51 protein-coding genes and 3 tRNA genes (2 of these 54 only partly in view) are annotated in these 57,671 nt (G+C 69.3%); 51 read left to right on the forward strand and 3 right to left on the reverse strand.

Going from position 1 to position 57,671, the window contains the following annotated elements; genetic code table 11:
- The 3 genes in view from KO353_RS15540 to KO353_RS15550 are tightly spaced (at most 6 nt apart) and all read right to left on the reverse strand, a layout consistent with a single transcriptional unit that may run on beyond the window.
- Nucleotides 1–1,125, reverse strand: the 5' portion of a protein-coding gene (locus tag KO353_RS15540) for a D-amino acid dehydrogenase (protein ID WP_218285677.1). 159 nt of this gene lie to the left of the window's left edge; 1,125 of the gene's 1,284 nt are visible here — the first part of the coding sequence; its start codon is at nt 1,123–1,125; its stop codon lies beyond the left edge, outside the window.
- 3 nt (nt 1,126–1,128) lie between these two features.
- Nucleotides 1,129–1,476 carry a hypothetical protein gene (locus KO353_RS15545; RefSeq protein ID WP_218285678.1) on the reverse strand — a complete coding sequence of 116 codons (348 nt, stop codon included), beginning with the start codon at nt 1,474–1,476 and terminating at the stop codon, nt 1,129–1,131.
- Nucleotides 1,477–1,482: 6 nt separating this feature from the next.
- Nucleotides 1,483–2,796 carry a sulfite oxidase gene (locus tag KO353_RS15550; protein WP_218285679.1) on the reverse strand — a complete coding sequence of 438 codons (1,314 nt, stop codon included), beginning with the start codon at nt 2,794–2,796 and terminating at the stop codon, nt 1,483–1,485.
- Between the two features lie 99 nt (nt 2,797–2,895).
- Between KO353_RS15550 and KO353_RS15555 the strand changes: the two genes are divergently transcribed.
- The 51 genes from KO353_RS15555 to KO353_RS15805 form a co-directional block, all read left to right on the forward strand.
- Nucleotides 2,896–4,329 carry an NAD(P)H-hydrate dehydratase gene (locus KO353_RS15555; protein WP_218285680.1) on the forward strand — a complete coding sequence of 478 codons (1,434 nt, stop codon included), beginning with the start codon at nt 2,896–2,898 and terminating at the stop codon, nt 4,327–4,329.
- Nucleotides 4,330–4,349: 20 nt separating this feature from the next.
- On the forward strand, nt 4,350–5,747 hold the full coding sequence (locus KO353_RS15560) for a malonyl-CoA decarboxylase (RefSeq protein WP_218285681.1): 1,398 nt from the start codon (nt 4,350–4,352) through the stop codon (nt 5,745–5,747).
- Between the two features lie 12 nt (nt 5,748–5,759).
- On the forward strand, nt 5,760–8,171 hold the full coding sequence (locus KO353_RS15565; protein ID WP_407928200.1) for a 1-deoxy-D-xylulose-5-phosphate synthase N-terminal domain-containing protein: 2,412 nt from the start codon (nt 5,760–5,762) through the stop codon (nt 8,169–8,171).
- Nucleotides 8,172–8,279: 108 nt separating this feature from the next.
- Nucleotides 8,280–8,364: transfer RNA gene (locus KO353_RS15570), tRNA-Leu, on the forward strand.
- Nucleotides 8,365–8,415: 51 nt separating this feature from the next.
- Nucleotides 8,416–9,735: a trigger factor gene (gene tig / locus KO353_RS15575; RefSeq protein ID WP_218287433.1), complete on the forward strand. Its 1,320-nt coding sequence runs from the start codon at nt 8,416–8,418 to the stop codon at nt 9,733–9,735.
- Nucleotides 9,736–9,790: 55 nt separating this feature from the next.
- Nucleotides 9,791–10,429: an ATP-dependent Clp endopeptidase proteolytic subunit ClpP gene (gene clpP / locus KO353_RS15580; RefSeq protein WP_218285682.1), complete on the forward strand. Its 639-nt coding sequence runs from the start codon at nt 9,791–9,793 to the stop codon at nt 10,427–10,429.
- Between the two features lie 167 nt (nt 10,430–10,596).
- Complete coding sequence (gene clpX, locus KO353_RS15585; protein ID WP_218285683.1) at nt 10,597–11,853, forward strand: ATP-dependent Clp protease ATP-binding subunit ClpX; 1,257 nt, start codon at nt 10,597–10,599, stop codon at nt 11,851–11,853.
- 262 nt (nt 11,854–12,115) lie between these two features.
- The gene (gene lon, locus KO353_RS15590) at nt 12,116–14,446 is read left to right on the forward strand and encodes an endopeptidase La (RefSeq protein ID WP_235692137.1); all 2,331 of its coding nucleotides are present in this window, start codon (nt 12,116–12,118) and stop codon (nt 14,444–14,446) included.
- A gap of 284 nt (nt 14,447–14,730) precedes the next feature.
- Nucleotides 14,731–15,006 carry an HU family DNA-binding protein gene (locus tag KO353_RS15595; RefSeq protein WP_218285685.1) on the forward strand — a complete coding sequence of 92 codons (276 nt, stop codon included), beginning with the start codon at nt 14,731–14,733 and terminating at the stop codon, nt 15,004–15,006.
- A 95-nt stretch (nt 15,007–15,101) separates the two neighbouring features.
- Nucleotides 15,102–15,176, forward strand: a tRNA-Val gene (locus tag KO353_RS15600).
- Nucleotides 15,177–15,233: 57 nt separating this feature from the next.
- Nucleotides 15,234–15,310 (forward strand) — tRNA-Asp (locus KO353_RS15605).
- Nucleotides 15,311–15,499: 189 nt separating this feature from the next.
- On the forward strand, nt 15,500–15,865 hold the full coding sequence (locus KO353_RS15610) for an NADH-quinone oxidoreductase subunit A (protein WP_218285686.1): 366 nt from the start codon (nt 15,500–15,502) through the stop codon (nt 15,863–15,865).
- Between the two features lie 22 nt (nt 15,866–15,887).
- Nucleotides 15,888–16,448: a NuoB/complex I 20 kDa subunit family protein gene (locus KO353_RS15615; protein WP_218285687.1), complete on the forward strand. Its 561-nt coding sequence runs from the start codon at nt 15,888–15,890 to the stop codon at nt 16,446–16,448.
- A gap of 12 nt (nt 16,449–16,460) precedes the next feature.
- Entirely contained in the window at nt 16,461–17,075 is a 615-nt protein-coding gene (locus tag KO353_RS15620) for an NADH-quinone oxidoreductase subunit C (protein ID WP_456236916.1), read from the forward strand.
- A 5-nt stretch (nt 17,076–17,080) separates the two neighbouring features.
- On the forward strand, nt 17,081–18,286 hold the full coding sequence (locus tag KO353_RS15625) for an NADH-quinone oxidoreductase subunit D (RefSeq protein ID WP_218285688.1): 1,206 nt from the start codon (nt 17,081–17,083) through the stop codon (nt 18,284–18,286).
- Nucleotides 18,283–18,969: an NADH-quinone oxidoreductase subunit NuoE gene (gene nuoE / locus KO353_RS15630; RefSeq protein ID WP_218285689.1), complete on the forward strand. Its 687-nt coding sequence runs from the start codon at nt 18,283–18,285 to the stop codon at nt 18,967–18,969. Before KO353_RS15625 ends, nuoE begins: the two co-directional genes overlap by 4 nt.
- 4 nt (nt 18,970–18,973) lie before the next feature.
- Entirely contained in the window at nt 18,974–20,281 is a 1,308-nt protein-coding gene (nuoF, locus tag KO353_RS15635) for an NADH-quinone oxidoreductase subunit NuoF (protein WP_218285690.1), read from the forward strand.
- Between the two features lie 421 nt (nt 20,282–20,702).
- Nucleotides 20,703–22,778: an NADH-quinone oxidoreductase subunit NuoG gene (gene nuoG, locus KO353_RS15640; protein ID WP_218285691.1), complete on the forward strand. Its 2,076-nt coding sequence runs from the start codon at nt 20,703–20,705 to the stop codon at nt 22,776–22,778.
- 6 nt (nt 22,779–22,784) lie between these two features.
- Nucleotides 22,785–23,801, forward strand: coding sequence for an NADH-quinone oxidoreductase subunit NuoH (gene nuoH / locus KO353_RS15645; protein ID WP_218285692.1), 1,017 nt, complete (start codon nt 22,785–22,787; stop codon nt 23,799–23,801).
- A 76-nt stretch (nt 23,802–23,877) separates the two neighbouring features.
- Nucleotides 23,878–24,366 (forward strand): NADH-quinone oxidoreductase subunit NuoI, encoded by a 489-nt coding sequence (gene nuoI, locus KO353_RS15650; protein WP_218285693.1) that lies wholly within the window; start codon nt 23,878–23,880, stop codon nt 24,364–24,366.
- Between the two features lie 10 nt (nt 24,367–24,376).
- Entirely contained in the window at nt 24,377–25,090 is a 714-nt protein-coding gene (locus tag KO353_RS15655; RefSeq protein ID WP_218285694.1) for an NADH-quinone oxidoreductase subunit J, read from the forward strand.
- A complete protein-coding gene (nuoK, locus tag KO353_RS15660) occupies nt 25,090–25,401 on the forward strand; it encodes an NADH-quinone oxidoreductase subunit NuoK (RefSeq protein WP_218285695.1) in 312 nt (103 codons plus the stop codon). Before KO353_RS15655 ends, nuoK begins: the two co-directional genes overlap by 1 nt.
- Before the next feature lie 7 nt (nt 25,402–25,408).
- Nucleotides 25,409–27,340: an NADH-quinone oxidoreductase subunit L gene (nuoL, locus tag KO353_RS15665; protein ID WP_456236917.1), complete on the forward strand. Its 1,932-nt coding sequence runs from the start codon at nt 25,409–25,411 to the stop codon at nt 27,338–27,340.
- 13 nt (nt 27,341–27,353) lie between these two features.
- On the forward strand, nt 27,354–28,868 hold the full coding sequence (locus KO353_RS15670; RefSeq protein ID WP_218285696.1) for an NADH-quinone oxidoreductase subunit M: 1,515 nt from the start codon (nt 27,354–27,356) through the stop codon (nt 28,866–28,868).
- Nucleotides 28,869–28,879: 11 nt separating this feature from the next.
- Entirely contained in the window at nt 28,880–30,307 is a 1,428-nt protein-coding gene (gene nuoN, locus KO353_RS15675; RefSeq protein ID WP_456236935.1) for an NADH-quinone oxidoreductase subunit NuoN, read from the forward strand.
- Nucleotides 30,304–31,041, forward strand: a complete 738-nt coding sequence (locus KO353_RS15680; RefSeq protein ID WP_218285698.1) for a biotin--[acetyl-CoA-carboxylase] ligase — start codon at nt 30,304–30,306, stop codon at nt 31,039–31,041. Before nuoN ends, KO353_RS15680 begins: the two co-directional genes overlap by 4 nt.
- Before the next feature lie 5 nt (nt 31,042–31,046).
- Nucleotides 31,047–31,823, forward strand: coding sequence for a type III pantothenate kinase (locus KO353_RS15685; protein ID WP_218285699.1), 777 nt, complete (start codon nt 31,047–31,049; stop codon nt 31,821–31,823).
- Complete coding sequence (locus KO353_RS15690) at nt 31,823–33,472, forward strand: ribonuclease J (protein WP_218285700.1); 1,650 nt, start codon at nt 31,823–31,825, stop codon at nt 33,470–33,472. Before KO353_RS15685 ends, KO353_RS15690 begins: the two co-directional genes overlap by 1 nt.
- Nucleotides 33,473–33,477: 5 nt before the next feature.
- On the forward strand, nt 33,478–33,726 hold the full coding sequence (locus KO353_RS15695) for a DUF1467 family protein (RefSeq protein WP_218285701.1): 249 nt from the start codon (nt 33,478–33,480) through the stop codon (nt 33,724–33,726).
- Between the two features lie 321 nt (nt 33,727–34,047).
- Nucleotides 34,048–34,449: a hypothetical protein gene (locus tag KO353_RS15700; RefSeq protein ID WP_218285702.1), complete on the forward strand. Its 402-nt coding sequence runs from the start codon at nt 34,048–34,050 to the stop codon at nt 34,447–34,449.
- A 73-nt stretch (nt 34,450–34,522) separates the two neighbouring features.
- Nucleotides 34,523–35,845: a proline--tRNA ligase gene (gene proS / locus KO353_RS15705; RefSeq protein WP_218285703.1), complete on the forward strand. Its 1,323-nt coding sequence runs from the start codon at nt 34,523–34,525 to the stop codon at nt 35,843–35,845.
- A gap of 5 nt (nt 35,846–35,850) precedes the next feature.
- Nucleotides 35,851–37,101 carry a lipoprotein-releasing ABC transporter permease subunit gene (locus tag KO353_RS15710; protein ID WP_218285704.1) on the forward strand — a complete coding sequence of 417 codons (1,251 nt, stop codon included), beginning with the start codon at nt 35,851–35,853 and terminating at the stop codon, nt 37,099–37,101.
- Entirely contained in the window at nt 37,094–37,771 is a 678-nt protein-coding gene (locus tag KO353_RS15715; RefSeq protein ID WP_218285705.1) for an ABC transporter ATP-binding protein, read from the forward strand. The genes KO353_RS15710 and KO353_RS15715 overlap by 8 nt, the downstream gene beginning before the upstream one ends.
- Nucleotides 37,772–37,818: 47 nt before the next feature.
- Nucleotides 37,819–41,256, forward strand: a complete 3,438-nt coding sequence (gene dnaE / locus KO353_RS15720; RefSeq protein ID WP_218285706.1) for a DNA polymerase III subunit alpha — start codon at nt 37,819–37,821, stop codon at nt 41,254–41,256.
- Between the two features lie 211 nt (nt 41,257–41,467).
- The gene (gene rpsB, locus KO353_RS15725) at nt 41,468–42,262 is read left to right on the forward strand and encodes a 30S ribosomal protein S2 (protein WP_218285707.1); all 795 of its coding nucleotides are present in this window, start codon (nt 41,468–41,470) and stop codon (nt 42,260–42,262) included.
- A 45-nt stretch (nt 42,263–42,307) separates the two neighbouring features.
- Nucleotides 42,308–43,210, forward strand: coding sequence for a translation elongation factor Ts (tsf, locus tag KO353_RS15730; protein ID WP_218285708.1), 903 nt, complete (start codon nt 42,308–42,310; stop codon nt 43,208–43,210).
- A 2-nt stretch (nt 43,211–43,212) separates the two neighbouring features.
- Complete coding sequence (gene pyrH / locus KO353_RS15735) at nt 43,213–43,977, forward strand: UMP kinase (protein WP_218285709.1); 765 nt, start codon at nt 43,213–43,215, stop codon at nt 43,975–43,977.
- Nucleotides 43,978–44,046: 69 nt separating this feature from the next.
- The gene (gene frr / locus KO353_RS15740) at nt 44,047–44,622 is read left to right on the forward strand and encodes a ribosome recycling factor (protein ID WP_218285710.1); all 576 of its coding nucleotides are present in this window, start codon (nt 44,047–44,049) and stop codon (nt 44,620–44,622) included.
- Nucleotides 44,623–44,653: 31 nt separating this feature from the next.
- Nucleotides 44,654–45,406, forward strand: coding sequence for a polyprenyl diphosphate synthase (gene uppS / locus KO353_RS15745; RefSeq protein ID WP_218285711.1), 753 nt, complete (start codon nt 44,654–44,656; stop codon nt 45,404–45,406).
- Nucleotides 45,387–46,271 carry a phosphatidate cytidylyltransferase gene (locus tag KO353_RS15750; RefSeq protein ID WP_218285712.1) on the forward strand — a complete coding sequence of 295 codons (885 nt, stop codon included), beginning with the start codon at nt 45,387–45,389 and terminating at the stop codon, nt 46,269–46,271. The genes uppS and KO353_RS15750 overlap by 20 nt, the downstream gene beginning before the upstream one ends.
- Nucleotides 46,268–47,464 (forward strand): 1-deoxy-D-xylulose-5-phosphate reductoisomerase, encoded by a 1,197-nt coding sequence (gene dxr, locus KO353_RS15755; protein WP_218287436.1) that lies wholly within the window; start codon nt 46,268–46,270, stop codon nt 47,462–47,464. Before KO353_RS15750 ends, dxr begins: the two co-directional genes overlap by 4 nt.
- Before the next feature lie 140 nt (nt 47,465–47,604).
- Nucleotides 47,605–48,768 (forward strand): RIP metalloprotease RseP, encoded by a 1,164-nt coding sequence (gene rseP / locus KO353_RS15760; protein ID WP_235691926.1) that lies wholly within the window; start codon nt 47,605–47,607, stop codon nt 48,766–48,768.
- A 94-nt stretch (nt 48,769–48,862) separates the two neighbouring features.
- Nucleotides 48,863–51,187: an outer membrane protein assembly factor BamA gene (gene bamA / locus KO353_RS15765; protein ID WP_235691927.1), complete on the forward strand. Its 2,325-nt coding sequence runs from the start codon at nt 48,863–48,865 to the stop codon at nt 51,185–51,187.
- A complete protein-coding gene (locus tag KO353_RS15770; protein WP_218285713.1) occupies nt 51,187–52,041 on the forward strand; it encodes an OmpH family outer membrane protein in 855 nt (284 codons plus the stop codon). The genes bamA and KO353_RS15770 overlap by 1 nt, the downstream gene beginning before the upstream one ends.
- Nucleotides 52,042–52,065: 24 nt before the next feature.
- Nucleotides 52,066–53,130, forward strand: a complete 1,065-nt coding sequence (gene lpxD / locus KO353_RS15775; protein WP_218285714.1) for a UDP-3-O-(3-hydroxymyristoyl)glucosamine N-acyltransferase — start codon at nt 52,066–52,068, stop codon at nt 53,128–53,130.
- Nucleotides 53,131–53,171: 41 nt separating this feature from the next.
- Entirely contained in the window at nt 53,172–53,663 is a 492-nt protein-coding gene (gene fabZ, locus KO353_RS15780) for a 3-hydroxyacyl-ACP dehydratase FabZ (protein ID WP_218285715.1), read from the forward strand.
- Nucleotides 53,664–53,665: 2 nt separating this feature from the next.
- Nucleotides 53,666–54,505: an acyl-ACP--UDP-N-acetylglucosamine O-acyltransferase gene (lpxA, locus tag KO353_RS15785; RefSeq protein ID WP_218287439.1), complete on the forward strand. Its 840-nt coding sequence runs from the start codon at nt 53,666–53,668 to the stop codon at nt 54,503–54,505.
- 7 nt (nt 54,506–54,512) lie between these two features.
- On the forward strand, nt 54,513–55,334 hold the full coding sequence (locus KO353_RS15790; RefSeq protein WP_218285716.1) for an LpxI family protein: 822 nt from the start codon (nt 54,513–54,515) through the stop codon (nt 55,332–55,334).
- 138 nt (nt 55,335–55,472) lie between these two features.
- Entirely contained in the window at nt 55,473–56,621 is a 1,149-nt protein-coding gene (locus KO353_RS15795; protein WP_268906242.1) for a TIGR03364 family FAD-dependent oxidoreductase, read from the forward strand.
- Between the two features lie 3 nt (nt 56,622–56,624).
- Nucleotides 56,625–57,446, forward strand: coding sequence for a phosphonoacetaldehyde hydrolase (gene phnX / locus KO353_RS15800; RefSeq protein WP_218285718.1), 822 nt, complete (start codon nt 56,625–56,627; stop codon nt 57,444–57,446).
- Nucleotides 57,447–57,564: 118 nt separating this feature from the next.
- Nucleotides 57,565–57,671, forward strand: partial view of a putative 2-aminoethylphosphonate ABC transporter substrate-binding protein gene (locus tag KO353_RS15805; RefSeq protein WP_218285719.1) — the start only. Its footprint extends 919 nt past the window's final position; the window shows 107 of its 1,026 coding nt (coding positions 1–107); its start codon is at nt 57,565–57,567; the stop codon falls past the right edge of the window.

A 57,671-nucleotide genomic window follows, 5' to 3' on the forward strand; every position in this document is an offset into this window, starting at 1 on the left:
GAGGTTGCGCACCCGCGTCGGCCCGATCAGCGGCCGCCCGTCCGGGCTCATCGGGCGCAGCCCCGTCCAGTGCTCGGCACGGGCATAGTCCCCGCCCTCGGGGAACAGGCGCCGCAGCGCGCCAAGGGTGGCGGCGGCACGCACAGGCGAGGGCGTCTTGTCCCAGCCTGCAAGCTCGAGGGTTCCGGCGGCGCGGAGCCGCTCGCCGAAGCGGGCGACGTAGATCTTCGCATGCTCGTCCACCACCGCGAGCCTCGGCGCGCCGTTGCGCCCGGCGATCGGGACGGTGGCGGAATAGCCCTTGCCGGGATAGACGGGAAGCGCAAGCCCGGCTGTGGCGGCGAGCTGGACCGACCACGGGCCTGCCGCAAGCACCACCTGATCGGCAGCGATCGTCTCGCCGGTCTCGAGCACGACACCTGTCGCCGCCCCGCGGGCGACCGCGAGCCGCGCCACCCGCGTGCCATAGCGGAAGGTCACGCCCAATGCCGCGGCAGCATGGGCGAGCCCGGCGGTGAAGCGATGTGCGTCGCCGGTCTCTCCCTCCTTCGCGAAAAGAGCTCCGGCATAGCGGCTTGCCGCTTCGGCGAGCGCGGGTTCGGCGGAGGCGATGCCGGAGCGGTCGAGCAGCTCCGCCGCGAAGCCAGCCTCGCTGAGCCGTCGCGCCTTCGCCTCGGCGGCGGCCATCTCCGCGGGCGTGGTGAGCAGGGTGAGCGTGCCGGCGGTCGAGTTCTGGTCGTCGATGGCAAGCCTCGCCCGCAGCCGTGCGGTTTCCGCCGCCGAGAAGCGGCAGAGCTCCCCGATCGCCGCGGCGTTCGCCGCGAAAGCGCGAGGCGTGCAGTTGGCGAGGAAACGCACGCCCCAGCGCCACAGGGCGGGATCCCAACGGAAGGGGCGAAGCAGGAGTGGCGCGTCCTCTCGCCCAATCCAGCGCAGAAGCTTGCCCGGCACGTCCGGCGCCGCCCAGGGGCCAGAGGCGACGGAGATGTGCCCCCCGTTGGCGAACGAGGTCTCGAGGCCGGGCCCGTCACGCGCCTCGACCACGGTCACCTCCACCCCCGCCTCGCGCAGGAACCAGGCGGCGGAGACGCCGACGATCCCTGCGCCGAGGACGAGGGCGTGCACCGTTCAGTTGGTCGCGAAGGGGTTGGCGAAGGCGGGAGGTCGCGTGTGCCGGGGCGGGAAGGCCGCGGCGAGATAGTCGACGATCAGCTTCCGCTCCTCCGGCTCGAGCGGGTTCATATTCTGCTTCTCGACCATCCAGTCGATCAGCTCGTCCCATTGCTGACGGGTAAAGCCGGAGCGGCGGATCAGCGCCGTGGAGTGGCATGCCGTGCAGGCATAGAAGGTCTCGTCACGGCCATGTCCGTCGGGAAGCACCGAGGGCTCCTCGGGCTCGGCAGCGAGCGCGGCGGGAGGGGCGGGGGCTCCCCCGACCAGGAGCCCCCCGAGCAGAAGGACAGCGAACCTCCGCATGCCGGCTCAGCCCACGAGGATCGCCACACGGCTGATCGGGTTCGCCCCGTAGCCCTGCGGGTTCCAGTTCCCGGCGACATGCGGCTGCATCTTCCCGTCGCTGTCGGTGGCGCGATACCAGATCTCGAAGTAGCCGTCCGAGGGCAGCGTTACCGAGCCCTCCCAACGCTGCCAGGCATACTTGTTCGCCGGCGCGCCGAGCCGCATCTCCTGCCACGTCGAGCCATAGTCGATGCTGACATGCATCGCTCGCACCGTTTTCTCACCGGCCCAGGCCGCGCCGCGCAAAGCGATGGTCCGGGTGCCGGACGGCAGGCGCGTGCCGTTGGCGACGTTGGTGAGAATGCTGCGCACCGGCATCGAGGTCATGTCGACGAAGCTCGACCCGTCATTCTGCGAACCCGGAACGATCGGCACCACCGGTACGCGATAGCTCGTCCCGCCCATGCCCTGGCCGGTATGCGGCTTGTCGAGGATCTGGATCCGCGTCAGCCACTTCTGGCTCAGCGAGCCGGGCCAGCCGGGGACGATCAGCCGCACCGGAGCGCCGTTGATGTGCGGGATCGGCCCGCCATTGACCACGAAGGCGATCAGCGTGTGCTCCTCGAGCGCCTTCTCGATCGGCATGCCACGGCTGATCGCCGCCCGGTCGGTTGCGCCGGAGAGATGCGGGTCGGCGCCGTAGTGGCCGGTGAACTTGCCCGACGGCTTTAGGCCTGCGGCAGCGAGAACGTCCTTCAGCCGAACCCCGGTCCAAGCGGCGTTGCAGATCGCCCCGTTGCCCCACTGGTTGCCACGGGTCTGCGGCACGAAGAAGCTGCGACCATTGCCGCCGCACTCCATCTGCAGCTGGAAGGTCACGTTCTGGAAGCGGGAGCGGAGCTCTCCCACCGTGAGCTCGAGCGGCGTGTTGACCTCGCCGTCGATCCGCACCTTCCAGGCGTCGGGGTTGGCGGCCGGCTCAGGGATCTGGCCGTTGTTGCGGATGAAGATCCGGTTGTTCGGCGTCACCGGGTCATCGAGCAGTGTCTCGGGCGCCTCGAGCACGAGCGGCCGGTCGCCGAGATTGATCATCGGGTCCTTGCCCTCGAAGGTGACGAGGCGCGGCCCTTGGGCCGTTCCCTGGGCCAGCGCGGCAGGGATGAGCCCGCGCGGCATGCGGTCGGCGAACGGGATGGCCGCGCCGACGGCTGCCCCCATCGCCGCAAGCGAGGCTCCCTTCAGCGCGCCGCGGCGGTTGAAGACGATCGCATCGGCGCGCTCGGGGTCGTCGGCGTAGAGTTCGACGAGGCTCCGCTCGCGCTTTCCGAAACGCATCATGGCATCCTCCCCTTGTAGGTGTCCCGGTCCGTGGCACCGTGCCGACCGGCACGTGCTCCGGGCGCAGTGAACCATCTGTGGTGCGAAGATAGCATAGCAATGGGGTCAGGCGAACTCGCCCTTCTCACACCTGCCGAGATGGCGTCGGCCGACCGTGAGGCGATCGCGCTCGGGATTGCGGGGAGGACGTTGATGCGCAATGCCGGACAGGCGGTGGCGCGGGCGATCCTCGCACGGTTCCGCCCCTGCCGTGTCACCGTGCTCGCAGGCCCGGGAAACAACGGCGGCGACGGGTTTGTGGTGGCGTCATTCCTCTCGGAGAGGGGGTGGCCCGTGCGGGTCGCCCTGTTCGGCGGACGGTCGGCGCTCACGGGGGATGCCGCCTGGGCTGCCGCCCGCTGGCGCGGGCCGGTCGAGCCGCTGTCGCCCGGCTCGCTGGAGGGCGCTGGCCTCGTGGTCGATGCCGTGTTCGGCGCGGGGCTCGCGCGCCCGGTCGAAGGGGGCGTGGCGGAGACGCTCGCCGCCGCCTCGGCTCTGCCGGTGGTTGCGGTCGATCTGCCCTCCGGCGTGTCGGGGCTGACGGGGGAGGTGCTCGGGGTGGCGCCGAAGGCGGTGCTGACCGTCACCTTCTTCCGCCTCAAGCCCGGCCATCTGCTTCTGCCTGGGCGCTCCTTCTGCGGCGAGACGGTGGTGGCCGAGATCGGCATTCCTGCCTCGGTACTCGATCACGTCGTGCCGCGGGCGTTCCGAAACGCCCCCGCGCTCTGGCAGGCCTCGCTGCCGCGCCGCTCCCTCACGGACACCAAGTACACCCGCGGTTGTCTGACCATCGTCGGCGGCACGGCGATGACAGGCGCGGCGCGTCTCGCCGCCGCAGCCGCACGGCGCCTCGGCGCCGGTCTGGTCACGATCGCCGCCGGCGATTCCGCCTCGGCTGCCGCCTATCGCGCGGGTGATCCCGGCGTGATCGTCTCCGAAAGCGCGATCGAGACGTTGCTTGCGGATCAGCGACGCAACGCCTGGCTCGTCGGCCCCGGCCTCGGCCAGGGCGAGCGGACGGAGCGGGCTCTTGCCCTCCTGCTGGCCTCGGGGCGGCCTGTGGTGGTGGACGCCGACGCCCTCACCGCCTGCGCTGGGGCCCCCGAGCGGCTTCGCGGCGCCGCACTGCTGACGCCCCATGCGGGGGAGTTCGCCCGCGTGTTCGGGCCGATCGGCAACGACAAGCCCGCGGCGGCGCGGCGGGCTGCAGCCGAGACCGGTGCGGTCGTTCTGCTTAAGGGGGCGGACACGGTGATCGCCGCCCCCGATGGCCGAGTGGTGATCGACGCGGGCGCTCCGCCCGATCTCGCGACCGCCGGAACGGGCGATGTGCTGGCCGGCGCCGCAGCGGGGCTGATGGCGCAAGGGATGGACGCCTTCAGCGCCGCCGCCGCCGCGGCCTGGGCGCTCGGGGCGGCGGCGCGATGCGCAGCCCCCGGGCTGATCGCCGAGGACCTTCCGCCGCTCCTGCCGCGCGCGCTCGCTGCGCTATAGTGGCGATCATGGGAGCGTGGATGGAGACGGCAGCGCGCGCAGGTCTGTTCGACCGCGCGCTCAGGCGCCTGCTCGAGGCGTGGCGCGATGTCGCGGGCGGATCGGGCGATGGTGACATCGCCGCGCAGATGCGCGACTGCCTCGAGGCAAAGGGCGGCGAGGTCTCCGCCCGCGCCCGCTCTGCCCGGCTCGCCCAGGCCTATCTCGCTTCGGATTCGGCTGGAAAGGAGGCGTTCCTGCGCACCCTCGCTTCCTTCGACAGTGATCCGAAGGCGGTCGAGGCGGCGGTCGCGGCGCTTCAGTCGGCCGGGGACGACGCGGCGGCGGCGGCGCGGGCGCGGATGGAACTCCGCCGTGCCCTCGAGGCGCCGCGGACGCGGCTCGTGACCCAGTTCACCTCCCTTCCCGAGGGGGTGCGGTTCGTGGTCGAGCTGCGCGCCGCCCTGTTGCAGCTCGCGAAGAAAGACCCTGCGCTCGCCGCCCTCGAGGCAGACATACGCGCCCTGCTCGCCGCCTGGTTCGATGTCGGGTTCCTCGAACTCCGTCGGATCGATTGGCACAGCCCGGCAAGCCTGCTCGAGAAGCTCGTCGGGTACGAGGCCGTGCACGAGATTCGCTCCTGGCGCGACCTCAAGAACCGGCTCGACAGCGACCGGCGCTGCTACGCCTTCTTCCACCCAAGGATGCCCGATGAGCCGCTGATCTTCGTCGAGGTGGCGCTTGTGAAGGGGCTTGCAGGGGATGTTCGCGCCCTGCTCGACGAAAACGCGCCGCTGCAGGACCCGCGCGCGGCCGACACGGCGATTTTCTATTCCATCTCGAACTGCCAGCAGGGCCTCTCCGGCATCAGCTTCGGCAATTTCCTGATCAAGCGCGTCGTCAACGAGCTTTCAGCGGAATTCAGCAATATCAAGACCTTCGCGACACTTTCTCCGATCCCAGGCTTCCGGCGCTGGCTCGACGCCAGGGGGGGTGACGACACGCTGCTCACGCCCGAGGAGAAGGCCTCACTCGCCGCCGCGCTCGGGGCGGCGGCAGACAGCGGGGCGAACCCGCTCGCGGTGCTGCTCGCCCGGAAGGGGTGGCATCGCGACGCCGCGCTTGCCGAAGCCGCACGCCCGGTGCTGCTTCGCCTCTGCGCCCGCTACCTGCTCGCGGAGAACGCCGAGGCGCGGCCCGGCCGGCCCCCGCGGGCGCTCGACCCGGTCGCGCATTTCCACCTCACCAATGGCGCGCAGGCGGAGCGTCTCAACTGGCTCGCCGACCGCTCCGAGAAGGGGATCAGGGAGAGCGCGGGGCTGATGGTGAACTATCTCTATGACCGCGGCGCGATCGAGGCCAACCACGAGGCCTATGTCGGCCAGGGCAAGCGGGCCGCCTCGACGGCGCTGAAGCGTCTCGCGCGCGGCTGGATCTAGCGGGGAGAGGAAATGGCACCCGAGGGGATGGCGGCTCAGTCGGCCGCAGGCTCGGCCGACGAGGCGGGCCGGATCGCGCTTCTGCGCACGCTCGAGCAGAGGGTGCTTTGGCTCGCCTGCTGGACGATCCACCACGCCAACCACATCAGGCCGTCGCGCGACGGGCTGAAGGTCGGCGGGCATCAGGCTTCTTGCGCCTCGGTCGCGACACTGATGACCGCCCTCTACCTTGACATCCTCCGCCCGGAGGACCGGGTGGCGGTCAAGCCCCATGCGGGGCCGGTCTTCCACGCGATCCAGTATCTGCTCGGGCGGACGACACGCGAGAAGCTCGAGCGCTTCCGCGCCTTCGGCGGCACCCAGCCCTATCCGAGCCGCACACGCGACGGGCTCGACGTCGACTTCTCCACAGGCTCCGTCGGCCTTGGTGTGGCCATCACCAACTTCGCCGCGCTCGTGCAGGACTATGTCCGGCTGAAGGGCCTCGCGCCCAAGGGATCGCGGCCGGGGCGCATGGTCGCCGTGGTCGGCGATGCCGAGCTCGATGAGGGGAACATCTACGAGGCCCTGCTCGAGAGCTGGAAGCACGACATCCAGGACGTCTGGTGGATCATCGACTACAACCGCCAGAGCCTCGACTCGATTGTCCCCGACCGGCTCTTCCACCGCATCGAGGGCCTGTTCCGCGACATGCGGTGGGACGTCGTGACGGTTAAGTACGGCACGCGCCTCGAGGCCGCCTTCGCTCGGCCGGGCGGTGCCGCGCTCAGGGCCTGGATCGACGACTGCCCGAACTCGGTTTACTCGGCGCTCACCTTCCAGGGCGGTGCGGCCTGGCGCGAGGCGCTTCTCGCCGATCTCGGCCGCGATGCCGGGCTGCGCGCGATCATCGACCCGCTCCCCGACGACGAGCTTGCGGCGCTGATGACCAATCTCGGCGGCCATGACATGGAGACGGTGCTCGCCGCCCTGCGCCGCGCCGCCGCCGCGCCGCGGCCGACCGCCTTCATCGCCTACACGATCAAGGGCATGGGCCTGCCGCTTGCCGGCCACAAAGACAACCACGCCGGGCTGATGACGGTCGAGCAGATGGAGCGGTTCCGCGCCGCCCTCGGGATCTCGCCCGGAAAGGAGTGGGAACCGTTCGCCGGGCTCGACGCGGCGACGGCAGCCGAGCTGAAGCGGTTCCTTGCGACCGTTCCCTTCGCCGGCGCGCTCGCGGGCGACGGCGAACGCCGCGGGCGGCGCCGGGTGGCGCCGCCGGTTCCGATTCCCGACACCCTGCCGGAGCCCCGACGCGCACCGGGCCGGAAAATGTCGACCCAGGAGGCCTTCGGCCAGATCCTTTCCGAGATCGGCCGCGGCCAGGGCGAGCTCGCGCCGCTCGCCTCGCGGATCCTCACGACGAGCCCTGACGTGACGGTCTCGACGAGCCTCGGCCCATGGGTGAACCGCCGCGGCGTGTTTAGCCGCCATCGCCGAAACGACGCGTTCCGTGACCAGAAGGTGGCCTCGGCCCAGAAATGGGTGATGACGCCAGAGGGGCAGCATGTCGAGCTCGGCATCGCCGAGCAGAACCTGTTCCTGCTTCTCGCCGCCGCTGGCCTTTCCCACGAACTCAACGGGGTGCGGCTCCTTCCTGTGGGGACGGTCTATGACACCTTCGTCCAGCGCGGGCTCGATGCGCTGTTCTACGGGTGCTACCAGGATGCGCGGTTCCTGCTCGTCTCAACCCCCTCAGGCATCACGCTTGCGCCCGAGGGGGGGCAGCACCAGTCGATCTACACGCCGCTGATCGGCATCGGCCAGGACCGGCTCGCCTTCTATGAGCCGGCGCATGTGGACGAGCTCTGCCACCTGTTGGCGCATGCCTTCCGCCACATCCAGGCGGAGGATGGCTGCTCGGTGTGGCTTCGGCTCTCCACACGCCCGCTGGCCCAGCCCGACCGCCTGCTCGGCGAGGCTGAGAAGGCGGCGATCGTCGCCGGCGGCTATTGGCGCGTTCCGCCGGCGCCGGGCGCACGCCTTGCAATCGCCTACGAGGGACCGGTGGCCGAGGAGGCAGAGGCCGCGCACGCCGCTCTCGCCGAAGAGGTGCCGGGGGTGGGCCTGCTCGCCATCACCTCGCCGGACCGTCTGCACGCGGATTGGCTCGCCGCCGCCCGGGCCCGCCGCGAGGGCCGCGCGGCGACCGCCCATGTCGAGGCGCTGCTCGGCGCACTCGCTCCCGATGCCGGGATCGTCACGGTGGTCGACGGCCACCCCGCCACCCTTGCCTGGCTCGGCGCGGTGCGCGGCCAGCGAATCCAGGCGCTCGGCGTCGACCGGTTCGGCCAGACCGGCGACATCCCCGACCTCTACCGTGCCTACGGGCTCGACACCGACGCCATCCTCGATGCGGCGGCGGCGGCGCTGATCGGCTGACGGCGCGCAGGTTGCGCGGCGACGCGTTCGGCGGTACATGCCGCGGCTCTCGGGCGGTTCGGCCGCGCCGGCGGAAGGCGGTTGGGGAGAAGCCGCGCCGAGCCTGCCGCGGGCGTGGCGGAACTGGCAGACGCGCCGGATTTAGGTTCCGGTGACGCAAGTCGTGGGGGTTCAAATCCCTCCGCCCGCACCACGGCCAAGCGCCCGCCGCCGACGCGGCGTGGCCAAGCGAAAGACGATGACGATGCAGGTCACCGAGAAGTCAGCCGAAGGATTGAAGCGCGCCTATGCGGTGGTGCTGCCGGCCGCAACGATCGCCGCCAAGCGCGATGCCAGGCTCGCCGAGATCGGGCGCGGGCTGCGCCTGCCCGGCTTCCGCCCCGGCAAGGTGCCGCCAGCGATCGTCAAACAGCGCTTCGGCAGCGCGATCATGGGCGAGGTGCTCGAGAAGAGCCTCGACGAAGCCACCCGCGCGGTGGTGACCGAGCGGGGCCTGAAGCCCGCGTTGCAGCCGAAGGTCGAGATCGTCAACTGGTCCGACGGGGCGGACCTCGAGTTCACCCTCGACATCGAGGTCCTGCCCGAGATCACGCCCCCCGACCTCAAGTCGATCGCGGTCGAGAAACTGGTCGCGACCCCGACCGAGAGCGAGGTCGAGCAGAGGCTCGCCGAGATAGCCAAGCGCCATCGCAACTCCGAGCCGGTCGAGGAGCAGCGCCCCGCGGTTGCCGGCGATCTGCTCGTCGTCGATTTCGTCGGCCGGATCGACGGCAAGCCGTTCCGCGGCGGCTCCGCCACCGACATGGAGGTCGAGGTCGGCGGCCCAGGCTTCGTCCCGGGCTTCACCGAGGGGCTCATCGGCCTCGCGGTCGGCGAGACGAAGGACATCGAGGTGTCGTTTCCGGCAGGCTACGTGGCGAGCGACCTCGCGGGCAAGACGGCGACCTTCACGGTCACCGCCAAGGCGCTGCGGCGGGCGCTGCCCGCCGAACCGTCCGAAGAGCTTGCGAAGAAGCACGGGTTCGAGACGCTTGCGGCGATGCGGGAGGCGATTCGCGGCGCGATCCAGCGCGAGTACGACCAGATGAGCCGGCTCAGGCTGAAGCGCGCCGTGCTTGACCAGCTCGCCGAGCGGGCGACCTTCCCAGTGCCGGACGGCATGGTGGAGGGGGAGTTCCAGGCGATCTGGCAGCGCGTCGAGCAGGACCTGAAGGACGGGCGCTTGGACGAGGCCGACCAGGGCAAGGACGAGGCGACGCTCAAATCGGAATACCGGGCGATCGCGGAACGCCGGGTGCGGCTTGGGCTGCTGCTTGCCGAAATCGGCCGGGCCAACAATCTCTCGGTGAGCGAAGACGAGCTCAAGCGGGCGGTGATCGCCGAGGCCCAGCGCTATCCGGGCCAGGAGCGTAAGGTCATCGAGTACTACCAGCAGAACCCGCAGGCCATCGAACGGTTCCGCGCCCCGATCTTCGAGGAGAAGGCGATCGACTTCGTCCTCGAGCTCGCGCAGGTGACCGAGCGGTCGGTGACGCCCGAGGAGCTTGCCAAGGATCCGGACTAGGGCCGAGACCAGCCTGACGAGACCCCGCCCCAAGAGGAAGGAGCCCCGACAACCGATGCCCGAGCGCAGCCCGTTCGAGATCTACGCCAACACGCTCGTGCCGATGGTGATCGAGCAGACGGCGCGCGGCGAGAGGGCTTTCGACATCTATTCCCGCCTCCTCAAGGAGCGGATCATCTTCCTCACCGGGCCGGTGCATGATGCGGTGGCGAGCCTGATCTGCGCCCAGCTCCTGTTCCTTGAGAGCGAGAACCCGAACAAGGACGTCGCCTTCTACATCAACAGCCCGGGCGGGGTGGTGACCTCCGGCCTCGCGATCTACGACACGATGCAATACATCCGCTCGCCGGTGAGCACGGTGTGCATTGGCCAGGCGGCCTCGATGGGAAGCCTGCTGCTTGCGGCCGGCGCGGCCGGCAAGCGCTACTGCCTGCCGAACAGCCGGGTGATGGTGCACCAGCCTTCGGGCGGGGCCCAGGGCCAGGCCACCGACATCGAGATCCAGGCGCGCGAGATCCTTGCCGTGCGGGCGCGGCTGAACCAGATCTATGCCCGGCACACGGGCCAGCCGCTCGAGCGGATCGAGCAGACGCTCGAACGCGACCGGTTCATGTCGGCCGAGGAGGCGAAGGAGTTCGGGATCGTCGACCACGTGGTCGAGAACCGGCCCCCGCCGGACGCCGAGAAGAAATAGGCGGAACACGAGGAGCGGGGCATCGGCTGACCACGGGCGTGCGGCGGCCGGCCGGGCGTCGGCCAGGGCGGCATGGCGCGGCGTCGGACGAACGGCCATCGCTTGTGCCACCGGGCACCCGGGCGTATCCTCATCTCTTCGGAAGCCGCACCGGACTCGGAGCAGGCATGAGCAAGTCTGGCGACTCGAAGAACACACTCTACTGCTCGTTCTGCGGCAAGTCGCAGCACGAGGTTCGCAAGTTGATCGCGGGCCCGACCGTGTTCATCTGCGACGAGTGCGTCGAGCTCTGCATGGACATCATTCGCGAGGAGCATAAGACGCACCTCGTGAAGACGCGCGACGGCATCCCAACACCGCGCGAGATCTGCAAGGTTCTGGATGACTACGTGATCGGGCAGGATCACGCGAAGCGTGTGCTCTCGGTAGCGGTTCACAACCATTACAAGCGCCTGGCGCACGCCCAGAAGAACAACGACGTCGAGATCGCCAAGTCGAACATCCTGCTTATCGGCCCGACGGGCTCGGGGAAGACGCTGCTCGCCCAGACGCTTGCCCGGATCCTCGACGTGCCGTTCACGATGGCGGATGCGACGACGCTCACCGAGGCCGGTTATGTGGGCGAGGACGTCGAGAACATCATCCTGAAGCTCCTGCAGGCGGCCGACTACAACGTCGAGCGGGCGCAGCGCGGCATCGTCTACATCGACGAGGTCGACAAGATCAGCCGCAAGTCGGACAACCCCTCGATCACCCGCGACGTCTCCGGCGAGGGCGTGCAGCAGGCTCTGCTCAAGATCATGGAGGGGACGATCGCCTCGGTGCCGCCCCAGGGCGGTCGCAAGCACCCACAGCAGGAGTTCCTGCAGGTCGACACCACCAACATCCTGTTCATCTGCGGCGGCGCCTTCGCCGGGCTCGAGAAGATCATCGCCGCACGCGGCAAGGGCACGGCGATCGGCTTCGGCGCCGATGTGCGCAGCCCCGACGACCGGCGCACCGGCCAGATCCTGCGCGAGGTCGAGCCGGAGGACCTCCTGAAGTTCGGCTTGATCCCAGAGTTCATCGGCCGGCTTCCAGTGGTGGCCACGCTCGAGGACCTCGACGAGAACGCTCTCGTCGACATCCTCACCAAGCCCAAGAACGCTCTCGTCAAGCAGTATGCCCGCCTGTTCGAGATGGAGGGGGTGAAGCTCACCTTCACGGAGGATGCGCTGCGCACGGTCGCGCAGCGGGCGATCAGCCGCAAGACCGGGGCGCGCGGCCTGCGGTCGATCATGGAGGGGATCCTGCTCAACACCATGTTCGACCTCCCCAGCCTCGATGGAGTGGACGAGACGGTGATCAACCGCGAGGTGGCCGAGGGCCGGTCAGCGCCGCTGTTCATCTACGGCGAGCGTCGCGGCGAGGGCGCGAGCGCGTAATCCGCCCCCGCCGCCTGGCGGGGCTCGTGATGCATCGGGGTTGATCGGGGTGCCGGCAGCCTCATGTATCCTGACGTGACATGGGGTCTTTGGGCCAGGGCATGGTGCATGGTCCGAGGGCTGCCGAACCAGGAAGCACGCAAGAATGAGCGACGAGCAAGGTCAGCGGCACGGCGGTGGTGAGGGCAAGGCGCTTCAGGCGCCGGTGCCTGCCGACGTTCTGCCGGTTCTTCCCCTGCGGGACATCGTGGTGTTCCCGCACATGATCGTTCCGCTGTTCGTCGGGCGCGAGAAGTCGGTTCGCGCCCTCGAGGCGGTGATGAAGGACGACAAGCAGATCCTCCTGGTGGCGCAGAAGAACGCCGCCCAGGACGATCCCGGCGTGGACGACATCTATCACGTCGGCACGGTCTCGACCGTCCTGCAGCTTCTGAAGCTGCCCGACGGCACGGTGAAGGTTCTGGTCGAGGGCGGCCGGCGGGCGCGGATCGTCGGCTTCAAGGAGACGGAGGCGTTCTTCGAGGGCTTCGTCGAGCCGATCCAGGACCAGCCGGGTGACGAGCGCGAGGTGGAGGCGCTTGCGCGCACCGTGGTCAACCAGTTCGAGCAGTATATCAAGCTCAACAAGAAGATCCCGCCCGAGGTGCTCGTCTCGATCAACCAGATCGAGGACCCCTCGAAGCTCGCCGACACCGTCGCCTCCCATCTCGCGCTGAAGATCCCGGAGAAGCAGGACCTGCTTGAGACCGCCTCCGTGGCCGACCGCCTTGAGAAGGTGTTCGGCCACATGGAGAGCGAGATCGGCGTGCTGCAGGTCGAGAAGCGCATCCGCAACCGCGTGAAGCGCCAGATGGAGAAGACTCAGCGCGAGTACTATCTCAACGAGCAGCTGAAGGCGATCCAGAAGGAGCTCGGCGAGGGCGAGGACGGCAAGGACGAGGCCGCCGAGATCGAGGAGAAGATCCGGCGCACCAAGCTGTCGAAGGAGGCGCGGGAGAAGGCGCTCGCCGAACTGAAGAAGCTGCGCACCATGTCGCCGATGAGCGCCGAGGCGACGGTGGTGCGCAACTATCTCGACTGGATGCTCTCCATCCCCTGGAAGAAGAAGACCAAGATCAAGGCCGACCTCGCGGAGGCGGAGCGGATCCTCGAGGCTGACCATTACGGTCTCGAGAAGGTGAAGGAGCGCATCCTCGAGTATCTCGCCGTGCAGGTGCGGAGCCCGAAAATCCGCGGGCCGATCCTCTGCCTCGTCGGTCCGCCCGGTGTGGGCAAGACCTCGCTCGGCAAGTCGATCGCCAAGGCGACGGGCCGCAACTTCGTGCGCATGTCCTTGGGCGGCGTGCGCGACGAGGCCGAGATCCGCGGCCACCGCCGCACCTATATCGGCTCGATGCCCGGCAAGATCATCCAGGGCATGAAGAAGGCGAAGAGCTCGAACCCGCTCTTCCTGCTCGACGAGATCGACAAACTCGGCGCCGACTGGCGTGGCGACCCGTCCTCGGCCCTGCTCGAGGTGCTCGACCCGGAGCAGAACGCCACCTTCAACGACCACTATCTCGAGGTGGACTACGACCTCTCGGACGTGATGTTCGTCACGACCGCGAACTCGCTTCGGATGCCGCAGCCGCTGCTCGACCGGATGGAGATCATCCGCATCCCCGGTTACACGGAGGACGAGAAGGTCGAGATCGCCAAGCGCCACCTCGTGCCGAAAGTGTCGGAGGCGAACGGGCTCAAGGAGAAGGAGTGGTCGATCTCCGATGACGCGATTCGCGACCTGATCCGCTACTACACCCGCGAGGCGGGGGTGCGGAATCTGGAGCGCGAGATCGCGGGCCTCGCCCGCAAGGCGGTGCGCGAGATCGTTCAGAAGAAGGTGCAGAAGGTCGCGATCACGCGGAAGAACCTCGAGAAGTTTGCGGGTGTTCGGCGCTTCCGCTTCGGCGAGGCGGAGCTCGAGGACATGGTCGGCGTCGTCACTGGCCTCGCCTGGACCGAGGTGGGCGGTGAGCTTCTCTCGATCGAGGCGGTGCTGATGCCCGGCAAGGGCAATGTCAAGCACACCGGCAAGCTCGGCGACGTGATGCAGGAGAGCGTGCAGGCGGCGATGAGCTATGTGCGCTCGCGCGCTCTCTCCTTCGGCATCAAGCCGACACTGTTCGAGAAGCGCGACATTCACGTGCACGTTCCCGAAGGCGCCACACCGAAGGACGGCCCCTCCGCCGGCGTGGCGATGGCGACCGCGATCGTCTCGGCTCTTACCGGCATTCCGGTGCGTCGCGAGATCGCGATGACGGGAGAGATCACGCTGCGCGGCCGCGTGCTGCCGATCGGTGGCCTCAAGGAGAAGCTGCTCGCGGCCCTGCGCGGCGGGCTGACCACCGTTCTCATCCCGAAGGAGAACGAGAAGGACCTCGCCGAGATCCCCGACACGGTGAAGAAGGGACTGAGGATCGTCCCGGTCTCCTCGATGGACGAGGTGATGCGCGAGGCGCTGACCCGTATGCCCGAGCCGATCGCGTGGGAGGAGCCGCCAGAGCCGCCCCTGACGGCCGGTGCCGCCGCAGGCGAGGCGCGACTCGCCCACTGAGGCTGCTGGGACTCGGCCGCGTCCCGAGCGGACAGGGCGCGGCCGGGAGCCGCGGGGTGCATCCTCTCGCGAGTCGCTCTCGCCGGGGATCAGCGGGAGCAGGCGTTCCGCCTGCGCAAGGCCCGAAAACGGCCGATTCGCTAGGAAAAAGCGGCGTCGACGCATTGACGCGGGAGAATCGCGCTGCCTAGAGTGCAGCCGTGCGTTGCAGCCAGGTTGCGGATGTCCGCGGCCTGGAGGTGCGCAATCCCTTCCGCTCCAGTCACGTCGAAGAGGGCAAGCCCGTGAACAAGAACGACCTGGTCGCCGTTGTCGCCGACAAGACCGACCTGCCCAAGGCCAAGACGGCCGAGGTGATCGATGCCGTGTTGGACGCGATCACGGCCGCCCTGAAGAAGAAGGACGGCGAAGTTCGCCTCGTTGGCTTCGGCACCTTCTCCAAGTCGAAGCGCAAGGCAGGAATCGGCCGCAACCCGCGCACCGGCGAGCAGATCAAGATCGCCTCCTCGGTGTCGGTTCGCTTCAAGGCTGGCAAGGCACTAAAGGACGCCGTCAACTGAGCCGTGCTCGAGCAGCGTGGCGGCAGGCCGGCGGCGGTGACGCTTCCGGCCTTTCGCATTTGCCCAAACCCACGCTCGCGGCGTATCACCGCCCCGGGCGATTAGCTCAGCGGCAGAGCGCCTCGCTTACACCGAGGATGTCGGCGGTTCGAGTCCGTCATCGCCCACCATCGTTTTTCGCGCGCCTTGACACCCCCATCCCGCCTGCCTAAGAGCGGCGTACGCGCGCGGGTGTAGCTCAGTCGGTTAGAGCGCCGGCCTGTCACGCCGGAGGTCGCGGGTTCGAGCCCCGTCACTCGCGCCATTCCCCCCTCCCTCACGAGAGCACGTGCCGAGCGCCCGTCCGCTGGGCCAAAGGCGGGCGCGCCGAGGCCCGGGCAAACCGGGTACGCAGGCCCGGCACGGGTGGAAACGTGCCGCGTTCCCGTCTAATGTCGCAGCGCAGCAAGACCCGGGGGAGGGACCCACCGGGCCGACGGAGCACTGCGCGGCCATGCCGTCTATCCTGGCGGAATATTTCCCGATCCTCGTCTTCATCGGCATCGCCGCCGCGATCGCGGTGGCGATGGTCGGCGCCTCGCTGATCCTCGCCCGCCAGGCGCCGGACCCGATGAAGCTCTCGGCCTATGAATGCGGCTTCGAGCCGTTCGACGATGCGCGCCGGAAGTTCGATGTGCGCTTCTACCTCGTCGCCATCCTCTTCATCATCTTCGACCTCGAGGTCGCCTTCCTGTTCCCCTGGGCGGTCACCTTGGGCGAGATCGGCTGGTTCGGCTTCGCCTCGATGATGATCTTCCTTGGCATGCTGACGATCGGCTTCATCTATGAGTGGAGAAAGGGTGCGCTCGAGTGGGAGTGAGCGCACGCGTGGAGAAGCCGCGATGACCGCCCAGACCGACGTGACCATCGCCTGGAACCGCGAGGCGATCAGCCCGGGGCCCCAGCAGGAGGCACTCCTGCGCGACGTCACGGGGCAGATCGCCGAGAAGGGATTCGTCGTCGCCCAGCTCGACCGGCTGGTGACGTGGGCGCGCACAGGCAGCCTCTGGCCGATGACCTTCGGCCTCGCCTGCTGCGCCGTCGAGATGATCCATGCCTACATGAGCCGCTACGACCTCGACCGGTTCGGCATCATCCCGCGCGCGAGCCCACGGCAATCGGACGTGATGATCGTCGCCGGCACCTTGACCAACAAAATGGCGCCCGCTCTGCGCAAGGTGTACGACCAGATGCCCGAGCCGCGCTGGGTGATTTCGATGGGAAGCTGCGCCAATGGCGGCGGCTACTACCACTATTCCTACTCGGTGGTGCGCGGCTGCGACCGGATCGTTCCCGTCGACATCTACGTCCCCGGCTGCCCGCCGACGGCCGAGGCGCTCGTCTACGGCATCATGCAGCTGCAGAAGAAGATACGCCGCACCGGAACGGTGCTGCGCCGCTGAGAGATCGGACGCGTGACTGAGACCATCACCCAGGCGCTCGCCGCTCTCGGCGCGGCGGTGGCGGAGGCGGTGCCGCAGGCGGTGCGGGCACATCGCGTCGCGCTCGGCGAACTCGAGATCGTCGCACGCGCCGACACGCTGCCCTCCCTCATGGCGGTGCTGCGCGACGACCCGCAGTTCGGTTTCACCCAGCTGATGGACCTCTGCGGGGTGGACTGGCCGGAGCGGGCCGAGCGCTTCGATGTCGTCTACAACCTGCTCGCCCCGGCGACGAACCGGCGCGTGCGCGTGATCGTTCCTGTGGCCGAGGGCGCGGCGGTTCCGTCGGTCGTCTCTCTCTGGCCGGCAGCCGGCTGGTACGAGCGCGAGGCGTGGGACCTCTTCGGCATTCCCTTCGCCGGCAACCCCGATCTGCGGCGCATCCTCACCGACTACGGCTTCGAGGGGCACCCGCTGCGGAAGGACTTCCCGCTGACCGGCCATGTCGAGCTCCGCTACGACGAGGAGCAGAAGCGTGTGGTCTACGAGCCGGTGAAGCTGACGCAGGAGTTCCGCAACTTCGATTTCCTTTCGCCCTGGGAAGGCATGACCACGCTTCCCGGCGACGAGAAGGCAAGGAGGGGGTGAGCGCGATGGCGGAGACGACGGCGGCCGCCCAAACCGGCACCCCAGAGCGGCGCACCCACACGATGAATTTCGGGCCGCAGCATCCGGCAGCACACGGCGTGCTTCGCCTCGTGCTCGAGCTCGACGGCGAGGTGGTCGAACGTGCCGATCCGCATATCGGCCTTTTGCACCGCGGCACCGAGAAGCTGATCGAGTACAAGACCTATATCCAGGCGGTGCCCTATTTCGACCGGCTCGACTATGTCTCGCCGATGGCGCAGGAGCATGCCTTCGCCCTTGCCACCGAAAAGCTGCTGGGAATCGAGGTGCCGCCGCGCGCCCGGTACATCCGCGTCCTGTTCGCCGAGATCAGCCGGATTCTCAACCACCTGCTCAACGTTACCACCTACGCGATCGATGTCGGGGCCATCACGCCCGCGCTCTGGGGCTTCGAGGAGCGCGAGAAGCTGATGGAGTTCCACGAGGCCGTTTCCGGCGCGCGGCTGCATGCGAACTACTTCCGCCCAGGCGGTGTCGCGAAGGACATGCCGGCGGGTCTTGCCGACCGGATCGCCGAGTGGGCCGAGGCCTTCCCGAAGTTCATCGACGATCTCGAGACCCTGCTCACCGAGAACCGGATCTGGAAGCAGCGGACGGTCGATATCGGCATCATGTCGCTCAAGGACGCGCTCGCCTGGGGCTGGTCAGGCCCCTGCCTGCGCGCCTCCGGAGCGGCGTGGGACCTGCGCAAGAGCCAGCCCTACGACGTCTATGGCGAGCTTGAGTTCGACATCCCCGTCGGCCGCAACGGCGACTGCTACGACCGCTACCTCGTGCGCGTCGCCGAGATGCGGGAAAGCCTGAAGATCATCCGCCAGTGCCTCGCCCGCATGCCCGACGGCCCGGTCAAGACCCAGGACCACAAGATCACGCCGCCCTCACGCGCGGAGATGAAGCGGTCGATGGAGGCGCTGATCCACCACTTCAAGCTCTACACGGAGGGGTTCCACGTCCCGGCGGGGTCGACCTACACGGTGGTCGAGGCACCCAAAGGGGAGTTCGGCGTCTATCTGATCGCCGACGGAACGAACAAGCCCTACCGCTGCAAGATCCGCGCGCCGGGCTTCGCCCACCTGCAGGCAATGGACCATCTCGCCAAGGGCCATATGCTGGCCGATGCGGTGGCGATCATCGGCAGCCTCGACATCGTGTTCGGGGAGATCGACCGGTGACCGACCGTTCCACGCCCGCGCAGGCCTATCACGGCGGCCCCGCGACCTTCGCCTTCTCGGAGGCCTATCGCAAGGCCGCCGAGAAGCAGATCGCGAAGTACCCCCCCGGCAAGCAGGCCTCCGCCGTGAAGGCGCTGCTTGATCTCGCGATGCGGCAGATGGAGGAGGAGACCGGCGCGCGCTGGCTTCCGCGCGCGGCGATGGACCATGTCGCCGCCGTCCTCGGCATGCCGCCGATCCGCGTCTACGAGGTCGCCTCCTTCTACTCGATGTTCAAGACGCGGCCCGTCGGGCGGTATCACCTTCAGGTCTGCACCACCACGCCCTGCTGGCTGCGCGGGTCGGACGCCGTGCTCGCCGCCTGCCGGCGCGCCGCAGGCGGCGTGCCAGACGGGACCGTCAGCGCGGACGGGATGTTCTCGGTCGAGGAGGTGGAGTGCCTCGGCGCCTGCGTGAACGCGCCGATCCTGTGGGTCGGCGACCACTACTACGAGGACCTGGATGGTCCGGCAACAGAACGGATCCTCGAGGCGCTCCGCCGCGGCGAGGTTCCGCCGCCCGGGTCGGCGATCGGCCGGCAGGGCTCAGCGCCCGAAGGAGTGCGCACCACGCTTCTGGACGTTCCGCCTCCCTTGCCTTACCGGCCCGAGGGGGCGGCGCCGGAACCAGCGGAAGGAGGCTGAGGGGATGCTCTCCGATCGCGACCGGATCTTCACCAACCTCTACGGGCTTGAGGACTGGCGGCTTGCCGGCGCCCGCGCGCGCGGCGAGTGGGACGGAACGAAGGCCCTGATCGCCAAGGGCAGGGATTGGATCGTCGAGGAGGTGAAACTCTCGGGCCTGCGCGGTCGCGGCGGCGCGGGCTTCCCCACCGGCCTCAAATGGTCGTTCATGCCGAAATCCTCGCCCGACGGCCGTCCGTCCTACCTCGTGGTCAACGCCGACGAGAGCGAGCCCGGCACCTGCAAGGACCGCGACATCCTCCGACATGAGCCGCACAAGCTGATCGAGGGCTGCCTGCTCGCCGGTGTCGGCATCGGCGCGCATGTGGGCTACATCTACATCCGCGGCGAGTTCCACGCGGAATACAAGCGGCTCCAGGCGGCGATCGACGAGGCCTACGCAGCGGGGCTGATCGGGAAGAACGCCTGCGGCTCTGGCTTCGACTTCGACCTCTACGTCACGCGCGGGGCGGGCGCCTATATCTGCGGCGAGGAGACGGCCCTGCTCGAGAGCCTCGAGGGTAAGAAGGGCATGCCGCGGCTGAAGCCCCCCTTTCCTGCAGCCGTCGGCCTCTATGGCTGCCCGACCACGGTCAACAACGTCGAGAGCATCGCTGTGGTGCCGACCATCCTGCGTCGCGGCGCTTCCTGGTTCGCCTCCCTCGGCCGGCCGAAGAACACGGGCACGAAGATCTTCTGCATCTCCGGCCACGTGAACCGCCCCTGCAACGTCGAGGAGGAGCTCGGCATCCCGCTCAAGGAACTGATCGAGCGCCATGCGGGCGGGGTGCGCGGCGGCTGGGACAACCTGCTCGCCGTCATCCCCGGCGGCTCCTCGGTGCCGCTTCTGCCGAAGCACATCTGCGACACGGTGCTGATGGATTTCGACTCCTTGCGCGAGGTGCGTTCTGGCCTTGGCACGGCCGGCGTGATCGTGATGGACCGCTCGACCGACGTGATCGCCGCGATCGCGCGCCTCTCGCGCTTCTACAAGCACGAGAGCTGCGGCCAGTGCACGCCCTGCCGCGAGGGAACGGGCTGGATGTGGCGGGTGATGGAACGGATGGTCCAAGGCCGCGCCGAGCCGGAGGAGATCGACGTGCTCGAACAGGTGACGCGGCAGGTCGAGGGCCACACGATCTGCGCCCTCGGTGACGCCGCCGCTTGGCCGATCCAGGGGCTGATACGCCACTTCCGCCCGCTGATGGAGGAGCGGATCGCTGCCTACAAGGCGGGGCTGCGCGCGGCCTCGATGCCGATGGCGGCGGAGTAGGGGGATGCGATCAGCCGGCCGGAGACACATTGGACGCGCGCGCGGCCACGTGGTCTGCGTCCGTCTCGGTCGAGCGGCGGGGTGGCGACGCGCGCCGCGTCCGCGGTGCCTGCGCGTCCTGCGCCGAGGCCCAAGCAGCCTGGGCCTCGTCCCTGCCGCGGCAGCGTCCGCGCGAACGGGAGGCGCTCATGGGAGAGTTGTCGCTTCTTCATTGGCTGACCGTCGCCGTGTTCATTGCGATCTTCATCGGCCTCGTCGTGCTGGTCACGCGCAGATGAGCGCAGGCAGCGCGCGAACGCGGAGCCTTGGCGGTTTCGCACGGAGGCCGACGGTGCGGAGGGGTGCGGAGGTGCCACGCCACAGAGGCGCGCGCTCCGCACCCAACGCCGCCCTGTTGGGGTAGTGACGTCGAGGTGGACCGATGCCCAAGCTGACGATCGACGGGATCGAGGTCGAGGTGCCGCCGGGCATCACGGTGCTTCAGGCCTGCGAGGTCGCAGGCAAGGAGATCCCGCGCTTCTGCTACCACGAGCGGCTCTCGATCGCGGGCAATTGCCGCATGTGCCTCGTCGAGCTTGAAAAGGCGCCGAAGCCGATCGCCTCCTGCGCCTACCCGGTCGCCGACAACATGGTGATCCACACCGACACGCCGATGGTGCGCGCCGCGCGCCGGGGCGTGATGGAGTTCCTGCTGATCAACCACCCGCTCGACTGCCCGATCTGCGACCAGGGGGGCGAGTGCGACCTGCAGGACCAGGCGATGGCCTACGGCTTCGACCGCTCGCGCTACAACGAGCCCAAGCGCGCGGTGAAGGACAAGGAGCTCGGGCCTCTGATCAAGACGGTGATGACGCGCTGCATCCACTGCACGCGCTGCGTCCGCTTCGCAACCGAAATCGCTGGCGTGCCGGAGCTCGGCGCCACCGGGCGCGGCGAGCAGATGGAGATCGGCACCTACATCGAGCGCACGCTGACCTCGGAGCTCTCGGGCAACATGATCGATCTCTGCCCGGTCGGCGCGCTCACCTCCAAGCCCTATGCCTTCGTCGCGCGCCCGTGGGAGCTCACCCGCACCGACGGGATCGATGTCACCGATGCCGTCGGCTCGAACATCCGCATCGACAGCCGCGGGCCGCAGGTGCTGCGGATCCTGCCGCGGCTGAACGAGGAGGTGAACGAGGAGTGGATCAGCGATAAGGCCCGTTTCAGCAACGATGGCCTGACGCGGCGCAGGCTCGATCGGCCTTGGGTGCGCGAGGGGGGCCGGCTTCGCGCCGCACGCTGGGAGGAGGCCTTCGCGGCGATCGCCGCGCGCGCGAAAGGGCTTCCGGGTGAGCGCATCGCCGCGCTCGCCGGTGATCTCGTCGAGCTCGAGAGCCTCGCGGCCTTGGCCGACCTGATGGACGCGCTCGGGTCGGGCAATCTCGACTGCCGTCAGGACGGGGCGCGGATCGACGCTACGCGTCGCGACTTCTACCTGTTCAACAGCACGATCGCGGGCATCGAGCGGGCCGATGCGGCGCTGATCATCGGGTCGAACCCGCGCCGCGAGGCGGCCGTGCTGAACGCGCGGCTGCGCAAGCGCTGGCTCGCGGGCGGGTTCCCGATCGGCCTCATCGGCGAGCCGGCGGAGCTCACCTATGGCTATCAGCATCTCGGCGAGGGGCCGGGAGCGCTCGCCGCGCTGCTCGACGGCTCGAGCCCCTTCGCGAAGGTGCTGCGCGAGGCGAAGCGGCCGATGGTGATCATCGGCCAGGGCGCGCTCGCCCGTCCCGACGGTGCGGCCGTGCTCGCCGCCGCCTGGACGATCGCGCGCGACATCGGCGCCCTGCAGCCCGACTGGCACGGGTTCAACATGCTGCACATGGCGGCGGCACGCGTCGGCGCGCTCGACATCGGCTTTCTGCCGCGCAAGAGCGGGCTCGACCGCGACGGGATCCTGAGCGCCGCCGAGGCGGGAGAGATCGACGTCGTGTGGCTGCTCGGAGCCGACGAGCTCCCGATGGAGCGGCTTGGCTCTGCGTTTGTGGTGTACCAGGGGCACCATGGCGATCGAGGAGCGAAACGGGCCGACGTGATCCTCCCCGGTGCCGCCTATGTCGAGAAGGAAGGCACCTGGGTGAACACGGAGGGTCGCGTGCAGAGGGGGTATCGCGCCGTGTTCCCGCCAGGCGAGGCGCGCGAGGACTGGGCGATCCTGCGTGCCGCCTCGGCCGCGCTGGGCTGCCCGCTTCCCTATGACGATCTGGCCGGCGTTCAGGCGCGAGTTGCCGAACTCGGCAAGGGCAGGCTCGACGCGCCACTCGGGCAGGGCTGCCCTGACCTCACCGGCCCGTCGGGTGACCCGCACGCTCTGGGGACGGCACCCTTCGTTTCGCCGGTTACCGATTTCTACCGAACCGATCCGATCGGCCGCGCCTCTCCCACCATGGCCGCCTGCGCTGCCTCCGTCGCGTCCCGCGCCGGGGCGGGGGCGGAGCGCGTGGCGGCGGAGTAGCGGCGCATGCAGTCCTTCTTCTCAACCCCGTTCGGCACGCTCGTGTTCACGGTCGGCGCGATCCTCCTGATCATGGTGCCGGTGCTGGTCGGCGTCGCCTATCTCACCTATGCCGAGCGCAAGGTTCTTGCGGCGATGCAGCTGCGGAAGGGGCCGAACGTCGTCGGCCCTTTCGGGCTGTTCCAGCCCTTCGCCGATGCGATCAAGCTGATGATGAAGGAGACGGTGATCCCCACCGGGGCGAACCGGCTCCTGTTCCTGATGGCGCCGATGCTCACCTTCGCGCTCGCGCTGATCGCGTGGGCGGTGATCCCGTTCGGGGACGGGCTCGTGCTCGCCGACATCAATGTCGGAATCCTCTATTTATTCGCGATCTCCTCGCTCGGTGTGTACGGGATCATCATCGCCGGCTGGGCGTCGAACTCGAAATACGCCTTCCTCGGCGCGCTTCGGTCGGCGGCGCAGATGGTGAGCTACGAGGTCTCGATCGGCTTCGTGATCATCACCGTCCTGCTCTGCGCGGGCTCGCTGAACCTCTCCGAGGTGGTCCGCGCCCAGGAGGGGCTGTGGTTCGCGATCCCTCTGTTTCCGATGTTCATCGTGTTCTTAATCTCGGCGCTCGCGGAAACGAACCGCGCGCCGTTCGACCTTCCGGAAGGGGAGAGCGAGATCGTCGCCGGGTTCTTCGTCGAATACAGCTCGATGAGCTTCGCGCTGTTCTTCCTCGGCGAGTACGCGAACATGATCCTGATGAGCGGGATGACGACCATCCTGTTCCTCGGCGGCTGGCTTCCGCCGGTCGCGGCGGCGCCGTTCACCTGGGTCCCCGGGCCCGTCTGGTTCGCGCTGAAGATCTCCCTCTGCCTGTTCGTGTTCCTTTGGGTGCGTGCGACCTTCCCGCGCTACCGCTACGACCAGCTGATGCGGCTCGGCTGGAAGGTGTTCCTGCCGCTGTCGCTCTTCTGGGTCGTGCTCACGGCGGGGGTGCTGATGGCCTTCGGCTGGCTCCCGGGCAGAGCATGAGCGGCGCGCGCGAGCGGCGGTTGCGGCGCAGCGCGCGCGGGTCTAGGAACCGGCGCGTGAGCGCAGGGAGCGTCAGATGGGCATGATCGACCGCACGCTGCGCAGCCTGCTCCTGTCCGAGCTCGTGTCGGGCATGGCGCTGACGCTGCGCTACTTCTTCAAGCCCAAGGTGACCATCAACTACCCCTACGAGAAGGGGCCGATCAGCCCGCGCTTCAAGGGCGAGCACGCGCTCCGGCGTTACCCCAACGGGGAGGAACGCTGCATCGCCTGCAAGCTGTGCGAGGCGGTCTGCCCCGCTCAGGCCATCACCATCGAGGCCGAGCCTCGCGAGGACGGCTCGCGCCGCACCACACGCTACGACATCGACATGACGAAGTGCATCTACTGCGGCCTCTGCGAGGAGGCCTGCCCGGTGGATGCGATCGTCGAGGGGCCGAACTTCGAGTTCGCCACCGAGACGCGCGAGGAGCTGATCTACACCAAGGAGCGTCTGCTTGCGAATGGCGAGCGCTGGGAGGCGGAGATCGCCGCCCGGCTTGCCGCCGACGCGCCCTATCGGTGACGGCCCGGTCGTGATCGCGACGCTCGCCTTCTACGCCTTCTCGGCCGTTCTGGTCGCGGCGTCCGCGATGGTCGTGTTCGCGCGCAACCCGGTGCACGCGGTTCTGTTCCTGATCCTCGCCTTCTTCAATGCGGCGGGGCTGTTCCTGCTCGCCGGCGCCGAGTTCCTCGCGATGATCCTTGTGATCGTCTATGTCGGCGCGGTCGCGGTGCTGTTCCTGTTCGTCGTGATGATGCTGGACATCGACTTCGCGCGCATGCGCGAGGGGGTCGTGCGCTACCTTCCGGTCGGCGGCGCGATCGGCGCCGTGCTGCTCGCCGAGCTCCTGATCGTCGGTCTTGCGTGGTCGGTCTCTCCGGCGGCGCCGCGCCTGCTCGCCGCGCCTGTGCCGGCCGACGTGACGAACACGGAAGCGATCGGCCGCGTTCTCTACACCGACTACGTCTACCTCTTTCAGGCCGCGGGCCTCGTTCTCCTCGTCGCGATGATCGGCGCGATCGTGCTCACGCTGCGCGACCGCCCGGGCACGCGTCGGCAGATCATTGCGCGTCAGCTCGACCGTTCGCCGCGCCAGACGCTCGCTCTCGTGCGTCTTTCGCCGGGGCAGGGGATGGTGGTTCCGCCGCCGCCGGCAGGGAGCGACGAGGAAGCGGGCAGGGAGCCCGAGCCGGCTGGCGGCCAGGAACGGGGGCCGTCATCCGGTCACGGCGGACGGCACAGCTGATGCTCGCCGTCGGTGTCGGGCACTATCTCGCGGTCGCCGCGATCCTGTTTGCGCTGGGCATCTTCGGCATCTTCCTAAACCGGAAGAACGTGATCGTCATCCTGATGTCGATCGAGCTGATGCTGCTTGCCGTCAACATCAACCTCGTCGCCTTCAGCGCGCACCTCGGCGACCTCGCGGGTCAGATCTTCGTGATGTTCATCCTCACCGTCGCCGCGGCCGAGGCAGCGATCGGGCTTGCCATCGTCGTCGTCTACTTCCGCAATCGCGGCTCGATCGAGGTCGACGACATCAGCATGATGAAGGGGTAAGCGTGCCTTGATCGAAACGGGCGCCGTCTTCCTGCCGCTCGTCGGTGCGATCGTCGCGGGGTTCTTCGGCCGGGCCTTGGGCGACCGTGGCGCGGCGCTCGTCACCTGCGGAACGATGGCGTTGGCCGCCGCCTGCGGGCTGATGCTGTTCTTCGACGTCGCCTATGCCGGCAACGCCCGCACCGTCACGCTCGCGGCCTGGGTGGACAGCGGCAGTTTCGAGGCGAACTGGGCGCTGCGCTACGACACGCTGTCGGCCGTCATGGTCGGGATGGTGACGCTCATCTCGACCCTGATTCACGTCTACTCCGTCGGCTACATGAGCCATGACCGCACGGTGCCGCGGTTCATGGCGTATCTCTCGCTGTTCACCTTCGCGATGCTGATGCTGGTGACGGCCGACAACCTCCTGCAGCTGTTCTTCGGCTGGGAAGGGGTGGGGCTCTGCTCTTACCTCCTGATCGGCTACTGGTACGAGCGCGAGAGCGCGAACCGGGCGGCGATGAAGGCCTTCATCGTCAACCGCGTGGGCGATGTAGGCTTCGCGCTCGGCATCGCCGGCGTGTTCGTGCTGACCGACAGCATCGCGTTTGATGCGATCTTCGCGGCGCTTGGTGCGCACGAGGCGACGATGGTGCGCCTGTTCGGCGGAGAGGTTCGCGCCGTCGAGCTGTGCGCGGTGCTTCTGTTCATCGGCGCGATGGGGAAGTCGGCGCAGCTCTTCCTGCACACCTGGCTGCCCGACGCCATGGAGGGCCCGACCCCCGTGTCGGCGCTCATCCACGCCGCGACGATGGTCACGGCCGGTGTGTTCCTGGTCACCCGCATGTCGCCGCTGTTCGAGATGGCGCCGGTGGCGCTCGGCATCGTCACCGTGATCGGCGCCTCGACCGCCCTGTTCGCCGCGACCATCGGCTGCGTGCAGAACGACATCAAGCGCATCATCGCTTACTCGACGTGCAGCCAGCTCGGCTACATGTTCTTCGCCGCCGGCGTCTCCGCCTATCCGGCGGCGATCTTCCACCTCTTCACGCACGCCTTCTTCAAAGCGCTCCTGTTCCTTGGCGCCGGCAGCGTGATCCACGCGATGAGCGACGAGCAGGACATCCGCCGCATGGGCGGCATCTGGCGGAAGGTTCCCGCCACCTATGCGATGATGTGGATCGGCAATCTCGCGCTTGCGGGCGTGCCGTTCTTCGCCGGGTTCTACTCGAAGGACATGGTTCTGGAGGCGGCGTGGGGGGCGCAGTCTGCCGTCGGCGCCTTCGCCTTCGTCTCTGGCCTCGCCGCTGCGTTCCTTACCGCCTTCTACTCTTGGCGGCTCCTGATCCTGACGTTCCATGGCGAGCCGAGGGCCGAGGAGCACGTGATGGAGCACGTGCACGAGAGCCCGCTCGTCATGCTCGCGCCCCTCGTGGTGCTCGCGATCGGCGCGATGTTCGCGGGGATGGTGTTCTACGAGCCGTTCGTCGGGCACAACTGGCAGGAGTTCTGGCGCGGGGCGATCGTCGTCGCGCCCGGCAACGACGCGATCGAGAACGCCCATCACGCGCCGCTGTGGGTGAAGCTCGCGCCCGTCCTCATGGGGGGGTCGGGGATCGCGCTCGCCTATCTCCTCTACATGATCCGGCCCGAGCTGCCGGGGCGTCTCGCCGCGCGGTTCCAGGGCCTTTACCGCTTCCTTCTCAACAAGTGGTACTTCGACGAGCTCTATGACCGGCTGTTCGTGCGCCCCGCGATGGCGCTCGGCGACGCGTTGTGGAAGGGCGGCGATCTCGGCGTGATCGATCGTTTCGGCCCTGACGGCGTTGCCGCCACCGCGCATGCGGCGGCACTCCGGATCGTCCGGCTGCAGACCGGGCTTGTCTATCACTACGCCTTCGCGATGCTGATCGGCATCGTCGTGATCGTGACGCTGGTCGCGACCGGGCGGCTATGACAAGGCGCTTGGAATGAACGCCGCCGGCTTCCCGCTCTTGAGCCTCATCACCTTCCTGCCGCTGCTCGGTGCGGCGATCATCGCGACCGTGCAGGGAGACGAGCGCACGGTGGCGCAGAACGCGCGCTGGACCGCTCTCTGGACCTCGGCGATCGTCTTTGCTCTGTCGCTGATCCTTTGGTTCCGCTTCGACACCGACAGCGCCGCCTTCCAGTTCGTCGAGCGCGCGCCGTGGCTCGAGGGTCTCGGCATCGGCTACCACATGGGGGTTGATGGGCTGTCGGTGCTGTTCGTCCTGCTCTCGACGCTTCTGACCCCGCTCTGCGTCGTCGCCTCCTGGCAGTCGGTCGAGACGCGGGTGCGCGAGTACATGATCGCCTTTCTCGTGCTCGAGACGATGATGGTCGGCATGTTCTGCGCGCTCGACATCGTCATCTTTTACGTGTTCTTCGAGGGCGTGCTGATCCCGATGTTCCTGATCATCGGGGTTTGGGGCGGGGCGCGGCGAACCTACGCGGCGTTCAAATTCTTCCTCTACACGCTGCTCGGTTCGGTTCTGATGCTGCTCGCGCTGATCTGGATCTATCTCGATGCGGGCACGACCGACATCCCCGCACTTCTGCAGCACCGGATCGCGCCGGCTGCGCAGATGTGGCTGTTCCTCGCCTTCTTCGCCTCCTTCGCGGTGAAGGTGCCGATGTGGCCGCTGCACACCTGGTTGCCTGACGCGCATGTCGAGGCACCGACGGCAGGGTCGGTGATCCTCGCGGGCGTGCTCCTGAAGATGGGGGGCTATGGGTTCCTGCGCTTCTCGATCCCGATGTTCCCCGACGCGACCGTCACGCTCGCCCCGCTCGTCTTTGCGCTCTCGGTGGTCGCGGTCGTCTACACCTCTCTCGTCGCGCTCGCGCAGACCGACATCAAGAAGCTGATCGCCTATTCCTCCGTTGCGCATATGGGGCTTGTGACGCTCGGGCTGTTCACGCTGAACCAGCAGGGCATGGAGGGGGCGATCTTCCAGATGCTCTCGCACGGCGTGGTCTCGGCCGCTCTGTTCCTTTGCGTCGGCGTGATCTATGACCGTGTGCATACGCGGGAGATCGCCGCCTATGGCGGCCTGTCCTCGGTGATGCCGCGCTACGCGATCCTGTTCATGCTGTTTACCATGGCCTCGGTCGGGCTTCCCGGCACCTCGGGCTTCGTCGGCGAGTTCCTCGCGATCGTCGGCGCCTGGCAGGTCTCGAAGCTGCTCGCCCTTCTTGCGGCCTCCGGCATGGTGCTCGGCGCCGCCTATATGCTCTATCTCTACCGGCGTGTGTTGTTCGGCACGCTGACGAAGGACACCCTCAAGGGCTTGGCTGACCTGTCACCGCGCGAGGCCGCGGTGTTCGCGCCGCTTGCCGTGCTCACGCTCTGGATGGGCGTCTTCCCGACCTCCTTCACCGCCTTCTTCGACCAGTCGGTGGCGCAGCTGATCGCGCAGCACGCGGCGGCGATCGCGGCCACACGCCAGATGGCGGGGCTCTGACCATGGCGGCTCTGAACTGGACGATCGCGCTGCCGGAGATCGTACTCGCGTTGTGCGCGATGGCGATCCTGATGATTGGGGTGTTCCTGCGCCGCAACGCTTGGAGCACGAGCGCGATGCTCTCGCTCGCGGCGCTCCTGGTCACAGCAGTGCTCGTCCTTGCGGGGGAGGGCGGGCGCGCGACGGGGTTCTCGGGCCTCTTCGTGGTCGATGCCTTCGCCGTCTTCGCCAAAGTGCTTGTTCTGGCCGCGGCTGGGCTATCTCTCTTTCTCGCGCTCGACTGGCACCGGCGCGAGGGGCTCGCGCGCTTCGAGTATCCCGTGCTCGTTCTGTTCGCCGCGCTCGGCATGATGATGATGGTGAGCGCGAACGACCTGATGAGCCTCTATGTCGGGCTCGAGCTCGCCTCGCTCTCGCTCTACGTCACGGCCGCCTTCGCGCGCGACGACCTTCGCTCCACCGAGGCGGGGCTCAAGTATTTCACGCTTGGCGCACTCGCCTCCGGGCTCCTGCTCTACGGCGCGTCGCTCGCTTACGGCTATGCGGGGACGACGCGCTTCGACGGGATTGCCGAGGCGCTCCAGGCGGGGCCGCCGTCGATGGGGCTCATCGTCGGCCTCTCTTTCATCGCCGCGGGCCTCGCCTTCAAGGTCTCGGCCGTTCCGTTCCACATGTGGACGCCGGATGTCTACGAGGGGGCGCCCACGCCGGTGACGGCCTTGTTCTCAGTCGCGCCCAAGGCGGCGGCGATCGCCCTGTTTCTCCGGGTGATGACGGGGCCGTTCGCGCCGGCGCTCGCACAGTGGCAGCAGATCATCGTCCTGATCTCGATCGCGTCGATGCTGGTCGGCGCTTTCGCGGCGATCGCGCAGAGCAACATCAAGCGTCTGATGGCCTATTCCTCGATCGGCCATGTCGGCTATGCGCTGATCGGCCTCGCGGCCGGAGATGAGGCCGGCATCCGCGGCGTGCTCGTCTACACGGCGATCTATGTCGTGATGAATCTCGGCGCCTTCGGCTGCATCGTGGCGCTGCGTCGCGACGGGGTGGCGCGGGAACGGGTCGAGGACTTTGCCGGGCTCGCGCGGTCGGCGCCGCTCTTGGCGCTCGCGATGGCCGTGTTCATGTTCTCGATGGCGGGAATTCCGCCGCTCGCCGGGTTCTTCGGCAAGCTCTACGTGTTCGTCGCGGCGGTGAACGCCGGGCTTTGGCCGCTTGCCGTCATCGGCGTGCTCGCCTCCGTCGTCTCGGCCTTCTACTATCTGAGGATCGTCAAGGTGATGTATTTCGACGCGTCCGAGGGCGCGGTCGACCCTCGGCCGCTCGCTCTCTCCCTGGTCGTTGCCGCCACCGGCGCCGCAACGGCCCTGTTCGCCGTCCTGCCGGGGCCGCTGCTCGGCGCGGCGGCCGCTGCAGCACGCTCCCTCGTCGGCGGATGAGCCTCGCCTGCTCCGTCGCCTTTCGGATCGAGCGGCACGACACGTTGCCAAGCACGAACGACCGTGCGATCGCCGCGGCCGAGGCCGGCGAGCCCCCTGGCCTCGTCGTCCTTGCTTCACGCCAGACGGAAGGAAGGGGTCGCGCCGGGAGGCCCTGGGTCTCGCTTCCGGGAAACCTCGCCTGCTCCGTGCTTCTGCCGCCGCTGCCCGCGCTTCGCAGCGGCGCTGGGGCGTTGCTCGCCGGCCTCGCTGCCCATGCCGCGCTCGCCCCGCTCGTTCCGAAGCCGCACGCGCTTCGCCTCAAATGGCCGAACGACCTCATGGTCGGCGAGGCGAAACTCGGCGGTATCCTGGTCGAGGCCGGAACGACCGCTCTAGGCGAGCCCTGGCTCGTTGCCGGCATCGGCGCGAATCTCGCCGGCGCGCCGGAAGTCGGGCGGCCAGCGACGTCGATCGCCGCGCTGGGCGGCCAGGCCGATCCGGGGACGGTCGCCGACCACTTGGTCGCAGCGTTCGCTCGCGCGCTTGAGGCCTTCGCGGGGTCAGGCATGGCGTGGCTCATCGAGGCATGGTCTGAGCGCGCGCTTGCCAAGGGCACGCCGATGTCGGTCAAGAGCGCCCGCGGGGATCTCTGCGGGCGCTACGCCGGCCTTGACCGCGACGGAGCGCTCCTGCTTGCAACCCGAGAGGGCGTGCGCCGGATCTTGGCCGGCGAGGTGTTCGCGGAGGCCTGAGCCGCATGCTGCTCGCGATCGATGCCGGCAACACCAACGTCGTGTTCGCCGTGTGGGACGGGGAGGCATGGCGGGGCCGCTGGCGACTCGCCACTCAGGCGAGCCGCACGGCGGAGGAGTATGCCGTCTGGCTCACCCAGCTGATGGCCTGGGCCGGCATCGGCCGCGGCGACATCACGCGCGCCGCGATCGCCTGTGTGGTGCCGGCCGCACTGTATCACCTTCGGCATCTCTGCCGTGACTGGTTCGGCCAGGAGCCTCTGGTCGCGCGCGCCTCAGGCCTCGACTGGGGGTTCCCGGTGCTCGTCGACAACCCGAACGAGGTCGGGGCCGACCGGCTCGTCAATGCGCTCGCCGCGCATACGCGCTATCGCGGTCCGCTCACCGTGGTGGATTTCGGCACCGCCACCACCTTCGATGTGGTCGACCGCAGCGGCGCCTATCTCGGCGGGGTGATCGCGCCCGGCATCAACCTGTCGCTCGAGGCGCTGCATAGGGCGGCGGCGCAGTTGCCGCGGGTCGCGGTCGCGCGGCCGCAGGCGGTGATCGGGCGATCGACAGTTCCGGCGATGCAGGCGGGCATCTATTGGGGGTATGTTGGCTTGATCGAGGGGCTTGCGAAACGGATCGAGGCCGAGCTTGGCGAACCGATCAAGGTGATCGCCACAGGCGGGCTCGCGCCGCTTTTCGCCGACGCGACGGCGGCGATCGGACATCTCGACCCCGACCTGACGCTCGACGGCCTCGTTCTGCTCGCCCGCCGCAACCCTCCCGAGAGATGATGGCCGACGCTCCTCCGGGTCTCGTCTTCCTGCCGCTCGGCGGCACCGGCGAGATCGGGATGAACCTCAACCTCTACGGCTGCGACGGGCAGTGGCTCGCGGTCGATTGCGGCCTCGGTTTCGCCGAGAGCGCGCGGCCCGACCTCGACGTGATGGTGCCGGACCCGGGCTTCATCGCCGCGCGTCGCGAGCGGCTCGTGGGGCTCGTGTTGACCCACGCGCACGAGGATCATCTCGGCGCCGTCGCCTGGCTGTGGCCCGAGCTCCGCTGCGCGGTGCACGCAACCCCTTTCGCCGCCGCCGTGCTTCGCCGCAAGCTCGCCGAACGGGGCCTCGCCGGCCAGGTGCCAATCCATGAGGTGCCGCCCGGAGGGTCGCTCACCCTTGGGCCCTTCGCGCTTCGGCTCATCGCCATGGCGCACTCGACCCCCGAGGCGCAGGCGCTCGCGATTACCACGCGCCATGCCCGCGTGCTGCACACGGGCGACTGGAAGCTCGACCCCGACCCGCTGATCGGCCCGCGCACCGACGAGGCGGCCCTCGCCGCGTTCGGTGCCGAGGGCGTGGATGTGATGGTGTGTGACAGCACCAACGCGATGGTCGAGGGGCATTCCGGCTCAGAGGCCGACGTGCGACGCGCGCTTTCTGCGCTGGTTCGCGGCCTGAAGGGGCGCGTCGCCGTCACCTGCTTCTCCTCCAATATCGCGCGGATCGAGAGCATCGCGCTCGCGGCGAAGGCGGCGGGGCGGAGTGTCGCTCTCGTCGGCCGAAGCCTCCGCACCATGGCGGCTGCCGCCCGCGAGGTCGGCTATCTCTCCGGCATTCCCGCCTTCGTCGAGGAGGAAGAGGCGGGCTACCTGCCTGACGACGCGATCCTGTTCATCTGCGCCGGCAGCCAGGGCGAACCGAGGAGCGCGCTCGCGCGCATCGCCGCCGACACGCACCCGAATGTCGCGCTCGGGGAAGGGGACACCGTGATCTTCTCCTCCCGTGTCATTCCGGGGAACGAACGGGCGATCCTGATGGTTCAGGATGCGCTCGCCCGCCGCGGGGTGCGGGTGATGACGGAGGCCGACCACATGGTGCATGTCTCCGGCCATCCGGCGCGGGACGAGCTCCGCCGTCTGTATCGGCTCATCAAGCCGCGGCATGCCGTGCCGGTGCACGGCGAGTGGCGGCACATGAGCGAGCACGCCGAACTCGCCCGCGAGATGGGCGCCACGCCATGGCTGATCGAGGACGGCGACATGCTGCGCCTCGGCCCGGGCGAGCCCGAGATCGTCGGCAGCGTTCCCGCCGGGCGGCTTGCGATCGACGGCCAGCGTCTGATCCCGGTCGATGGAACGGTGCTCGCCGAGCGGCGTCGGATGCTCGAGAGCGGCGCGGTCGTCGCCTCGCTTGCGCTCGACCGGCTCGGCCGGATCGTCGGCGCGCCGGTGGTCACCGCACCTGGACTGTTCGCCGAAGGCGAGGCGGCTCCCCGCCTGCTCGTGCAGGAGCTCGACGCCGCGTTGCACGGCCTTCCGCCCGCGAGCCTGCGCGACGACGAGGCCGTGCGCGAGGCGGCGGTCGCTGCCCTTCGCAGCGCCGTGCGTCGTGCCGCCCCGGCGAAGCGGCCGCTCGTCTCTGTGCATGTTCTCAGGGTCTGACGGGGATGACCTGGTTTACCGGCCTCATTGTCTACATCCTGATCTGGTGGCTCGCGCTGTTCGCCGTGCTTCCGTTCTGGACGCGGCCGGTGGTCGATCCCGATCGCCCCGAGCATTTCCGTGGCGCGCCGGAGCGGCCGCTCCTCTTGCGCAAGGTGGTGGTGACGAGCCTTGTCGCGGCCGTGATCTGGCTCGGGGTCTGGGCCGTGATCGAGTCAGAGTGGCTGAGTTTTCGTGCGATGGAGGCCGGCTGAGGGCGCTGCCTGGAAAGCAGGCGGAATTTCGCCCAACGTTTCATCAGATCGCCCAAGGCTTCGGCAGAACGCGCTCAGAAGCCAAAGATTCTGCTGAAAACGGCGGCGATTCTGCTTGTTCGTGGGGGCACAGGCCAGCATGATCACAGGCAGGAAGAGGGCTGTCCTCTTCCTGCCGTGTGACTGGCGTTTCCTCCCTAAACTTGGGCCGTGCCGCCTGGGGCGAGCGCGGCCCTTTTTGTTAGCCGAGCGCTAACCGATCGTCCATACGTTTTTGTCATGATTATGCGCTGCACTGCAGCAAACCCGACAGAAAATTGCGTGCTGCGTCATGCCGCGGCGCTGATCGTGTCCGCGATCGTCCTCCAGTTTGTCACGGTGCCAGCCGCGGCTCAGGCGCGCCTCTCGCCCGAGGATTGCCGGGCGGTCACGCAGCACCGGCCCGACCCCTCCGTCACCTACCAGCCCGGGATGGGAGCCGCTGGTCGTCGTGTCGCCCCGGCCGATCTCTCGCCGGCCCGACCGGTGGTCCCGGCCGCGCCGGTGGTCGTGCTCGGCGTCGATCTGCAGCGTCGCTACGGCCTGCCGCCCTCGCTCGACGTCGATCTGCCGCTCGGCATCCTCACCTTCGACGGAACGCGCCTCCTTCTGAACGGCCGGCCGGTCGGGCCCGAGGACCAGGCAGCGCTTGCGGCCGCCTGCGCGGCGGCGCGGCGTCGCTGACCGCCGCGCTCTTCCGCCCGACGATCCCGGCCCCTATTGTGCGCCGCCGCCGAGAGAGGGGTGAGACCAGCGCATGCGCCTGTCCCGCTATTTCCTGCCCACGCTGAAGGAGAACCCGGCCGAGGCGCAGATCGTCTCGCACCGATTGATGCTGCGCGCGGGCCTGATCCGCCAGCAGGCGGCTGGGATCTACTCCTGGCTGCCGCTCGGCCATCGCGTCTTGACCAACATCGCGCGGATCGTGCGCGAGGAGCAGGATGCCGCCGGCTTCCACGAGATCCTGATGCCGACCATCCAGCCTGCGGAGCTGTGGAAGGAGAGCGGCCGCTACGACGACTACGGCAAGGAGATGCTCAGGTTCACCGACCGGCACGACCGCGAGCTTCTTTACGGGCCGACGAACGAGGAGATGGTCACCGACATCTTCCGCGCCTGCGTCAAGAGCTACCGTGACCTGCCGATACTGCTCTACCATATCCAGTGGAAGTTCCGTGACGAGGTTCGGCCGCGCTTCGGCGTCATGCGCGGCCGCGAGTTCCTGATGAAGGACGCCTACAGCTTCGACCTCGACGCCGCCGGCGCGAGACGCAGCTACAACCGGATGTTCGCCGCCTATCTGCGCACCTTCGCCCGGCTCGGGCTCAAGGCGATCCCGATGCGCGCCGACACCGGCCCGATCGGCGGCGACCTTAGCCACGAGTTCGTCATCCTCGCCGAGACGGGCGAAAGCCGCGTGTTCGTGCATGCCGACCTCGTCGCGCGCGACATCCTCGCCGAGGCCGTCGACTATGAAGGGGATCTGCAGCCCTTGGTCGACAGCTGGACCTCGCTCTACGCCGCCACCGACGAGAAGCATGACCCGGCCGCCTTCGCCGCGCTGCCTGAGGCGAGCCGTGTCGAAGCGCGCGGCATCGAGGTCGGGCACATCTTCTACTTCGGAACGAAATATTCCGGTCCCGATGCGATGAACGTGACGGTGCAGGGCTCCGACGGCAAGCCCGTCCACCCGGAAATGGGAAGCTACGGCATTGGCGTCTCCCGCCTCGTCGGGGCCATCATCGAAGCAAGCCACGACGAGGCAGGCATCATCTGGCCGGAGTCGGTCGCACCTTTCCGCGTGGCTTTGCTCAATCTCAAGCCTGGCGATCCGGCGGCCGACGCGCTCGCCGGCGAACTCTATGCGGCGCTGCGCGCGGCCGGCACCGAGGTGCTGATGGACGACCGCGACGAGCGCGCCGGCGTGAAGTTCGCCGACGCCGATCTGATCGGCCTGCCCTGGCAGGTGCTTGTCGGCCCGCGCGGCGCGAAGGAGGGCAGGGCGGAGCTCAAGCGCCGCAAGACCGGCGAGCGGCACGAGCTCGACAAGGCGGCGATCCTCGAACGCCTGCTCGGCTGAACGCCATGTTCGGCCCGTTCGAGCGGCTGGTCGCGTTCCGCTACCTGCGCGCGCGGAAGGCCGAGGGCTTCGTCTCGGTGACGGCGGGGTTCTCGCTCGCAGGCATCGCGCTCGGGGTCGCGACGCTGATCATCGTGATGAGCGTGATGAACGGATTCCGCGCCGAGCTCCTCGGGCGGATCCTTGGCCTAAACGGCCATCTCGGCGTCTACGGCTTCGGCCAGACGCTTCCCGACTATGAGTCGTTGGCGGAACGCATCCGCTCGCTCCCGGGCGTGCGTTCGGCCACCCCGATCGTCGAGGGCCAAGTGCTCGGCACGGGCGAGCGCGGCGGTGCCGCGGGCGTGCTCGCACGCGGCATCGCGCCCGGGGAGCTGCGCGCGCGCACGCTGATCGCCTCCAACATCATCGCAGGCTCCCTCGCCGAGTTCGGCGCAGCCGATACGATCCTCGTCGGCTCCCGCCTCGCCAACCGCCTGGGCTTGAGGGTCGGCGACAGGATCTCGCTCGTCTCGCCGCAGGGGCAGGTGACGGTGTTCGGCACCGTGCCGCGGATCGCCTCCTATCGGATCGTCGGCCTGTTCGAGGTCGGCATGTACGAGTACGACAATTCGTATGTGTTCCTGCCGCTTGCCGCGGCGCAGGCGTATTTCGGCACGGGGGACACCGCGACCCAGATCGAGGTCTTCGTCGCCGACCCTGACCGCGTGCGCGAGGTGAGCCGCGCGATCCGCTCTGCCATCACCGACCCGCCGATCCGCATCCTCGACTGGCAGCAATCGAACAGCGCCTTTTTCGCCGCCGTCGAGGTCGAGCGCAACGTGATGTTCCTGATCCTCACGCTGATCATCATCGTCGCCGCCTTCAACATCGTGTCCTCGCTCGTGATGCTCGTGAAGGACAAGGGGCGCGACATCGCCATCCTGCGCACCATGGGAGCGACGCGCGGGGCGGTGATGCGCATCTTCCTCATGTGCGGTGCCTCGATCGGCGTGCTCGGCACGAGCGTCGGTGTCGCACTCGGTCTCCTCTTTGCCGCCAATCTCGAGAGCATACGCCAGTGGCTTCAGGGTCTGACAGGGCAGGAATTGTTCCAGGCGGAGATCTACTTCCTCTCCCGCCTGCCGTCGGTGGTAGACCCTTGGGAGGTGGTGCAGGTCGCGGCGATGGGGCTTGGCCTCTCCCTGCTCGCGACCCTCTATCCTTCCTTCCGCGCCGCCCGGCTCGACCCCGTGGAGGCGTTGCGCCGTGAGTGAGCCGCTCGTGCTCGCGGGTGTGGCGCGCCGGTTCCGCACCGGCGACGGCGTGCTCGAGGTTCTGCGCGGCGCCGATCTCCGCCTTGCGGCCGGAGAGATCGTCGCCCTCGTCGCCCCTTCCGGCGCAGGCAAGTCGACGCTTCTGCATATCGCGGGCCTGCTCGAGCGTCCGGACGCCGGCGAGGTGACGGTCGCGGGCCGCGCGGCCTCGGCGATGACGGAACGGGAGCGCACCGAGGCGCGCGGGCGGAGGATCGGCTTCGTCTACCAGTTCCACCACCTGTTGCCCGAGTTCTCGGCGCTCGAGAACGTGGTCATGCCGCAGATGATCCTCGGCACGGCACGACGCGTCGCGGAGGCACGGGCACGTGCCCTGCTCGAGCAGCTCGGCCTCGGCCGGCGTCTCTCCCACCGCCCGTCGCGGCTGTCGGGGGGCGAGCAGCAGCGTGTTGCGATCGCGCGCGCTCTGGCCAACGAGCCATTGGTTCTGCTCGCCGACGAGCCGACCGGCAATCTCGACGCGGCGACCGCCGAAGTGGTGTTCGGCGAGCTTCTTGCTCTCGTGCGCGGCCATGGCGCCGCCGCCCTGGTCGCCACCCACAACCCCGAGCTTGCCGACCGGATGGACCGGACGGTGACGCTGCGCGAGGGGCGGATCATGCCGGCCTGACGCGGGCGGCCCTGACACCGCGCCCCGACTCGCGGCACACTCCCCCCATGCACGGCTTCGTCCATCTCCGCGTCCACTCCTCCTACTCGCTCTCGGAAGGGGCGATGAAGGTCGAGACGATCGCCACACTTGCGCGCGAGGCGGCGATGCCCGCGGTGGCGCTCACCGACACGGCCAACCTGTTCGGCGCGCTCGAGTTCTCCGAGGCCTGTGCGAAGCGCGGCGTGCAGCCGATCCTCGGGCTCGCGCTGCCGCTTCTGCTGCCCGGCCGCCCCTCCCGCCCAGGCCTGCCGCCCGAGCGGCCAGAGCGTATCGGCCTGCTCGCCGCGAACCAGGCGGGATTTGCCAATCTGATGCGCCTCTCCTCGCGCGCCTTCCTCGACCCGCCTGCGGGAGCGGAGCCCTTCGTTCCGGTCGAGACCCTGCTCGCACACGCGGAGGGGCTGTTCCTGCTCACGGGCGGCGGGGAGGGGCCGCTCGGCCGGCTGCTGGCGGAGGGGCAGGAGGAGGCGGCGCGCTCCCTGCTCGAACGCCTTGCGTCCGCTTTCGGCGATCGCACGCTCGTCGAGATCACCCGCCAGGGAACCGAGCGGGAGGCGGCGACGGAGGGCGGCTTCGTCGCGCTCGCGGAACGCCTCGGCCTTCCCCTCGTCGCGACCAACCCGTGCTTCTTCCCCACTCCGTCGATGGTCGAGGCGCATGACGCCCTGCTCTGCATCGCCGAGGGGCGCGTGCTTGCCGACACCGATCGCCGCCGCGCCAACCCGGAGCAGTGGTTCAAGCCGGCCGAGGCGATGCGGGCTCTCTTCGCCGACATGCCAGATGCGGCCGACAACACGCTCGCCGTCGCGCGGCGCTGCGCGGTGATGGCTGAGAAGCGCGTCAAGCCGCTGCTCCCCGTCTCCCGCAAGGTCGGCGAAGGCCGGACGGAGGCCGAGACGGTCGCGGCGATGGCGCGCGAGGGCCTCGCGTCACGGCTTGCCGCGATGCGGGCGGACGAGGCGACGCGCACGGCCTACAGCGAGCGGCTCGAGTACGAACTCGGCGTGATCGAGCGCATGGGCTTCTCGGGCTACTTCTTGATCGTCGCCGACTTCATCCAGTGGGCGAAACGGAACCGGATCGCCGTCGGCCCTGGCCGCGGCTCGGGTGCCGGGTCGGTCGCTGCCTGGGCGCTGTCCATCACCGATCTCGACCCGATCCGCTTCGGGCTCCTGTTCGAGCGCTTCCTCAACCCCGAGCGCGTCTCGATGCCGGATTTCGATATCGACTTCTGCCAGGAGCGTCGCGACGAGGTGATCGCCTATGTGCGCCGCGAGTACGGCGAGGACCGGGTGGCGCAGATCATCACCTTCGGCAAGCTGCAGGCGAGGGCGGTGGTGCGCGATGTCGGCCGTGTGCTCGGCATGCCCTATGGCCAGGTGAACCGGATCGCTGAGCTGATCCCCAACAACCCAGCCAAGCCCGTGACACTCGCCCAGGCGATCGAGGGCGAGCCGGAGCTGAGGCGGATGCGCGACGAGGACGAGACGGTGCGGCGTCTGATCGAGATCGCGCTCCAGCTCGAGGGTCTCTACCGCCACGCCTCGACGCACGCCGCCGGCGTGGTGATCGGCGACCGGCCGCTGATCGAGCTGATCCCGCTCTGTCGCGACGCGAAGTCGGACATGCTGGTGACGCAGTATTCGATGAAGCATGTCGAGCAGGCGGGCCTTGTGAAGTTTGACTTCCTCGGGCTGAAGACGCTGACGGTGCTCGAGCGTGCGGTGGCGCTGCTCAAGACCCTCGGCGTCGAGGTCGATCTCTCCGCCCTGCCGCTCGATGACAGGGCCACCTACGCGATGCTGCAGCGGGGCGACACGGGTGGGGTGTTCCAGTTCGAGAGCCAGGGCATGCGCGATGTGCTTCGCGCGATGCGCCCCGACCGGTTCGAGGACCTGATCGCCGCGGTGGCGCTCTACCGCCCTGGGCCGATGGCGAACATTCCTGCCTATTGCGCGCGCAAGCACGGCGAGCCGTGGGAGGCGCCGCACCCGGCACTCCACCCCATCCTCGCCGAGACCTACGGCATCATGGTCTACCAGGAGCAGGTGATGCAGATCGCCCAGGCGCTCGCGGGCTATTCGCTCGGCGCGGCCGATCTGCTCCGGCGCGCCATGGGCAAGAAGATACGCTCCGAGATGGAGGCGCAGCGGGCGGTCTTCTGCTCAGGCGCTGAGGCGCGCGGCATCGCTCCAGAGAAGGCGGCAGAGATCTTCGACCTGATGGTGCGTTTCGCCGACTACGGCTTCAATAAGAGCCACGCCGCGGCCTACGCCCTCGTCTCCTACCAGACGGCCTGGCTGAAGGCGAACCACCCGGTTGCCTTCCTCGCCGCCTCGATGAGCCTCGACATCGCCAACACAGACAAGCTCGCGCAGCTGAAGCAGGAGGCGGCCGCGCTCGGCATCACGCTTCTGCCGCCCGACATCAACCGTTCCGAGGCCGACTTCACCCTCGAGACGCTGCCCGACGGTCGCCTCGCCATACGCTACGCTCTCGCAGCGGTCAGGAAGGTCGGGCTCGCGGCGATGCAGGCCGTGGTCGAGGAGCGCCGCCGCGGCGGGCCGTTCCGCTCGATCGCCGATTTCGCCTCGCGGATCGATCCGCGCGTTGTCAACCGGATGCAGCTCGAGAACCTCGCCCGCGCCGGCGCCTTCGAGTCGCTTTCGTCGAACCGCGCGCGGCTCTTCGCCGGCGCCGAGGCGATCATCCGCCGCGCTCAGGCCGCCGCCGACGAGCGCGGCTCGAAGCAGATCGCCCTGTTCGGCGCGCTGCCCGAGCCGGAGCCCGAGCTGCGCCTGCCAGAGGTGCCTGATTGGCCGCTCCACGAGCGGCTCGAGCACGAGGCGGAGGCGATCGGCTTCCACCTCACGGCCCACCCACTCGATGCCTACGCGAAGGCGCTCGCCCGTCTCGGGGTGGTGCGGATCGCCGATCTCCCCGCCCGTGTCGCGACCGGCGCCGGCAGGCTCAGGATCGCCGGCGTCGTGGTCGCCACCAAGGAGCGTGACACGAGGTCAGGCAGCCGAATGTGCTGGCTCCGGCTTTCCGACCCGTCGGGCAGCACGGAGGTGACGCTGTTCTCAGAGGTGCTCGGCCGCGCCCGCCCGCTGCTCGCCGCCGGCACGCCGCTCTTCGTCACGGCCGATGCGCGTCTCGACGGCGAGGCGCTGAGGCTCACCGTGGTCGAGCTCGAGCCGCTCGAACAGGCGGCGGCGCGGTCGGGCAGCGGCATGCGGGTTCGGCTCGCGGCGGATGCCGCGCTCGAGCCGATCCGAGCCGTGCTCGCCGAACTTCCGCGCGGGCGGGGAAGGGTGATGCTTGTCGCACCGGCGGGGGATCGCGAGGTGGAGCTCGCGCTCCCCGGTTCCCACGCCATCACCCCGCAGGCGATCGCGGCGCTCGGGGCGCTGCCGGGCGTGCTTGCGGTCGAGGAGGTGTAGGCGGGCGAAGGGCGGGAGCGTGGCGCTTGCGTTCGCGGGCGGCCTCGGGCATACCGCGCGCCAAGCTCGCCGGGATGTTCCTGGCGGGCCAATCCACACGCGGGGCGCCTTTCCCGCCTCCTGCCCCCTTGGGCGAGAGGCGGGGTCCGGTCGGCCGAGCGGCCGCACGGCCCCGCGGAGGCGAAACCGGACGATCGGAAAAGGTCACACCATGGCCCTGCCACAGTTCACCCTGCGCCAGCTTCTCGAGGCGGGCGTGCATTTCGGCCACCACACGCGGCGGTGGAACCCGAAGATGGCCCCCTATCTCTACGGGGTCCGAAACCAGGTCCACATCATCGATCTGCAGCAGACGGTGCCGCTGCTTGCCCGCGCGATGCAGGCGGTGCGCGACGTCGTCGCCGGCGGCGGCCGCGTGCTCTTCGTCGGCACGAAGAAGGCGGCGGCCGAACACGTCGCGGAAGCGGCCAAGCGCTGCGGCCAGTACTACGTCAACCACCGCTGGCTGGGCGGCATGCTGACCAACTGGAAGACCATCCAGAACAGCATCAAGCGGCTGCGGGCGATCGAGGAGCAGCTCGCGCAGGACGTCACCGGGCTGACGAAGAAGGAGGTCCTGGTGCTCACCCGCGAGCGCGACAAGCTCGAGCGCGCTTTGGGCGGCATCAAGGAGATGGGCGGGCTGCCCGACATCCTGTTCATCATCGACACGAACAAGGAGAAGATCGCGGTCGACGAGGCGCGGAAGCTGAACATCCCTGTCGTCGCTGTGGTTGACAGCAACTCCGACCCGGACGGTGTGACCTACCCGATCCCGGGCAATGACGACGCGATCCGCGCCATCACGCTCTACTGCAACCTGATCGCCGGCGCGGTGCTCGACGGCATCTCGGCCGAGATGGCGGCGTCCGGCGTGGATCTCGGGGCGCAGGAGGAGGTGCCGTTAGAGGAGCTTCCCGAGGCGGAGGCCCTGCCGGAGGCGGAGCCGGCCGAGCCGCGCGCCTGAGCGCCGAACCGCACAGAGGACGGAACTTCCAGGGACGAACGACAGATGGCCGAGATCACGGCGGCGCTGGTCAAGGAGCTTCGCGAGAAGACCGGCGCGGGGATGATGGACTGCAAAAGGGCGCTGGCTGAGACCGGGGGCGATCTCGAGGCGGCGGTCGACTGGCTGCGCAAGAAGGGGCTGTCCGCCGCGGCGAAGAAGGCCGGGCGAGTGGCCGCCGAGGGGCTCGTCGGAGTCTATTCCGAGGGGGGGCGCGGCGCCATCGTCGAGGTCAATACCGAGACCGACTTCGTCGCCCGTAACGAGACCTTCCAGGCCTTCGTCGAGGCGTGCGCGAAACTCGCCCTCGAGGCCGAGGGCGATGTCGAGCGGCTCAAGGCGATGCCCTTCCCGGGCAGCGGCCGCACGGTCGGCGAGGAGCTGACGCATCTGATCGCGACGATCGGCGAGAACATGATGATCCGACGCTGCGCCACGCTCTCGGTCGAGCGGGGGGTCGTCGCGAGCTATGTGCATTCGGCGCTAAAGCCGGGCCTTGGCCGGATCGGCGTGCTCGTCGCGCTGGAGGGGGACCCGACGGAGACCATCCTCGCGCTCGGGCGCCAGGTCGGCATGCATGTCGCCGCCGCGCGGCCCGAGGCGCTCGACATCGCCTCGGTCGACCCGGCGGCGCTGGCGCGGGAGAAGGCGGTGCTCGCGGAGCAGGCGCGCGCCTCCGGCAAGCCCGAGGAAATCATCGCCAAGATGGTTGAGGGGCGGCTGCGCAAGTTCTACGAGGAGGTCGTGCTTCTCGAGCAGGTCTGGGTGCATGACGGGGATAGCCGGGTGAAGGCGGTGGTGCAGAAGGCGGGCGCGAAGCTCGCCGGCTTCATCCGCTACCAGCTCGGCGAGGGCATCGAGAAACAGGCCTCCGACTTCGCCGCCGAGGTGGCAGCGGCGGCGCGCTGACGATGTCCGACACGGCCGGCAGCCAAGGCGTGGCGGAGGGGCAGGCGCCCCAGAAACCCGCCTACCGGCGCGTGCTTCTGAAGGTGTCGGGCGAGGCGCTGATGGGGGCGGCCGAATACGGCATCTCGACCGAGGTGGTCGGGCGTATTGCCGCCGACATCGCAGCCGTCGTGGCGATGGGCGTGGAGGTCTGCCTCGTCATCGGCGGGGGCAACATCTTCCGCGGCGTCTCCGGCGCCGCCGCCGGGATGGAGCGCGCCTCGGCCGACTACATGGGCATGCTCGCCACCGTGATGAACGCGCTTGCGATGCAGAACGCGCTGGAGAAGCGCGGGGTGCAGACGCGCGTGCAGTCCGCCATCCCGATGGCCTCGATCTGCGAGCCCTACATACGCCGCCGGGCGATGCGGCACATGGAGAAGGGGCGAGTGGTGATCTTCGCCGCCGGCACCGGCAATCCCTTTTTCACCACCGACACCGCCGCGGCGCTACGCGCCGTCGAGATGGGCTGCGACGCGCTGCTCAAGGGCACCCAGGTCGACGGCGTCTATTCCGCCGATCCGCGCAAGGTGCCGGACGCAATGCGCTACGAGCGGCTGAGCTATCTCGACGTGCTCGCACGCGATCTCGCCGTGATGGATGCCTCGGCGATCAGCCTCGCGCGCGAGAACGGGCTGCCGATCGTCGTGTTCTCAATCCACGCGCCCGGTGCCTTCGCCGAGGTGATGGCCGGCCGCGGCCGCTTCACCGTGGTGGCCGACGACTGAACGGATCCTTCCGCATGCTACCGCGTGCCGGAGGCGCCGCACCGGCATGCGCGACGAGGAGACTGACCGATGGCAAAGCCTCCGCCCACACTCGACGACATCCTCTCCGACCTCCGTCGCCGCATGGAGGGAGCGCTCGAGACGCTGAAGAAGGAGTTCGCCGGCCTGCGCACCGGCAGGGCGAGCCCGGCCCTTCTCGAGCCGGTGAAGGTCGAGGTGTACGGCACGGAGATGCCGATTACCCAGCTCGGCACGATCAGCGTGCCGGAACCGCGCATGCTGACGGTCCAGGTCTGGGACCGGGGCGCCGTCGCCGCCGTCGAGAAGGCAATCCGCGAGGCGGGGCTCGGCCTTAACCCCGCCTCCGACGGCCAGCTCGTGCGCGTGCCGCTGCCTCCCCTGACTACCGAGCGTCGCAACGAGCTTGCCAAGCTCGCCGGCCGGTATGCCGAGGCCGCGCGCGTCGCCGTCCGCGGGGTACGCCGCGACGGCATGGAGACCCTGAAGAAGCTCGAGAAGGATGGGCTGATTGGTCAGGACCTTCACCGCGACTGGTCGGATGCCGTGCAGAAGCTGACCGACAGCTTCATCAAGCGGGTCGACGAGGCGCTCGCGGCGAAGGAGGCGGACATCCGGCAGCCCTGATCGGAACCGGGCCGGAACGGGCGCGCGCACGATGCAGAAGCCGCTCGAGAGCCTGCCGGAGCCGGCGGGGGTCGGGGCCACGCCCGTGCCGCGCCACGTCGCGATCATCATGGACGGGAACCGACGCTGGGCGGCGCGGCAGGGGCGCCCCGTCCTGTTCGGCCACCGCGCCGGCGCCGAAGCCGCGCGGCGGGCCGTGGACGCGGCGATCGACTTCGGCGTGCGCTGGCTTACCCTCTACGCCTTCTCGTCGGAGAACTGGCGTCGGCCGCAGGACGAGGTCGCCGGCCTGATGCGGCTGCTGCACCAGGGTCTCGAGCGGCACATGGACGAACTGATCGCCCGTGGCGTCCGGCTGCGCGTGATCGGCGACCGCGACCGGCTCGACGACACAACCCGCGCCCGGATCGAGGAGGCCGAGGCGAGATCGATCCGGAACGAGCGGATCGATGTCGTGATGGCGCTCTCCTACGGCGGGCGCGACGAGATCGCCCGCGCCGCCCGCAAACTCGCCGAGGCGGCCCAGGCCGGCCGGCTCGACCCGGCGATGATCGACGAGCGCGCCTTCGCCCGCGCCCTCTCGACGGCAGGCATGCCCGACCCTGACGTGATCGTGCGCACCTCCGGCGAGCAGCGGCTGTCGAACTTCCTGCTCTGGCAGGGAGCCTATGCCGAGCTCGTGTTCCTCGACGTGCTCTGGCCGGATTTCGACGCCTCGTGGTTCGCACGCGTGCTCGAGGCCTATGCGGGGCGGGAGCGTCGCTATGGCGCACGCCTCGGCTGAGCCCTCGGGGGGACAACAACACGAGCGCGGCCGCTGGGCCGACCTCCGGAAACGGGTGCTGTCCGCAGCGGTGCTCGGGCCGCTCGCCCTGCTTGCGATCTGGCTCGGTGCGGCGTGGTACACGCTGATGATCGCGACCGGTACGGCGATCCTCGCCTGGGAGTGGGTTCACCTCTGCGGCCTTCGCCTGCGCGCCTGGCCCGGGCCCGCGGTTCCGCTTGCCTTGTTCGCTGCCGGTCTCGCGGCCGTTGCCGGCGGGTACCTGCTCGCGCTGATGCTGCTGCCCGCGGGTGCCGCGCTCGCGGCCTGGGCAGCCGGGGCCGATCCGCGCCGCGCGCCTGGTGCGCCGACCCTGCGTCTCGGCGCGGGCGTCGTTTATATCGGCCTCGCCGGGATCGGGCTGATCTGGCTGCGCGGCGACACCGAGTTCGGGCGCGCGGCGGTTCTCTTCGTGGTGCTGATCGTCTGGGCCGCCGATATCGGCGCCTATCTGCTCGGCCGCCTGGTTGGCGGGCCGAGGCTCGCCCCTGCGATCAGCCCGAACAAGACATGGTCGGGAGCATTCGGCGGGCTCGCCGCCGCCGTCGGCGCCGGGATCGGCGTAGCGGCGGCCTTCGACCCGGAGGCGCGGCAACTCCAGGTGGCCGCGCTGGCCGCCCTGCTCGGCCTCGCCTCGATCGCGGGAGACCTCCTCGAAAGCGCGATCAAGCGGCACTTCCACGTCAAGGACAGTTCGGCTCTCATTCCAGGGCACGGCGGGCTGCTCGACCGGGTGGACGGGCTGCTCGCTGCCGTGCCGGCGGCGTGCGCGGTCGCGCTCGCCCAAGGGATGACGTCGGGAGGAGAGCGGTTCCTGTGGACATGATCGGAGCGGGCCCCCCGGACCTTGCCGCGGAAACACCTCGGCGGGTGACGGTGCTCGGCGCCACCGGCTCGATCGGGCGCGCGACCCTCGACCTGATCGCTGCCGCTCCGGAGGGCAGTTTCGACGTCCAGGCCCTGGTTGCGAACGGCAACGCGGCGGCGCTCGCCGAAGCTGCGCGTCGGGTGCGCGCCAAGCGCGCCGTGGTGGCGGACGAACGGGCCCTGCCCGAGCTCCGCGACGCGCTTGCCGGCACGGGGATCGACACGGCGGCCGGTGCAGACGCCGTCGTCGAGGCGGCCACCATGCCGGCTGACTGGACGATGGCCGGGATCGTTGGTGCCGCCGGGCTTGCCCCAACGCTGGCCGCTGTGGCGCAGGGCGGGATCGTCGCGATCGCGAACAAGGAGTGTCTCGTCTGCGCTGGTGCAGCGCTGATGGCGCGCGCTCGCGCCGCCGGCACCACGCTCCTGCCCGTCGACTCGGAGCACAATGCCATCTTCCAGGCGATCGCCTGCGGAGGGGCGAGTGGCATCGAAAGCATCGTGCTCACCGCCTCGGGCGGGCCCTTCTGGGGCTGGAGCCTCGAGGCGATGCGGGTCGCAAGCCCGGCCCAGGCGGTGGCCCACCCGGTCTGGCGCATGGGCGCGAAGATCTCGATCGATTCGGCGACGATGATGAACAAGGGCCTTGAGATCATCGAGGCGGCGCATCTCTTCGGTCTGCCTGACGACCGGATCGACGTTCTCGTCCATCGCCAGGCCCTGGTACACGGCCTCGTCTACTACGGTGACCGTTCGGTGGTTGCGACCCTCGCCCCGCCCGACATGCACACGCCGATCGCGCATACCCTCGCCTGGCCGCGCCGCATGGCGCTCCCCCTGCCGCGGCTCGACCTCGCCGCCGCCGGGGCGCTCACCTTCGAGCGGCCGGATGTGGAGCGGTTTCCCGCCCTCAGGCTCGCGCGCGCAGCGCTCCGGGCGGGGGGCACCGCTCCTGCGGTGTTGAACGCCGCCAACGAGGTGGCGGTGCGGCTTTTCCTTGACGGGCGGATCGGCTTTCTGTCCATCGCCGCCCTGATCGAGGCCGTGCTCGACCGCGTGGCCACGACGTCGGCAGAGGACCTCGACGCCGTGCTCGCTGCCGACGCCGAGGCACGCCGTGTGGCCGAGGAGGAGACGCGAAGCTTCGCCTGAGCGGCGCAGCGGGGCGGGGTGTGTGACGGGGCGGTGGGAGCGGGCCGAGCGCGGCGACCCCGCTCGTGTGATATAGGGGAGGCTTCCCGGCCCGGTCGCGGCGCGGCCGCGGGGTGGCGCGGTCCGGCAAGGAGGATCGGGTGGAGTTTCTGTCAGGCCTGTTCGATGGCGTGCTCGGAACGGTCGTGCCGTTCCTCGTCGTCCTCGGCGTTCTGATCTTCGTCCATGAGCTTGGCCACTATCTCGCGGCGCGCTCGGTCGGCGTGCATGTCGAGGTGTTCTCGATCGGCTTCGGGCGCGCGATTCTCGGCTGGACCGGACGCGACGGCACTTATTGGAAGATCGGCTGGATCCCGCTCGGCGGCTTCGTCAAGCTGCACGGCCAGGAAAGCCCCGAGGATCGTGCCGAGGCCGAGGCGGAGGCAAGGGCGAAGGGCCTGCCGCCGCCCGCCTGGCGTGAGGGACGCACCTTCGCCGAGAAGAGTGTGGGCAAGCGCGCCTGGGTGGTTGCGGCGGGGCCGCTTGCGAATTTCCTCCTCGCCGCCGTCCTTCTCGCCGGCCTCTATGCGACGGCCGGCAGGCCCAACACCGCCCCGGTGGTGACGGCCGTACAGGAGGCTTCTGCAGCGGCTCGTGCCGGGCTGGAGCCCGGTGACCGGATCGTCGCGATCGACGGCCGGTCGATCCGGCGCTTCGAGGAGGTGCAGATGACGGTCCGGCTCCGGCCGGGCCAGACGCTCACGCTCGAGGTGGACCGTGGCGGCGCCCGCCTCGTCCTCCCCGCCACGCCGGACCGCCGCGAGCTGACAGACCGGTTCGGGAACGTCCAGGTGATCGGCCTTCTCGGTGTCTCCGGGGGCGTGCCCGAATATGCACGGCTCGACCCCGCCACCGCACTTGCCGCCGGCTTCGGGGAGACCGTGCGGCTGACGGAGCAGACGCTCGTCGCGCTGTGGCAGATGATCACCGGCCGGCGGGGGACTGACGAGATCGGCGGGCCGCTGCGAATCGCCCGGCTCTCGGGCGAGGTCGCCGAAGGCGGGGTCGCGCCTCTCATCGGGCTGATGGCGCTTCTGTCGATCAACCTCGCCCTGATCAATCTCCTGCCCATCCCCGTGCTTGATGGCGGGCACCTGATGTTCTACGCGGCCGAGGCGATCCGGGGGCGCCCCTTGCCCCCGCGGGCGCAGGAGTACGGGTTCCGCGCCGGGCTTGCGCTGATCCTCGCCCTGTTCGTGCTCGCGACCTGGAACGACCTCGCGCAGCTTCGGGTGATCGACTGGGTGGCTGGACTGGTCGGGTGACACCTCCTTGCCGCGACTCTATTCTCCGCCGCCGCGGCGGCGTCCTTCCGGCGCCGCTCCTGCCACAGACACGCGCCAGGATCGACCTTTCGGGATGATGCGCCTCAGCCTCGCTCTTGCGCTCGTCGCCGCGCTGCTCTGTTCCGCTGCCGCGGCCGTGCGCGCGCAGCCGCAGCCAGCGCAAGGCGCCTTCGCCCTGCCCGCGCCGGGCGGCATCGTGCGTGAGGTGCGCGTCGAAGGAACGCAGCGGATCGAGCCGGCGACGGTCCAGTCCTACATGGTGATCCAGCCGGGCGATCGGTTCGACACCGAGAACATGGACCGCTCGATCAAGACCCTCTTCGCGACCGGCCTGTTCGCGGATGTGTGGCTGCGCCGCGAAGGCGATGCGCTGATCGTGACGGTGCGCGAGAACCCGATCGTCAACCGCGTGGCGTTCGAGGGCAACCGGGCGATCGGCGACGAGGTTCTGCGCGGCGAGATCCAGACCCGCCCGCGCTCCGTCTTCACGCGCACGCAGGCGCTCGCCGATCGCCAGCGCCTGCTCGACGTCTATGCACGCCGTGGCCGCTACGCCGCGTCGATCGAGCCCAAGGTCATCGAGCTCGACCAGAACCGGGTTGATGTCGTGTTCGAGATCGTCGAGGGGCCGAGCACGCTGATCCGCCGGATCAGCTTCGTCGGCAACAAGGCGTTCAGCGCCTCCGACCTCAAGGACGCGATCGCGAGCCGCGAGAGCGCCTGGTACCGGATCCTCTCCACGGCTGACCAGTACGACCCCGAACGCCTCGCCTTCGACCGCGAGCTTTTGCGCCGCTTCTACCTCAAGAACGGCTATGTCGATGCCGAGATCACCGGCGCGGTGGCCGAGCTCTCGCCTGACCGGACGAGCTTCTTCATCACCTTCACGATCGTCGAGGGCGAGCGCTATCGCGTCGGCTCGGTCGAGATCGACAGCCGGGTGCGCAACCTCGAGCCTGAGTCGCTACGGAGCGCCATCACCCTCCGCGGCGGCGACTGGTACGGCTCGGAGGCGGTCGAGGAGAGCGTGCGGGCGCTCGAGCTCGCGGTCCAGAACGCGGGCTACGCCTTCGTCGAGATCAGGCCGCGCTTCCAGCGCAATCGGGAGCAGCGCACGGTCGACGTCACCTTCGAGGTCGTCGAAGGGCCGCGCGTGTTCGTCGAGCGGATCGACATTGTCGGCAACCAGCGGACGATGGACAAGGTGATCCGACGCGAGTTCCGGATCGCCGAAGGCGACGCCTACAACGCCGCCCGTGTGCGCCGGTCACGCCAGCGGCTGATCGACCTCAACTACTTCTCCAAGGTCGAGGTGACCACGACGGAGGGAAGCGCGCCGGATCGCGCGATCATCACGGCGGAGGTCGAGGAGAAGGCCACCGGCGAGCTTACCCTCGGCGGCGGCTACGGCACCGACATCGGCTTCCTCGGCACGGTGGGCTTGCGCGAGCGCAATCTGGCCGGAACCGGCCTCGAGGCGCGGGCCGAAGTCACGCTCGGCCAGTTGCGCAGCGCCCTCGACCTCTCTTTGACCGACCCCTACTTCCTCGACCGTAACCTCGTCGCCGGCATCGACCTTTTTTACATCACGCGCGACAACCAGGAGATCGCCGGGTTCGACGAGCAGCGTCGTGGCGGCGCGGTGCGAATCGGTTACGCCATCAACGAGCACCTGCGGCAGTCCTGGTCCTACTCCTACATCGAGCGCGAGATCACCAACGTCAGCCCCTTGGCCTCGATCTACATCCGCGATCAGGCGGGGCGGAGCACCGTCTCGATGGTCTCGCAGATCCTCACCTACGACCGGCGTGACAGCCGGATCGACCCGACGGAGGGCTATGTCGTTCGCTTCTCGACCGAGGTCTCGGGCCTCGGCGGCAATGTCGGCTTCTTCCGCCCGCGTCTTGAAGGCATCTACTACCAGCCGCTCGCCTTCATCACAGGCAACCGACAATGGATCCTCTCGATTCGCGGGAGTGTCGGGTTTTTGTTCCAGTACGGCGAGGTGGAGCGGATCATCGACAACTTCTTCCTCGGCGGTGAGAACCTGCGCGGCTTCGAGATCGGCGGTGCGGGCCCGCGTGATCGCACAACGGGTGACGCGCTCGGGGGCAGGCGGATCTGGACCCAGAGCACGGAAATCAGATACCCGTTTCCCTTCGTTCCCGACGAGCTCGGCATCCACGGCCGGGCCTTCGTCGATATCGGCAATCTCGAGGACTCGGGGCTCACCGGCCCAGGCGTCGTCAACAGCGGCCCGCCGCGTCTCGGCGCGGGCTTTGGCGTCACCTGGCGGTCGCCCTTCGGGATCGTGAACGTCGACTTGACCCCGTTCGTGGTCAAGGAACCCTACGACAAGACGCAGATCTTCCGTTTCGGCTTCGGCACGAGGTTCTGATGAGAGGCCTTTCCATCCTTGCTGCATACGCCTCGCTTGCGGCCGCTCTCGCCCTGCCGGTGCCGCTTCTGCCCTCAGGCGCGCTCGCGCAGCAGGGCGGCCAGCAGCAATGGTTCGTGCCGGGCCAGCAGCCGCAGCAGCAGCGCCCGGCCCAGCAGCAGCGCCCCGCGGCGCAGCAGCCGCAGCAGCGCCCAGCTGCGCCGGCCCAGGGGCAGGTGGCGGGGCCGCAGGACCCGGGCGCGCCGCGCCTGCCGCCCATCCAGCGAAGCGAGCCGCCGCCGCCGGCGATCATCGGCGTGGTCGGCCTTCCGGAGGTGTTCGAGGCCTCCGTCGCTGCTCGGGGCGTGCGCCAGACGGTGCAGGAGAGGCTGGCGAGGTTGAACGAGGAGGCGCAGCGGGAGCAGGCGGCGTGGCGCGAAGCCCAGACCCAGCTCGCCAACCAGCGCACCAGCCTCACCCCTGAGCAGCTGCGCGAGCGCGAGCGCGAACTGCAGGAGCGCATCACCAACGGCCAGAGGATGCTGCGCGAGCGGAACGCGCAGATCCAGCAATCGGGCCAGCGCGCCCTTGCCGAGGTCGAGCGAGTCGCCCTCTATGTGATCGGGCAGGTCGCCGAGGCGCGCGGCCTCAACCTCGTGCTAAACCGGGGCGCCGTGGTGCTTGCGATCGACGAGCTCGACATCACCCGCGCTGTGGTCGAGCAGCTGAACCGTGCGCTCCCCTCGGTGCGGGTCGAGGGGGAGGGGGCGCCGACGCCGGCCGCCGCTCCTGCGGCCCAACAGGGGCAGGCCCAGCCGACACAGCGGCCCGCGCAGCAGCCGCAACAACAGCAACAGCCGCAGCGCCGGAACTGACTGCCGCTTCGGTGCCGTAACGCCATGCTGGGTGACCGGCGTTTCTTTTCCGGCCGCGGCCCTTTTCCGCTCGCCGCGGTGGCGCAGGCGGCGGGAGCGTCGCTGCCGCCGGGGGCGGACCCGGAGCGCCTCATCCGCCGCCCCGAACCTCTCGAGTCGGCCGGGCCTGACTGCGTGACCTTCCTCGAAAGCGCGCGCTATGCCTCCATGCTCGGGCAGAGCAGGGCCGGAGCTTGCCTCATGCGGCCCCAGGATTCCGCCAAAGCGCCCGAGGCCATGGTCGTGCTCGCCTGCGACCAGCCCATGCTCGCCTGGGCGCGGGTGCTGGCGCTGTTCTTCCCGGAAGGTTCTCCGGGGCCGGGCGGTGTCGCGCCAGGGGCAGTGGTGCACGAGGACGCGTTCCTCGCCGCCTCCGTCACCGTGTCGCCTGGGGCGGTGATCGGGCCGCGCGCGATGATCGGCGCGGGCACCGTGATCGGCCCGAACGCGGTGATCGGAGAGGGCGTGGTGATCGGCGAGGCCTGTTCCATCGGCGCCGGTGCCTCCGTCTCCCACGCCATCCTCGGCGACCGGGTCTCGATCGGGCCGGGGGCGCGGATCGGCCAGCCAGGGTTCGGCTTCGTTCCCGGGCCGCGTGGCTTCGTTCCCGTTCCGCAGCTCGGCCGCGTCCTGATCGGCGACGACGTCGACATCGGCGCGAACACGACGATCGACCGCGGCAGCGCCGGAGACACGATCATCGGCGCCGGCACGCGGATCGACAACCTCGTGCAGATCGCCCACAACTGCCGCCTCGGCCGGCTCTGTGCTCTGGCGGGGCAGGTCGGCCTCTCCGGCTCGACCATCCTCGAGGACGGGGTGATGATGGGCGGCCAGGCCGGGTCGGCCGGGCATCTGCGCGTCGGCGCCCGCGCGCGCATCGGCGCCCAGGCAGGGCTGATCGGTGACGTTCCTCCGGGCGCCGACTATCTCGGCAGCCCCGCCATGCCGATCAGGGAGTTGTGGCGTGCCGTCGCGGCGCTGAAGCGCCTCGCTGCACGGCCGGAGCGCCCGGCGGAGCGTGGCGCGCCGGGCACGGACAAGGCATAAGGGCGAAACGACGGTCGGTGCGGGACGGAGCGCGACGGGCGATGGAAGCGAGTGTGACCGGGACGGAGGCGCGGCCGGCCGGGCCGCGGCGCATCGAGGCGCTGGACATCCAGCGGATCATGCAGGCCATTCCCCACCGCTATCCCTTCCTCCTGATCGACCGTGTCGAGGACGTGGTGCCCGATGCCTCGGCGGTCGGCATCAAGAACGTCTCGATCAACGAGCAGTTCTTCCAGGGCCACTTTCCCGTCCATCCGGTGATGCCAGGCGTGCTGATCATCGAGAGCATGGCCCAGACCGCTGCCGTGCTCGTGGTGGAGACGCTCGGGCCTGATGCGGCGGGCAAGGTGGTCTATTTCATGCTCATCGAGAATGCCAAGTTCCGCCGCCCCGTCGTCCCCGGCGACCAGATGCGGATTCACGTCCGCAAGGAGCGCAACCGGGGCAATGTCTGGAAGTTCTCCGCCGAGGCGAAGGTCGATGGCCAGGTCGTTGCGGAGGCGACCTATGCCGCGATGATCATGGACCGTTGAGCATGCCCGAGATCCATCCCTCCGCGATCGTCGACCCTTCTGCGAGGCTCGGGGAGGGAGTGCGAATCGGGCCCTTCTGCATCGTCGGGCCGAACGTGACGCTTGGGGCCGGCACGACGCTCATCAGCCACGTCGTCGTCGAGGGCCACACGGAGCTTGGCGAGGGGGTGACGGTGCATCCCTTCGCGACCATCGGCCTTGCGCCACAGCATCTCGGCTATCGCGGCGAGCCGACCCGCACCGAGATCGGCCCGCGCACGGTGATCCGCGAGCACGTCACCATCCACCGCGGCACGCCGATCGGCACCGGCGTGACCAAGGTGGGGGCCGATTGCCTCCTGATGTGCGTCACCCACATCGCCCATGACTGCGCGATCGGCGACCGGGTGATCTTCGCCAACAACGCCGTGCTCGGCGGCCATGTCACGGTCGGCGACAACGCCGTGATCGGCGGCGCGGCGGCGATCCACCAATGGGTGAGGGTCGGCCGCCAGGCTATGGTCGGCGGCGCCTCCGGCGTGGAGGGGGACGTGATCCCGTTCGGGTCGGTGATCGGCAACCGGGCGCGGCTCGCAGGGCTCAACGTGATCGGGCTCAAGCGCCGCGGCTTCGACCGCGCCCAGATCCACCGCTTGCGCGCGGCGTTCAAGCTCCTGTTCCGGGACGAGCACGGCACGCTTGAGACCCGGCTCGCCGAAGCCCGGCAGCGCTTCGCGGGCGACCCGCTCGTCGAGGAGGTGCTCGCCTTCATGACCGCCGAGAGCCACCGCCCGCTCTGCCGCGCGGTTCCGCCGGACGATCTCGATCTTGGCGCCGAGGAGCCGGTCGAGTCTGCCGCCTGAGCCGCTCATGCCCGGCACGCTCGGCATCATCGCCGGCGGCGGGCCCATGCCCGCGCGTCTTGCCGCCGCCGTCGCCGCGACAGGCCGGCCCGTGTTCGTTCTCGGGCTCGAGGGCCATGTCGATCGCGCCGCGGTCGCCTCCTTCCCGCACCGCGTGGTTCGCCTCGGGGCCGCCGGCGAGGCGCTCGCCGCGTTGCGCGGCGCGGGCGTTGACGAGATCGTCCTGATCGGCCCGGTGAAGCGCCCCTCGCTACTGACGCTGATGCCGGATTCGGAAGGGGCGAAGATCCTCGCACGCATCGGCCGCGCCGCCTTCGCCGGCGACGACGGGCTTCTGGCGGCCGTGATCCGCGTTCTCGAGGAGGAAGGGTTCCGGGTGCGCGGCGTGCAGGAGGTGATGGCCGGCCTCACCGCTCCAGAGGGCGTGCTCGGCCGGGTCTCCCCGACACCGGAAGCGGAGGCTGACATACGCCGCGGTGTGGCGGTCGCGCGGGCGCTCGGCGCGGTCGATGTCGGCCAGGCCGTTGTGGTCCAGCAGGGGATCGTTCTTGCCGTCGAGGCGGCCGAGGGAACGGACGCACTGCTCGCGCGCTCGGCCTCGCTTCGCCGCGCGGGGCCGCCCGGCGTGCTTGTCAAGCTCGCCAAGCCCGGCCAGGAGGCAAGGGCCGATCTGCCCACCATCGGCGTGCGTACCGTCGAGGGAGCGGCGCGGGCAGGGCTTGCGGGGATTGCGATCGAGGCAGGGCTGACGCTCCTGCCCGAGCGCGAGGCGACGATCGCCGCGGCGGACGAGCTCGCCCTGTTCCTGGTCGCGCGGCGGTTCGGGTGAGGCCTCGGCCGAACGTTCCGGGCAAGTGCTGACCCTTGGTTCCTGCTGGCGAGCCGTGCCTCGATCATGGGCGGCCGCAACAGGAGTGTCATCCCCGACCAGGTTCCCAGACGGCAGGGGCCGCGCCAGGGTTCGCCGATAGCAGAAGACCTTGGCAGCGCCGATCTCGCCGTTGTTGGCGCAGGGATTGTCGGGCTTGCGTATGCTCTTGCGGCGGCGCGAGCAGGGTTGTCCGTCGTCGTGCTCGACCGCGAGGCGCGCGCCAACAGTGCGAGCGTGCGCAGTTTCGGTGTCGTCACGGTCACCGGTCAGGCGCCTGGGGAGACCTGGCGTCGCGCCCGCCGCTCCCGCGAGGTCTGGGCTGAGGTCGCGCCCCGCGCCGGCATCCCCATCCTGCAGCGCGGCCTCGTTCTCGCCTGCCGCCGGGAGGAGGCGCTTGCGGTAGCGGAACAGTTTGTCGCAGGACCGATGGGGGCCGGCTGCCGCCTGTTCTCGCCTCGCGAGATGGAGGACTTCGGAGTGTTCGCCCCGGGGCTCGCCGGCGGGCTCCACTCGCCGCACGAGCTCCGCGTCGAGCCGCGCGAGGCGCTGCCGCGCCTCGCCGCGTGGCTCGAGACGGAGCATGGCGTCCGGTTTCTGTGGCGGACGCATGTGCGCGAGGTTGCCCCGCCGGTGATCGAGACGAGCGGGGGCAGGCTTCGCGCCGCGCATGCGGTCGTCTGCCCCGCAAACGATTTCCTGTCGCTGTTTCCGGAGGCGATCGAGCGGCACGGGCCGGTGCGCTGCAAGCTCTCGATGCTCCGCCTGCCCGATCCGGGCTGGCTGCTGCCGGCGTCCGTGATGAGCGATCTTGGCCTCGTGCGCTACCAGGGCTATGCCGGGCTGCCGGGAGTTCCCATGCTCCGCGCCCGGCTCGAGGCGGAACAGGCGGACGCCCTCGCCGACGGCATTCACCTGATCGCGGTCCAGTCGGCGGACGGGTCGCTCGTGGTGGGCGACAGCCATCACTACGGCGACACGCCCGACCCGTTCATGGACGCGGCGGTGGAGGCGCGAATTCTCGAGGAGGCGCGCTCTGTGCTTCGCCTGCCCAGTGACGCACGGCCCGTCGAGCGCTGGATCGGCGAGTATCCATCCGCCCGCGTGCCGGCCTTCATCGCGGCACCCCTGCCAACTGTCCGGGTGGTTATGGTGACCTCCGGCACAGGGATGAGCACCGCTTTCGCGCTCGCCGAAGAGGCGCTCGCCGACCTCGTCGGCCTGCCCGCGCCGGTGCTCGCTGCCTGACCGATGCCACCGCCTCCCTATGCTGGGCCGATCCGCGCCGTCGTGCTCGACTGGGCGGGAACGGTCGTCGATCACGGCTCGCGCGCGCCGATGGCGGCCTTCGTCCGCGCCTTCGCCCGTTTCGGCGTCGAGATCACCATCGCCGATGCACGCGCGCCGATGGGATTGCCGAAGTGGGACCATATCTGGGCCGTCGGCACCGCGCCTGCCGTTGCCGCCACCTGGCGCGAGCGGCACGGGCGGGACTTCTCCCGCGCGGATGCGGATGCGATCTTCGCCGTGTTCGAGCCGATGACGGTCGCCGCGGTGCGCGATCACGCCGATCTCATCCCGGGCACCGTCGAGGCGGTGGCGGCGCTGCGGGCGAGGGGGATCCGCATCGGCAGCACCACAGGCTACACGCGGCCGATCATGGAGGTGCTCGCGCCGCTCGCTGCGGCCGCCGGCTATGTGCCGGACACGCTCGTCTGCGCCGGCGATCTCGCCGCCGGGCGGCCGACACCGCTGATGATGTATCGCTGCTTCGCCGATCTCGGCGTGTGGCCTGCCGCGGCGGTGGTGAAGGTTGATGACACCGCGCCGGGGATCGCCGAGGGGCTTGCTGCCGGGAGCTGGACCGTCGGCGTCGCTCTGACAGGGAACGCCGCGGGCCTGTCGGCCGCGGAACTTGCCGCGCTCGGGCCGCAGGAGCGCTCGGCCCTGCGCGCGCGTGCCACGGCCGAGCTCGAAGCGGCAGGCGCACACCTTGTGATCGACAGCATCGCCGATCTTCCCGCCGCGGTGGATGCGCTCTCGGCCCGGCTGCTCCGCGGCGAGCAGCCCTGAGGCTGCGAACGTCATCTTTTTGAAACGTAATCGTCACGCACCTGTCGCGATCGGTGAGAGAGAGTGGGGGGCGGCGTCCGCTCCGGGCGCCACGTCCACACCACCCCGGGGGTCAGCCATGCTTCGTCGCACGCTTCTTGCCGCCGCAACGCTCGCGCTCGTCATGCTGGCCGCCGACGCCTCCGGCCAGCGCACGCGGCTTACCGTCTACACCGCGCTTGAGAA

The sequence above is a fragment of the Elioraea tepida genome, from assembly GCF_019203965.1.
GTDB classification, from domain to species: domain Bacteria; phylum Pseudomonadota; class Alphaproteobacteria; order Acetobacterales; family Acetobacteraceae; genus Elioraea_A; species Elioraea_A tepida.

Bases quoted from the DNA above. Each gene is read 5' to 3' on its own strand.
- phnX (WP_218285718.1), top strand. From the start codon at position 56,625: ATGCCACCGCCTCCCTATGCTGGGCCGATCCGCGCCGTCGTGCTCGAC.
- KO353_RS15615 (WP_218285687.1), top strand. From the start codon at position 15,888: ATGACCGCCCAGACCGACGTGACCATCGCCTGGAACCGCGAGGCGATC.
- KO353_RS15690 (WP_218285700.1), top strand. From the start codon at position 31,823: ATGGCCGACGCTCCTCCGGGTCTCGTCTTCCTGCCGCTCGGCGGCACC.
- bamA (WP_235691927.1), top strand. From the start codon at position 48,863: ATGATGCGCCTCAGCCTCGCTCTTGCGCTCGTCGCCGCGCTGCTCTGT.
- nuoH (WP_218285692.1), top strand. From the start codon at position 22,785: ATGCAGTCCTTCTTCTCAACCCCGTTCGGCACGCTCGTGTTCACGGTC.
- nuoG (WP_218285691.1), top strand. From the start codon at position 20,703: ATGCCCAAGCTGACGATCGACGGGATCGAGGTCGAGGTGCCGCCGGGC.
- KO353_RS15695 (WP_218285701.1), top strand. From the start codon at position 33,478: ATGACCTGGTTTACCGGCCTCATTGTCTACATCCTGATCTGGTGGCTC.
- nuoK (WP_218285695.1), top strand. From the start codon at position 25,090: ATGCTCGCCGTCGGTGTCGGGCACTATCTCGCGGTCGCCGCGATCCTG.
- KO353_RS15670 (WP_218285696.1), top strand. From the start codon at position 27,354: ATGAACGCCGCCGGCTTCCCGCTCTTGAGCCTCATCACCTTCCTGCCG.
- KO353_RS15750 (WP_218285712.1), top strand. From the start codon at position 45,387: ATGGCGCACGCCTCGGCTGAGCCCTCGGGGGGACAACAACACGAGCGC.
- frr (WP_218285710.1), top strand. From the start codon at position 44,047: ATGGCAAAGCCTCCGCCCACACTCGACGACATCCTCTCCGACCTCCGT.
- KO353_RS15685 (WP_218285699.1), top strand. From the start codon at position 31,047: ATGCTGCTCGCGATCGATGCCGGCAACACCAACGTCGTGTTCGCCGTG.
- lon (WP_235692137.1), top strand. From the start codon at position 12,116: ATGATCGTTCCGCTGTTCGTCGGGCGCGAGAAGTCGGTTCGCGCCCTC.
- nuoF (WP_218285690.1), top strand. From the start codon at position 18,974: ATGCTCTCCGATCGCGACCGGATCTTCACCAACCTCTACGGGCTTGAG.
- pyrH (WP_218285709.1), top strand. From the start codon at position 43,213: ATGTCCGACACGGCCGGCAGCCAAGGCGTGGCGGAGGGGCAGGCGCCC.
- proS (WP_218285703.1), top strand. From the start codon at position 34,523: ATGCGCCTGTCCCGCTATTTCCTGCCCACGCTGAAGGAGAACCCGGCC.
- KO353_RS15770 (WP_218285713.1), top strand. From the start codon at position 51,187: ATGAGAGGCCTTTCCATCCTTGCTGCATACGCCTCGCTTGCGGCCGCT.
- uppS (WP_218285711.1), top strand. From the start codon at position 44,654: ATGCAGAAGCCGCTCGAGAGCCTGCCGGAGCCGGCGGGGGTCGGGGCC.
- dnaE (WP_218285706.1), top strand. From the start codon at position 37,819: ATGCACGGCTTCGTCCATCTCCGCGTCCACTCCTCCTACTCGCTCTCG.
- KO353_RS15610 (WP_218285686.1), top strand. From the start codon at position 15,500: ATGCCGTCTATCCTGGCGGAATATTTCCCGATCCTCGTCTTCATCGGC.
- dxr (WP_218287436.1), top strand. From the start codon at position 46,268: ATGATCGGAGCGGGCCCCCCGGACCTTGCCGCGGAAACACCTCGGCGG.
- KO353_RS15565 (WP_407928200.1), top strand. From the start codon at position 5,760: ATGGCACCCGAGGGGATGGCGGCTCAGTCGGCCGCAGGCTCGGCCGAC.
- tsf (WP_218285708.1), top strand. From the start codon at position 42,308: ATGGCCGAGATCACGGCGGCGCTGGTCAAGGAGCTTCGCGAGAAGACC.
- KO353_RS15625 (WP_218285688.1), top strand. From the start codon at position 17,081: ATGGCGGAGACGACGGCGGCCGCCCAAACCGGCACCCCAGAGCGGCGC.
- KO353_RS15710 (WP_218285704.1), top strand. From the start codon at position 35,851: ATGTTCGGCCCGTTCGAGCGGCTGGTCGCGTTCCGCTACCTGCGCGCG.
- fabZ (WP_218285715.1), top strand. From the start codon at position 53,172: ATGGAAGCGAGTGTGACCGGGACGGAGGCGCGGCCGGCCGGGCCGCGG.
- lpxD (WP_218285714.1), top strand. From the start codon at position 52,066: ATGCTGGGTGACCGGCGTTTCTTTTCCGGCCGCGGCCCTTTTCCGCTC.
- rpsB (WP_218285707.1), top strand. From the start codon at position 41,468: ATGGCCCTGCCACAGTTCACCCTGCGCCAGCTTCTCGAGGCGGGCGTG.
- KO353_RS15550 (WP_218285679.1), bottom strand. From the start codon at position 2,796: ATGATGCGTTTCGGAAAGCGCGAGCGGAGCCTCGTCGAACTCTACGCC.
- tig (WP_218287433.1), top strand. From the start codon at position 8,416: ATGCAGGTCACCGAGAAGTCAGCCGAAGGATTGAAGCGCGCCTATGCG.
- KO353_RS15680 (WP_218285698.1), top strand. From the start codon at position 30,304: ATGAGCCTCGCCTGCTCCGTCGCCTTTCGGATCGAGCGGCACGACACG.
- clpP (WP_218285682.1), top strand. From the start codon at position 9,791: ATGCCCGAGCGCAGCCCGTTCGAGATCTACGCCAACACGCTCGTGCCG.
- KO353_RS15555 (WP_218285680.1), top strand. From the start codon at position 2,896: ATGGGGTCAGGCGAACTCGCCCTTCTCACACCTGCCGAGATGGCGTCG.
- lpxA (WP_218287439.1), top strand. From the start codon at position 53,666: ATGCCCGAGATCCATCCCTCCGCGATCGTCGACCCTTCTGCGAGGCTC.
- clpX (WP_218285683.1), top strand. From the start codon at position 10,597: ATGAGCAAGTCTGGCGACTCGAAGAACACACTCTACTGCTCGTTCTGC.
- KO353_RS15790 (WP_218285716.1), top strand. From the start codon at position 54,513: ATGCCCGGCACGCTCGGCATCATCGCCGGCGGCGGGCCCATGCCCGCG.
- nuoI (WP_218285693.1), top strand. From the start codon at position 23,878: ATGGGCATGATCGACCGCACGCTGCGCAGCCTGCTCCTGTCCGAGCTC.
- KO353_RS15545 (WP_218285678.1), bottom strand. From the start codon at position 1,476: ATGCGGAGGTTCGCTGTCCTTCTGCTCGGGGGGCTCCTGGTCGGGGGA.
- KO353_RS15560 (WP_218285681.1), top strand. From the start codon at position 4,350: ATGGAGACGGCAGCGCGCGCAGGTCTGTTCGACCGCGCGCTCAGGCGC.